Source organism: Mojavia sp., from assembly GCF_059505145.1.
In genome coordinates this window covers 57,672-115,342 of the sequence record NZ_JCACKA010000065.1, presented here as the reverse complement: position 1 = coordinate 115,342, position 57,671 = coordinate 57,672, and the positions used below count along the sequence as shown (strand labels likewise).

Here is a 57,671-nt window from a genome sequence, read left to right as displayed (position 1 = left end):
TCCCGATGATTCCCTACGCGGAATTGGCATTGCGTTTAAATCGCTTTAATTTTGCCTCTCGGTATGATGGGGCGCAAGTTGTTACCCAACGGGGACTAGATCTAGCACTGGGTGGTATTTACGATCATGTAGGCGGTGGCTTTCATCGCTATACTGTTGACCCTACTTGGACAGTACCCCATTTTGAAAAGATGCTCTACGATAATGGTCAGATTGTGGAGTATCTGGCAAATCTGTGGAGTGCAGGAGTCGAAGAACCAGCATTTGAACGCGCGATCGCCAAAACTGTACAATGGCTCCAGCGCGAAATGACTGCTCCTGAAGGTTACTTCTATGCGGCTCAAGATGCTGATAGCTTCACGAACCCGACAGCAGCAGAACCAGAGGAAGGAGCTTTTTACGTTTGGAGCTATAGCGAACTGACGCAACTACTCATCCCAGATGAATTAGCTCAATTACAACAGCAATTTACAGTTACTCCTAATGGCAACTTTGAAGGACAGATTGTGTTGCAAAGGCTGCATCCAGGAGAACTAAGTGAAAAGTTGGAAAACACACTTGGTAAGTTGTTTGCGGCTAGATACGGAGCCAACGCTGAATCACTGGATACTTTCCCTCCTGCTCGCAACAATCAGGAAGCGAAAACCACTAACTGGCCAGGGCGCATTCCCTCGGTGACAGATACCAAAATGATTGTGGCTTGGAATAGCTTGATGATTTCCGGTTTAGCTAGGGCTGCTGGAGTATTTCAACAACCCTTATATCTGGAAATAGCAGCAAAGGCAGCAAATTTCATCCTGAATCATCAGTTTGTGGATGGTCGTTTTCACCGACTTAACTATGAAGGTCAAGCGACTGTTCTAGCTCAATCTGAAGATTACGCCTTTTTTATCAAAGCACTACTGGATTTACACCAAGTTTCTCTAGCACTATCTGAAAAACAAGGTATCCAAACTCAGCCCTCTTTGTGGTTAGAAAAAGCGACCGCTCTCCAAGATGAATTTAACGAATTCCTTTGGAGTGTAGAATTAGGTGGTTATTACAACGCATCTAGTGATGCTAGTCAAGATTTAATTGTCAGAGAGCGCAGTTATGCAGATAATGCTACACCATCAGCTAATGGAGTTGCGATCGCCAACCTTGTGCGTCTAACTCTACTCAGTGATAATCTGCATTATCTCAATTTAGCCGAGCAAGGCTTGAAAGCTTTTAAGAGCGTGATGAGTAAAGCTCCCCAAGCTTGTCCCAGTTTGTTTACGGCTTTAGATTGGTATCGTAACTCGACCTTGATTCGTACTAATACTGAGCAAATCAACTCTCTTATTCCTAAGAATTTGCCTACTGTGGTGTTTGCTGCGGGATCAAATTTGCCAGAAAACAGCGTTGGCTTAGTTTGCCAAGGTTTGAAGTGTCTGACACCAGCAGAAAGTGTAGAGCATTTGTGGCAGCAAGTGCAGCAAAGTCAGGCTAGGGGATAGGGATTAGGGACTGGGGACTGGGGGACACGGGGAATTAATAACTGTTAACCAATGAATGACTCATGACTACTGACTTCCGTAACAAATTAACCGCCATCGTTCTAGCAGGTGGTAAAAGTTCACGTATGGGTCAGGATAAAGCCCTAATTCCAATTCAAGGGATACCGTTATTACACTTTGTTTGTGGAGTTGCTAAAGCTTGTACTAATACGGTTTATGTGGTCACTCCCTGGCCGGAACGTTACCAAAACTTGGGTTTGCCGGGTTGTCAGTTTATCCGAGAAATTCCTCTGGCTTCAGTAAGCGGGAAGTTACAGAGTTTAGAAAATTCAGAAAATTCCCTAATCTCCTCTGCTTTCCCAGCTTCCCCAACTCCCCCATCCTCTCCACCGTCCTCTGCTCCCAATACCCAAGGGCCACTTGTGGGGTTTGCCCAGGGACTGGCGCAGGTACAAACGAAATGGGTGTTGCTGCTAGCCTGTGATTTGCCTAAGCTACGGGTTGAGGTGTTGCAAGAATGGATAGTTAGACTTGATAGTGTGGGAGATGAAGCGATCGCAGCTTTGGCTCATCATGCTAAAGGATGGGAACCTTTATGTGGTTTTTATCGCCGTGACTGTTTACCTCAACTTTTAGAGTTTATCAACCAAGGGGGGCGATCATTTCAGGAATGGCTAAACCAACATTCTGTACAAGTTTTAGATTTGCCAGAACCGGAAATGTTTTTTAACTGTAATACACCAGAAGATTTAGCTTTGAATGAAATGTAGCTGGCTTTTACTGTATTGCGGAATTTACCACCCACCTATGCAGTAGAATATCTCATTAACAGTAATTTCATCGGCGATCGCAAAGTAAAATCTTAAAGCTTCAGTGAACCATGATAGTCAGTAGTAAATTTTACTTAAATTTATTGAAAAATCAGCACATTTGTTACCGAATAAACAATTATATCTTCGGCTATTAATATATATTAAATAAAGCATTTCTCAATAAACCTTGTATAGATAACGGCGAGTAAGACAGCCATATATCCCTTAGGAATTGTGGCTTATGTTTGTATTCGCCTTTTTCTATATTCACTAAAATTATTTGTATAATAAAATACTGATTTTTAGATATATTATCCTGCTTGTCTGAACTATAAGCATAAAGAAACAAGAAGCGATGGAGCGCACTGTCAGAGGCGATCGCAACATTTGTGCGACAAAATTGTAACTATTATTTGCTAATTTTGAGTAGTGTGGTGCTGAGTTTGCTATTCATCTCATATACAGCCACTAAGGATTTTAATATGCATCGTCGTTGGATATTATCAGCTTTAACATTTTTGCTAAGTATGGTTTTAACTGCTTGTAGCACTGCAACTATTCAGCAACCACAAACACAAATCCCTACTACCAATGATTTAGTAAAAAAACCTGCTCAAAGAGTTGTAGCTCTCTCATCCCTTTCTGCCGATATTATTCATCAACTGGATAAAACAAAGCTTGTAGGTATTACTGGTAGCAAATTATTTAAAGATAATCCAAGTTTCAAAAATATTCCTCGTGTGAGTGAGGGGCAAAGCCCACCCAATTTAGAAAAAATTGTAGCCCTAAAACCAGATTTAGTTATTGGTGCAGAAGGCTTTTCTACCCAACCAATTCAAAAACTCAAGCAACTAGGAATTAATACTTTTCTTACCCAAGTTAATAGTTGGGAGTCTCTAGAAAAATTGACACAAAAACTTGCTGATTTAATTGATGCTGATCCTCAGCCTTTATTAAACCGCTACAAAAGTTTTTTACTAGATAAGCCAACTCAAAGTCTTTCTACTCTTGTACTGGTTAGCCGCCAACCAATTTTAGCACCAAACAAAAATAGTTGGGCTGGGGATTTACTAGAAAAATTTCAGGCAAAAAACCTAGTAGCAGAATTACAAGAAAAAAGTCCAATAGGTGGGTATGTAACACTTTCGGCTGAGAAAGTCTTAGCAGCAAATCCAGAAATTTTAATCGTTGTTAACAATACTGACCCGCAACTTTTAGATTCTTTGAAAAAAGAAACTTTTTGGCAGCAACTACAAGCAACTAAGAATAATCGAGTTTATAGTTTTGACTACTATGGACTTGTAAATCCAGGTAGTATCGATGCAATCGAAAAAGCTTGTCAGCAATTGCAGCAAGCTTTGTCTACATCAAAAGTTAATTAGTTTTTTTAAAACAGGTTTGAGCCTGTATAGATAATTGAAGAAAGATATTATATAAACCTAATAGTTTACAGAATCTATGGGTTTTTAACAGAACGCATATTCTTTGCAACTGAAGGAGAACTGCCAGTTATACTGCGGAAATAAAGACCGCCAATGCTCAATAGAAATGCCAAGTATCCCACTGCTTGTACGAGATAGAGGTTTTCCCGATAGCCAAACAAAGACTTAAGAATAACACCGGGAAACTGTTGATCAGGCAAAACTTTTGAGGTATTCCAAACCATTGGCCCCAAAATACAAGAGTGAACTTTGGTAAAACGTTCATAATAGAAACAAAGACTTTCTGTAGCGCGACTGCTGAGGGCATAGTTAGCTACAGCTTCGTCAAAATGTTTCAAAGCTGAAACTACTAAACCAGCAACTATCAGCACTAATAAAACACCCATTACCTGGAAAAATTGCCGGATATTGATTTTGACACCCCATTTAAAAAGCAGTACACCAATTGCAACCGCCGCCGCTAATCCACTAATAGCACCTACCGCAGGCATAAATCCTTGTTGAAAATTAGCAGCAATGAAAAGAACAGTTTCAAAGCCTTCGCGGATTACTGCAACTAAAATTAAAGTAAAAACACCCCAACCAGCATTTGAGTTTTGTGTCAACGCTTCTGTTACAGCTCCCTCAACAGTAGCTTTCATGAATCTGGCTTGTTTTGTCATCCAGATGAGCATCCAGCTGAGCATTATAATTGCTAGCACACTGAAAATACCCTCCAGCATTGGCTCAACCACGGAGGTGTATTGAGGATTAATTGCTCCTAGTGCTTGAATTAACACACTAAATAGCACACCTATCAATGCGCTGACGGCAATACCGACACCGACACCAGCATATACCCAAGGGTTAAGTTGAGATTGTTTGGCTTTTTTCAACAAGGCCAGCACAATTCCAACAACAAGAGCAGCTTCCACTCCTTCTCGGAGTGTAATCACAAAAGTAGGTAAGGCAGTAGTAAAATTCATTGTCCGTTGGCAGTTATCAGTGATCAGTTAACAGTAGCCAGTTAGCAGTTATCAGCTTATTTACTGATTACTTTGTACTGACTACTGATTATTAGCTACTAGCTAAAATCGCGTAACATTTTTTTCAGTTCAAGATTATGCATTTCTTCTTGACCAATCATGCCACGAGCGAATTCTTCTAGGTAGATACTGGCATTAGTGACAGTCTCCAACAGATTTTTATACAGATCCAGCGCCTTCTTTTCATGGGATAAGCTTTCAGCCAAGATATCCTTGACTGAGTGCTGGTAAGTTTCTTCCATTGGGGCGATTTTGAGCGAAGGATGTCCTTCTAAACCTGTGAGTATTTCTCCTACTTGTTGTGCATGGAGTAAAGACTCACTCGCCTGCGCTTTGAAAAAAGCCACAATTGGAATGCGGTTAGGGCCAGTCACCATCAGGGAATAATGTGTATAGCGCACTACCCCAGCTAGTTCAAACTCCATGATGGCGTTTAGTAAGTCGATGGTCTTTTTATGGTCAAGATCTTGCATCTGTTGTTAAGTTAAGCAAAGTGACGAATGGAGACTGATGAGTAATAAGTTAGAAGTGATGAGTGATACTTCCTTCAGCCTTAAAAGCCAAGACTATCTTCACTCTTGACCCCTAACTATTTCCTCGCTTCTCACTCATTTTAAACTTGTGTTTCTGCGCCTCCCATTAAGTTAACCTGCGATCGCTGTGCTTTAGTGCTAGTTGTGTTAATGACTTTTTGAGAGTTTTGCTCAATAGTTTTTACCAGCTTGTTAACATCCTCAGGGGTTTTGACTGGAGTAGCTGGGGGAACGGCAGCAGGCCAAACTTTAACGAGGTCAGCTAAACTAGCCTCAATTGCTTTGTGTGCTTCAGGGTTTGTTTGCGCTACTTGGCTAGAAATGCCTTTATATAAATCATTAGCGTAGATTACAAAGCCGCGAGAGTCTTGATATTCAATTGCAGCAGATACTTTACCGTTAGCGATCGCAGCTCCATATTCTGAGTTGGCTGCATCTAGCAATCCATTAATTACCTGTAGCACAAATCCTGGCTTCGAGCGTTGATCTGCTGGCAAAGCGGCGATCGCTCCATCAACTGCTTGCACTGAAGAGGTAAAATCAGTTTTCAGTTTGGCATTCTTGGGATTAGATTTGACTAAATCTTGCAAACTCACCAAACTAGTCTTGAATTCTTTGACTTTGCGATCGTTGAGTTGGTCTTCTACATCAACATAAATTTCCTCAACTGGATGTCCAATATGAGGTTCAGCCTGTTTTGGTTGATTTTGATCCAACAGTTCTTTCGCTACCAAAAGATGCCCTTTCATTAACCCCAGCTTGGTCATGTAATCAACATCTTTCGCCTCACCTGTAAGGACTACTTCTTGAACAGTCACCGAGTCCTTGATTTGGTCGAACTGTTCCTGAGTAATCACTTTTTTGCTAACTAAATCTTCTGGATTAGCATAAGGTCGATTTGCCTGAATTTTATTCGATAAGGCTGGGACGCCTAACTTTGCTTCAAATTTATCCAACTCGGACAAGATAGCAGTATTAATGTTGATTTTCGCTTTGCCACCGTGATTGCTGTGACTTGTAGCTTCAGTGACCTGCGCCGTGGTGTTACCAGCTGGTGTAGATGGATTTTCTGCTTGAGGCGTACCATCACAGGCACTTAAACTAACTATTGCCGCAGCCGCGACAGTTAAGCAGATATAGCGGTATTTGATCATTGTTGTTTATGACGATACTTAGAAGGTAGTAATTAAAACTTTTCAAGCTACTAACAGCAGTTAGGCTTGACACTATGTCATAGATTGTACTTTGGCATATAATGAGATTTTTTATCAACTAAATTACTTCAAATTGACCCATGCAACCGTTTTCTGCGATCGCATCCTGATGAGGATGAAACATATACTTACCTGGATAGCGAAAGGCAAATTCTAAGATGTGCCTTTCTGCTACACCCATCGTAATTACATCAGTTTTCTCGCTGGGAGTCAGAGTCATACCAGTTCGATAGACATCAAAGAAGTTGGCATGAAGGTGAAATGTCACTGCTGGATCGTATTCAATGATGTTGAGGACATACAGCCGAATCAACTGATTTTGGTAAATGCGGATCGGATTGTCCATGTAGTAGTGAGGCGGCCCATTGAAAGCGTAATATTCATTACGGCTATCATCATTCACGTCATAACCAGCCATCACTAGTACGATCTCATCAGCTGGCGGACGAGGATTAGGCGGATCGATGATAAACATCCCGTATAGCCCTTTGGCGATATGACGGGTAACTGGTTCTATATGGCAGTGATATAAGTGAACACCGTAGGGTTCAGCATCAAATTCATAAATTGTGGCACTACCATTGCTGACTGGGCGCACACCATCCATATTTGATGGATGAACCCCATGAAAATGTAAAGAGTGAGAATGTCCAGCCTTATTGAGAAATAATATCCGCACGCGATCGCCCTGTTTGGCCCGTAGCGTCGGCCCTGGTATACGACCGTTTAAATCCCAGATGTTATAGGAGACAGCACTATTAAGCTCAATTATAGAAGTACTCGCAGTCAAGCTAAATTCGCGGATGATGCGTCCATTTTCTCGCTTCAGTGTCCCATAATCAAAATCTCTTAGCACCTTCATCGGTTGAGCAACGCCTTGAGCTGCTTCTATTTCGACAGGTGGCACTTTCACAATTGATTTAATTTTTCCATTCGCCATCTGCAAAAGCGCTGCCGCTCCGATCATACCAGTACCACATACACCTAGCTTTAGCAGTTGACGGCGGCTCCAAAGTTGTTCTTTCCCCAAAGCTAAGTTGTTGGGCATGACATTAATAACGGTTAGCGCTAAACATAAAGTTGCAAAATATTTGCAATTGCTTTGTGTATATTAAAGGACTTAATAATTATTGTCAATAATTCTCAAGTAGTTTCCAACGGCTAATTCTGGGTGTAAATTTAGCAATCATATCTAAGTCGTGAAAATTGCTTTTTAACTAACCACCAAGCGCACCAAGGAAGATAAAATAGGAATATTTCTGCTAGAGATATTTTTATTTCAGTAATTTATTTAAATGTTTTTATTTACTAAATAGTTATATTTTTTACTTTAAAAATTAAATTGCTGTTTATTCTTGATAAATTTATTTCTTTAGCCAACAGATGGGCTGCTAATGACAACTTAATTTCATTCCTAAAAACAAAATAATATTCAACCTTTTATAGCCTGGAAAAATTTTTAACCAAGGTTGAAATTATATTATTCAATACTTACTAATGATGACATATCTTCAAAAAAATACTAATACAAAATAGATAAATATCAAGACAATCTACTTATAGATATAGATAAATATAAATATTTATCAACCAAAAAAAAGCTGTAAAAAGCTTAACTTCTATGCATAGTATCGTCTAAAAGTGGGTTTTGCTAAAGTTTAGTACCTAATCTAAAAAATAAAATTCACAAAAATTCATGTTAGAAAAAATAAGTATATTATTTAACGCATATTTTATTGTCAATCTGCCATAAGTAACACGATATAATCCCCCACGAGGGCATTGCAAACAGGGTACATTTTCTGTTTTTTATTAATTTGATGCCGCAATTACATTAACTAAGTTTGTGTGAATAAAAACATTACACAAGACATTACACATAGGGCACATCATGCATATTCCTGATGGATTTGTTTCTGTGCCGGTGGCAGGAGCTACCGGTTTGGCGAGTGCGGCAGCACTCTTCATTGCATTAGGGCGATCGCAAGACGCTTTTGGTATTCGTCGCGCTCCGATACTGGGCTTAACCACAGCTTTTATTTTTGCAGCCCAGATGATTAATTTTCCTGTGGCAGGAGGCACTAGTGGTCACTTGTTAGGAGGAGCCTTAGCAGCGGTTGTCTTAGGCAGCCCTTGGGCTGGGACATTATGCATTGCTACGGTATTAATAATCCAAGCTGTGCTGTTTGCTGATGGTGGCATCACAGCATTAGGTGCAAATATTTTAAACATGGCAGTAATTGGTGTTTGGGTTGGCTGGGTGTTAACTCAAACTTTGCAGCGACTGTTTGGTGGCTCTAAAGGGCGCTTACCCTTAGCGGCTGGCATTGCCGCAGGTGTGAGTGTAGTAGTAGCATCTATAGCTTGTGCCATTGAGTTAGCTCTTTCTGGAACCGCACCAGCAGGTATAGTTTTAGCAGCAATGACTGGTACTCATATTCTGATTGGCATTGGTGAGGGGTTAATTACCGGGGGCGTATTGGTTTACCTTGCTAGGGAAAGACCAGATTTACTACCAGGGGAGCAGCAAGAATTTCAAGGATGGTTAGTACCTGTTGTGAGCATTCTTCTAATTGCAGGCGTACTGTCACTTTTTGCCTCGGCTTGGCCTGATGGCTTGGAAAGAGTTGCTGAAAACTTAGGCTTCATCGACTTAGCCGAACAGGTGCGGGTTGCTGTGCCAACGCCCTTAGCTGACTACAGCATTGAAGGTTTAGGAACAATTGGCACTAGTATTGCTGGGCTTGTTGGCTCTGCGGTTTGCTTTGCTGTCGCCTTTGGCATAGCCAAGGTGGTGAAACCGAATAATGCTTAAAATGTCTTTACCGTTACGCTTGCAACTGTCCCTAGTGATTGTAGTGGGGGCAGCTTTGTTAAACTATCATGCTTGGCCTTACTTGGGTGTGTACGGAGCGATCGCACTTTTGTGGGCTTGGCTGTTGCGTGTGCGTATTCCTCAGTTGGGGAAATTACTTGGTACTGAATTGATTTTCCTATCTTTGTTGGCTTTACCTTTGGGATGGGAGCGGGCTAGTTTTTTGCTAGTTCGTTCTCTGGTCTGTCTGATTGTCATGAATAGTTTTTTGTTAACCTTACCCCCTCATAGTTTCGGCATTGCGCTGAAAGGCTTACCCGTACCATTACCGTTAAAAGAAAATTTGCTGCTGGCTGGACAATACTTAGAAATTTTGCTGGCAGAAGTCACAAGAATGCAGCGTAGCGCCCAATTACGAGGACTAAATGGTTCTGCTGGCTGGCTACGATATGCTAGTGCGGCGATGATTGGAGCCTTGTACCTCCGTAGTCTCGAACGAGCAGAGCGAGTTTACACCGCAATGGTGGCTCGTGGTTATAACGGGCAGTTACCGCTAGACTCGACATTAAGACCAAAAGAGCGTGTTGCCTTGTTAGCCGCTAGTGCGATCGCTGCTTGTTTGACCTTTAGCTCTTACCAGTTAACAGTTAACAGTTAATTGTTAGTAGGAGCGCAGTTGTGAATTTTGAGTTGTGAATCTTGGAATATTTAACTTCTCATACCCAACCTTCAACCCATAACCCCCACACTGCTGTGGTCGAGGTTCAAAACCTGGTATATGCCTATGCCAACCAGGAACCAGTATTAAAAGACATTTCTTTTAAATTGAATGCAGGCGATCGCGTCGCGTTGATGGGAGCGACTGGTTCTGGCAAAAGTACTTTGCTAGAGAATCTAATCGGCTTAAAACAACCACAAACGGGAAAAATTTGGATTAATGGCATTCCGGTAGAACAAAAAACGCTGTCCCAAGTGCGTCGTCACATTGGCTTTAGCTTCCAAGATGCTAACGACCAGTTGTTTATGCCCACTATCTTAGAAGATGTTACCTTTGGGCCCCGCAATTATGGTGTGCCACCAGCAGTAGCAATTGATCAAGCGCGCCAGTTGTTAGCTGATTTTGGTCTAGAAGCCTACACCAACCGTTCTGCTCATGAACTTTCTGGTGGGCAAAGACGCCTAGCTGCTCTAGCGTCAATTTTAGCCTTAGAGCCTGCTATTTTAATTTTAGATGAGCCAACTAACGGTCTTGATCCAGCGTGGCGTCGTCACTTGGCACAAGTGTTATTAAATTTGCCAGTACAGGTCATGTTAATTGCCTCCCATGACCTAAATTGGTTGGGTAAAGTTACTCAACGCGCTCTAGTGCTTTCTGGTGGACGCATTCCTATAGACCAAGAAATTCAGCCACTTTTGCAAGATGGCGAGACTTTGGATAGGTTAGGTTTGCCGATAGGTTGGTAATTCTGTCATGACTTACGCATAAAGTTGTCTGTTGAGACTGTGCCGCCCGTCTAGAAAGGATGCAACTGGCGAATGGTTGGTCTGGCTTCTTTATGCCGGGGAACGCGTGCACCGGACTGGTTTACCGCTTTGCGTCTACGCGCTTGCAAAATCAGCTTTTGTTATCAACGTCACCTCATTCATAGAGAACCTTAAGACATTTGTGACGAACGGGTTGAGGCTTCTTCTTAACGTGACCTCATCCATAGAGAACCTTAAGACATTTGTGACAAACGCGTTAAGGTTTCTTATTAACGTCACCTCATTTATAGAGAACCTTAAAGCATTTGTGACGAACGGGTTAAGGTTTCTTATTAACGTTACCTCATTCATCGAAAGCGACAGGAAACTCCATCTCCTTGTGGGTAGGCGAGGTTGCTCTCTCCGTCGCTTGGGGCATTGGGGAGGCAGTGCGTTGCCGAAAGGGTTCCCCGACTTGTAGCAACTGCCGTCATTGGGCATTGGTAACTTCTTCCCCATTCCCCATGCCCAAAAACTCTGATCCGTGGGTGGAGTTTTTTATAGAGCAATGCAATATGATACTACCGTCATGGCGCATAGGAAAAATTGCTCTTCCCAATATCCAATTGCCAATTTTTTCAACATCCAAATGACAATGTGATTAAAGTATCCAATTACGTTCACTACTCAACACGATTACTGATTTTTTGGATACTATTGTTTGGATTTTATTGCTGGTGGGATATTAATGTTTATTTTGCGTAAGTATATCGTTATTTTTCCTGTGAGTCTGACTATCGCTTTGTTGGTTAATAGTTGCAACGAAACTAAAGTTTCTCAGTGTCAGCGACTAATTCAGGTGGTGAATGAAGGTGATTCTCTGATAGATAAAAATAAAGGACAGCAGGTGATCACAAGCTGGCAACTGTCTAAAGATTTAGAAGCTTTTGCTAAATCAATAGAAGAACTAAACTTAAATGATCCAAAGTTAAAATCATTCCAGAGTCGTTTTGCTAAAGTATATAAGTCTCTCAGCCAAGCGATCGCCAAAGCAGCTAAGGGTTTGTCCTTAGCTAAAACAGCCGACGCCTCGCCAGCCGGCAGAGCAAAACTGCAACAAGCCAGAACAGAAATCGATACGGCGTTGACAGCAGCAGCCAAATCTGCCGGCAAGGATTCTGATACTTTAGTGAATGAACTCAATAAGTACTGTAGCCAACAAGAATAACCTTGAGATGGCAGAGGGCATGGGGCATGGGGCATAGGAGAATAATTAATAGCTAGCTTTGAGAAAATTGGTATTACAAGTACAAATCCTGTACCTTCCTTTTTTTCCCCAATCCCCAATCCCCAATGCCCGATGCCCAATCCCCAATGCCCAAAATGCTGCAAATTACTCAAGCGGGATTTAGACGTAGGTTAACCAGCGCGATCGCGCTACCGATTATCCTGCTGTTGTTATTGTCAGGAGTCTCGATCTGGCAAATTACTCGCCTGCTTTCAGCTATACAATGGGTTGACCATACCGATCAAGTGATTGCCCAGGCAAATCAGTTGCAAAAACTGCTGCTTGATCTGGAAACTGGAGTACGGGGTTATCAGATTTCAGGCGATCCAGAATTTTTAGAACCTTATCGGCAAGCTAACTCCCGCATTAACACTGCTTTTGATGAGTTGGGCAATTTAGTTTTAGATAATCCTCAACAGAGTCAACGCTTAATAAAAATCCAGACAGAGCAAACGGTTTGGCATCGTTCTATTGCTCAAGCGATCGCCCGCAAACAACGTGGCGAGGTTGAACCACTATCAGGAATTAAGTATCGCAAACAAATAATGGACGCGATACGTCAACAAATTGCTGATTTTATCGCCACCGAAAGGCAGCTAATTAGCCAACGTATTCAAACAGCCCAGCAGACAACCCAGCGAGTTATGATGACCAGCGTCATCTTATCGTTGGGAATTGGCAGCTTCCTTGCCTACTTTACCTCGTGGCAGCTTTCAACAGTGTCTAAAAGTTATGAGAATGCTCTCTCAACTGCCCAAGCGCAGACTGAAAATGCTCAACGTTCTGCCCAACGTCTCACCACCTTACATAACATTGACCTGGCAATTTTAGCAGCCGAGTCGATCAAGTCTCTTGTAGAAAATGCTTTGAGCCAATTGCGTCAGTTAGTACCTTACCAACAGGCATTTATTGCGCTGTTCGATTTTGAAGCACAAACCAGCCAGATTATAGCCGGCAACAGCACAACTGGAGAATTGCATCCTCCTGAAGGTACTCAGATGGCACTAGCAGACTTTGCACCTGAGCAAATTTTGCAGCCAGGTATTCGTTATGTAGAAGATTTGACCATAGCTAACTCTTATCCGCCTGTCTTAGTACAGCTGCGCTTAGAAGGAATTCGCTGTTGTCTTTGTATTCCCATGCTGGTTGAACAAAAGTTGCTTGGGGAACTCAACCTAGCTACTACTGAGATCGCCGCTTTTAATAACGAAGCCCAGGAAATTGTTAGTGATGTCGCCGCTCAATTAGCGATCGCTATTCAACAATCTCTACTACGCGAGCATCTTCAAAGGTACGCCCTAGAGTTAGAGCAGCGCGTTACCAAACGTACCGCTGATTTGCAAGCAGCCAATCAAGAACTAGAAGCTTTTACTTACTCCATTTCCCATGATTTACGAGCGCCATTACGCACTATGCAGGGCTTTGCTCAGGCATTGCAAGAAGACTACGGTAACTTATTAGACTCAGCTGGGCAAGAATATCTTCATTACATAACTGAGGGTGCTGTACAAATGGACACCCTGATTTCTGATTTACTAGCATACAGTCGCCTTAACCGTGTAGAAATTCAACTCCAACCAGTAGATTTAACCAATGTTGTGCAAGAAGCTTTAAAGCAACTTAAGACTCAAATTCAAGAGCAGCAAGCAGAGATAACAGTAGCAGCTTCCCTACCCCAAGTTATGGCTCACCGCGCTACACTCATCCAAGTTGTGATTAATTTAATCAGTAATGCCATAAAATTCGTGGCTCCAGGAATACAGCCAAAAGTGCAAATTTATGCAGAGGAACAACAAGATTGGATACACTTATGGGTGATAGATAACGGCATCGGTATTGCACCAGAACATCAAGAGCGGATTTTCCGTGTCTTTGAACGACTGCATGGTGTGGAAACTTACTTTGGTACGGGCATTGGATTAGCCATTGTCCGTAAAAGCATTGAACGCATGGGTGGCCGAGCCGGAGTAGAGTCACAACTTGGTAATGGCAGTCGTTTTTGGATTGCTCTACCAAAAGCTGTTTTCCATTCTCATGCTATAGATAATGACTCAAGCACTCCGCATTCTAGTAATTGATGATAATCCAGGCGATCGCGCTTTGATTATTCGACAGTTACAGCGGCAATTGGCAGACCTCCAGGCACAAGAAATTCGGGATAATTCAGAATTATTAAGCGCAGTAGCAGCCGATCAATTCGATTTGGTTATTACTGACTACCAACTGCACTGGAGTAATGGACTAGAAGTTTTACGAACCATTAAGCAACACTATCCGACTTGCCCAGTAATTATGTTTACGAATACTGGTAGTGAGGAGATTGCCGTTGAAGCCATGAAATCAGGACTAGATGACTACGTACTCAAACAACCTAATAGTTATATTCGTCTTCCTGCTACTGTCCGAGTTGTTCTAGAACGAGCAGAAATCCAACACCGAGCCGCCCTACTGGAAATCCGCCTGCAAAGTTTACTTAACCAATTGAAGGTGGGGGTTTTTCGTTCCAACTCCGGGGGAGATTTGCTGGAGTGCAACAGATCGTTTCTCGACTTATTGCGTGTAGATTCACTGACTCAAGCTCAAGCAATCCTACAGCCGTTATTGCAGGAAAGCTATTTGCAACTAATAAGTTTACCGCCACCTCAGCACCAAGAGCGTGAGATACAGGTACGCCGAGCAGATGGAACGCTCATCTGGACTTTATTGAGTACAACCTTGAGCATGATTGAGAATGAAACAGTAGTTGATGGCTTAATAGAAGATATTATTGCTCGCAAACAGGCTGAAATTGAAAGAACGCAACTTAATGAAACCTTAGAGCAGCGTGTCAGAGAGCGCACCATACAGCTAGAGCAAGCAAATAGTCAGTTAGCAGATACAAATCAAAAATTAGCCGATGCTAATCAAGATTTAGAAGAATTCGCTTACTCAATTTCCCATGATTTACGTGAACCCTTACGCGCCATCTCTGGGTTCAGTTCTATATTATTAACAAATCCAGGTGAACAGTTTGATGCCAAGCGACAAGACTATTTACGCCGAATTGTTGACAGTACCCAGCAAGCAGATAGACTAATTGAAGACTTGCTTAGTTACAGTCGTCTTAGCCGCACGGATATACCTTTACAACCTATAAATCTATCTTTATTAGTACCAGAAATTCTCAGGCAGTTAGAACCAGAATTACAGCAACGTCAGGCAAGAGTGCGAATTGAGGAGCCTTTAGCTGAAGTTATGGGCAACCGCACCATTCTGACTCAAGTTATTACCAATCTGGTAACCAACGCTATTAAATTCGTCCCCCCAGAAGTAAAACCCCAGGTGCGAGTGTGGAGTGAACAACAAGAAAAATTAATCCGTCTTTGGGTAGAAGACAACGGAATTGGCATCGCTAAAGAGTATCACGAGCAAATCTTTAAAGTATTTAATCGCCTACATAGTAATGAAGTGTACCCTGGTACAGGAATTGGTTTAGCTATTGTACGTAAAGGAGTCGAGCGCATGGGAGGGCAAGTCGGTGTAGAATCCGAGTTGGAAAAGGGAAGTCGGTTTTGGATAGAGTTACCAAAAACTACAGATTAAGAATGAGCACAGATCAAGGTACTATTCTGCTGGTAGAAGACAATTCTAAAGATGTCCTTCTGATCAAACGAGCGTTCCACAAAGCTAACATTTGCAATTCACTTCAGGTTGTGAATAATGGCGATGCCGCGGTGTCATATCTATCTGGAGGCGAACCTTATAGCGATCGCACTCTTTACCCCTTGCCTGTGCTAATGTTACTCGATCTCAAATTACCTCGTAGGTCTGGGGCTGAGGTTTTGATGTGGTTACGGCAACAACCAGAACTCAAGCGCTTGCCAGTGGTGGTTCTCACTTCCTCTAAAGAGTATGCCGACGTCAACCTTGTCTATGACTTGGGTGTAAATGCTTACATAGTCAAGCCTTTTGCCTTCAATGATTTATTAGAAATCGTTAAAACCCTGAACCTGCATTGGATTATTTTTAATGAAAAGCCATATATTGGTGCTAACTAATATTTTTCTCTCTTTAATAGAGTATTCTTATCACGTTGTATACCTTAATATAGGCAGGTAGATTGCAGTTTTATGTTACGCATTCTACTGATTGATGACAATTCAAATGACCGTCAGCTGGCGATTTATGCTTTAGAGCAAGAGTTTTCTCACCTGCAAATTCAAGAAATTGGTCAAGCACAAGATTTAGAAAAAGCATTGGAGGCTGGGAAATTTGACTTGGTAATTACCGACTACCAATTGCGCTGGAGTGATGGCTTGACTGTCCTGAAAGCGATTAAAGCTCGCTATCCTGATTGCCCCGTGATCATGTTCACTAGTAGTGGCACGCAGGAAATCGCTGTTGAGGCAATGAAATCTGGGTTGGACGATTATGTAATTAAGTCTGCCAGCCACAGTCTTCGTTTACCCGCAGCTGTTCGCCGTGCCTTGGAACAAGCTGAAGCTCAACGCAAAGTAGCCGGACTAGAGACGCGCTTTCAAACTCTGCTGAATAATTTGAATGTAGGAGTTTATCGCATTAATGCAGATGGAACTTTATTAGAAGGCAATCCAGCATTTTTGCGTTTAGTGGGTTTAAATTACCTGAAGAAAATTCCCGAAACTAAAACCCTTGAATCTTATTTCCAGCCAGAAGATTATGCCGAACTGCTGCACCAATTAAAACAGCATAGCGGAGCTGCTCCTTTGGAGGCTCGTGAAATCCAACTACGACGAGCTGATGGCACAGTGGTTTGGGTACAGCTTAGTCAGACTTTCAATACAGTTGATGGCATCACCACTATTGACGGGTTGATGGAAGACATCACTGAGCGTAAGCAATCTGAGCAAGAATTACGTGACTCGCTGACTCGTGAGCAAAAACTTCGTACTAAAGCTGAAGCACTAGAGCAACGTTCTAGCTTTTTGGCTGAGGCAAGTCGTCTGTTGGTTTCTTCCCTCGACTACCGCACAACATTGGCCCTTGTAGCACGTTTGGCTGTGCCTACTCTCGCCGATTTATGTCTTGTAGATGTCGTTGGCGACAATAACTTGATCAATTTCAGTGAACCAATTGTAGCGGCATCCGACTCAGAAATAGCATCACTGGCGATCGCACTAAGACGACGCTACCCACCGTCTACCAATGCAAATGACGGCTCCCCCAAAGTGTTACGAACTCAACAGCCAGAGTTAGTCACTGAAATTCCTAATTCTTCCGCACTCTCGATTGCCCAAGATGCCAAACATCTGGAGTTTATCGGAAAACTGAACATCACCTCTTACCTAATCGTGCCACTCATAGCACGTGAGCGAAAACTAGGCACAATGACATTTGCTTCAGTACAGACAGAACGTCGCTATGGTCAGGTAGACCTAGAAATATCTCAAGAACTGGCTCAACGAGTTGCCCTTGCTATTGATAACGTTAGACTTTACCAAGATGCACAAAAAGCAAACCAGGTCAAAGACGAGTTTTTAGCAATTGTTTCTCACGAACTTCGCACTCCTCTCAATGCAATGTTGGGATGGGCAAAAATGCTCAGGACTCGGCAATTAGATGCCGCAACTACAGCGAAAGCATTGGAGACTATTGAACGTAACGCTAAACTCCAAAGCAAGCTAATTCATGACATTTTGGACATTTCGCTAGTTACACAGAATAAACTGCATTTGGATCTGCATCCTGTTTACTTGGTTCCCATTGTCAGCGCTGTAATTGAAGATTTGCAACCAATCGCTCAAGAGAAGTCTATCTTTGTTGAGTCAATTCTTGATGCTTCAATAGGTCAAATATTCGGTGATACAGAACGTTTGCAGCAAATTGTGTGGAATTTACTGTCTAATGCCATCAAGTTCACCCCACAGGGCGGACGGGTATTAGTTGAGCTCAAACAAATTAATTCTCAAGCTCAAATCACTGTCAGTGATAACGGACAGGGTATCAGTGCCGACTTTCTCCCCTATGTTTTTGACCTCTTCCGTCAGGCAGATGGCAGCAAAACTAGAACACATAAGGGTTTAGGATTAGGGTTGGCGATCGTTCGACATTTGGTTGAAATTCACAAAGGCAATGTTTTTGCAACTAGTGAGGGGGAAGGAAAGGGAGCTAGCTTTACAGTGCAATTACCTATATATATGCCTAAAAATTTGCAGCCAACTCAGGGCGATCCAGCCAGAACTGAGGTTTTTCCATCGCTTTCTGGCCTACATATACTGGTAGTAGACGATGATGAGGACACTCGTGAAATGCTCACTTTCATCCTTGAGCAATGCGAGGTAAAAGTGATGACGGCAGCATCTGCCGCTGAAGCTTGGCAACTGCTTTCCCAATCGAAACCTGACATATTGCTGTGTGACGTGGGTATGCCAGATGAGGACGGTTACTCGCTAATTCGCAAGGTAAGAAGCTCAGAAGAAAACAGAGAAATGATACCAGCTATTGCTTTAACTGCCTTTGCTAGAAATGAGGATCAACAGGCGGCACTAGCAGCAGGATTCACTAAACATATAGCTAAACCTGTCAACCCTTTTGAGTTAGTCGCAGTTGTTGCAACCCTGGCTCAACGCATTTAAAGCACTGAACATTTATGTAACAGATTTTCCTCTAATAATTTTCTAGTTATACTAGTGGGTTAGCCAGAGTAATTAACAAATGAGACAGTAGTTATTTTGCAATCCAATATAAAATACATAATAATTCCGTAATAATCTCTCAAGAGTCTGTATCAAGTTATAAGAAACACTTAAACTCATCTGGAATCTAAGGAAATAGATTTTCTGGATGAAATGACAAAAACCAAAGTCAAATTTTGGCAGTTTTGTCAACCAATCACTGAAATTAAAATTACAGAGCGAATCCACATCAATCACAGGTATTGCGAGCAACCACCTATGAAAGCGGAATTGATTGAACTAATAGCCAGAGTAGTGCAAGTCTTACGAATCAATATGCGTTGGATGACTTGGAATCTATTTCTAGCTTTTATCCCTTTAGCTTTGAGTGTTTGGCTGTTTCGCACTGGACGCGGACGCTCTTGGGTTTGGTGGCTAGGATTCCTAGTTTTCTATGCTTTTTTACCGAATGCGCCTTATTTGTTGACTGATGTAATTCATCTGATAGATGATATCCGCACAATTCAATCAGTGTGGATAATTACCTTGGTGCTCATTCCGGTTTATCTGCTAGTAATCTTAGGCGGATTTGAAGCTTATGTAATATCTCTAATTAATTTAGGTTACTATTTACACCGAATTGGTAAGAGTCAATGGATTTTATGGGTTGAGTTAATTACCCATGCGCTCTCTGCTGTTGGTATTTACTGGGGACGGTTCTTGCGTTTCAATAGCTGGGATTTTATTACTCAACCAGATGCCTTGCTGACCAAAGGTGTAGAGGAACTTTTTGGTAAACAGCCTTTGGTAATTATTGCGATCACCTTTGTAGTGCTTGTTGTTTTGCACTTAATTATGAAACGAGTGACTTTGGGTTTTGTGCGACAACCACACCCTGATATACCCATAAATTCACAACAAGCGAATTCTAACACCCCCAATACGTAAAAGGGACTGGGGATTAGGGATTAGGGATTAAGGATTAGGTTATCAAACGAAAAATTTTGGTATGAGTTGGAAAAGTTATACCTCAATTAGTTCTTAAGTGCTAAATTTCCCTGAGTATTGCCTATCAAAAGAAAGATGAAACTTTACTCTCCTTGACGTGAAATAAATCCATATCAATGGGTTTTGGCTCCAAATGCCACGATCTGAAAAACAGACTAGATGGTCTAATTTGATGTGTCTAGTCACGTTGCTAGGAGGAATATTATATGCAATCAATTTCTAGAGAAGAAATCAAGCCACTGCTAGAACAGCCAAAGGGAACTTGTATTTCAATTTATATGCCAATACACCCAGCCGGGCCAGAAGTGCGGCAAGACCCGATTCGGTTTAAGAATTTAATTAGGGAAGCAGAAGCGCACCTGACTGATGCCGGTCTTGAACCCGAAGAAGCAACTGCATTGTTGCAAAAAGCCACTGAACTTGATACCCAAGAATTTTGGGAACAATTGGGAGATCTGGGACTGGCAATTTTTATTTCTGAAGATTTTTTTCGTTACTATAGCTTGCCACTCGAATTTCAAGAATTAGTAGTAGTTACAGACAGATTCCATGTCAAGCCACTGCTACCGATTTTAAATGGTAATGGTCGTTTCTACCTTTTAGCTTTGAGCCAACAAGATGTTAGGTTTTTTGAAGGAACACACTACACAATTAACGAGGTAGAGGTAGAAAATCTACCTAAAAGTCTAGATGAAGCTCTCAATCAAGATGCAACTGCTAAAGACGGTCAGTTCCGCATCGCTACACCCAAGGGGGGAACTGCTAATTCTTTTGTACAGCCAGGCTCGTTTCACGGACAGGGAAGTCCAGATAGAGATCAGCACCAAGAACAAATTCGACAATTCTTTTACATCATTGATAAAGCATTGCACGAAAAACTCCGGGAGGAAACAGCACCTTTGGTACTGGCTGGCGTAGAGTATCTCTTACCTTTGTACAGACAGGCAAATAGTTACCAACACTTGATGGAAGAAGGTATCACTGGTAACCACGAAATTCTTAGTAGTCAAGAGTTACATGATCAAGCTTGGCCTATTGTCGAGGCTGAATTTCAAAAGTCACAGCAAGAGTTTTTGGAACGTTTCCAACAACTTTTTGGTGGTGATACAGGCAAAGCCACCAACGATCTCAAACAAATCATCCCAGCAGCTTACTACCAACGAATAGATTCGTTGCTAGTTGCAGTAGGCCAACAGCAATGGGGTTTGTTCGATCCGAGTTCGGAAACCGTGTATTTGCACGAGGAAAAAGAAACTGGTGATGAAGATTTGTTAGATTTGGTTGCTACCCATACTTTACTAAACGGTGGTACTGTCTACGCTGTGCCTCCAGAGCAAATACCTTTTAGTACACCAGTTGCGGCAATTTTCCGATATTGAGGGTTTGGATGGTGTTGTATAAAATAAGGCAGGATATATACAACACCTATCATGACTTCTATTCGTTATTTCATTACTCGCTCTCTGATCGGTTTAGCTCTTTTGGGTACGGCAGCTGTATTAAGCCAAACTGCTACAGCAGAAACAATCACTGGTAAATTAGGCAATGTGCAAGCACAAATATCCTATGACAAACCAGAGGAATATCAGTATAAAAATGTTCGGTTGCAAATTACTCGATCAGGTCAAACTGTTTTAGATCAAAAGCTGCCCCAAGATAGTGAATATGACCGACCTGTGGGGGATTTGTTAGAAGCACCAGAAAATAAATTACCAGTCCTAGACTTGGACGGCAATAAAGAACCAGAAATAATTGCCGATTTTTATACAGGTGGAGCGCACTGCTGTACTTATTCATTAATTTACCGCTATGACAGTAAAACCAAGCAGTACAAGAAGATTCGTCATGAATGGGGTAATGGTGGTTATCGGCTGAGAGATTTAGACAAGGACGGATTGCCAGAGTTTGATAGCCGAGACGATCGCTTTGCTGCTGCTTTTACTGCCTATGCTGCTTCTGGCTACCCATTACAAATTTGGCAGTATCGTCAAGGAAAAATGATTAATGTTACCCGGCGTTATCCCAAACTAATTGCCAATAATGCCACAGAGCTATGGCAAACTTACACTCAGGCACGGCAACAAGGCGATGATGGCAAAGGGTTTTTAGCAGCGTATTTGGCAGACAAATATATGCTAGGTCAGGAACAAGATGGTTGGCAGCGAGTGCAAAAGGCTTACAAAAAAAGCGATCGCTCTCAATACTTCGCCGAATTACGCAAGTTTTTGCGCGAGGCGGGATACAGTAAATGAAGAGTGTTGGGCATTGGGCATTCGGCATTGGGCATTAGGCACTCAGTACTCAAGTTGACGCCGTGCGGCTGCTAAGATGAGGCGTTGTTCCGCACGGGCGATCGCCTGATATGTTCGCTCGAATGCTTCGGGTTCTACAGAAATGGCAGTAATGCCCCATTGTATTAGCGAATCTATGATTTCTGGATAAAGCGCTGGCGCTTGACCGCAGATTGCACAAGGAATCCCCGCCTCTTTTGCCATCTTGATCAGTTGGGAGATCGCACCCATAACTGCTGGATGAAGTTCATTAAATACACTTGCTAGCTGTTTCTGCTCTCGATCTACTCCTAATAGAAGTTGAGTGAGATCGTTTGTACCAATTGAAATGCCAGCTACACCTGCTTTCACATATTCTGGCAGCAAAAACAGCACGCTGGGAACTTCTGCCATAATCCATAGTTGAAACTGCGGCACTTGAGTTAACCCTGCTTGCTCAACTTTTTGCCGACAGAGGGTAAACTCTTCGACGCTACGGACAAAAGGTAACAATAGGTGAACATTGTTGTAACCAGCTTTTTGTACAGTCGCTAAAGCAGTCAGTTCCAACTCAAACACCGCAGGATTTACTAAATAGCTAAAAATCCCACGTTCACCTAGTATGGACTGTGCGGCAGATTGTAGATTATGGGGAAAAGATGGTAACTCATGCGATCGCCAATCCAAAGAGCGATAAAAAACTGGTCGTGGTGCAAAGCCACGAGCAAATTCCATAATCTGCTTTGACCAGCGCTCTAACAATTCTGTTTGCCGTCCACCAGCGATCCAGCTATTAGGGTGTTGCCCCTCTAATATGGTTAACGCCATCAGTTCTGAGCGCAATAAACCTACCCCATCCACAGGCAAGTTTTGCACTTGCTCTATTAAGTTGGGCTGGCTCAAGTTAAGGAGCAGCTCGGTAGCAATCATAGGTTGAGGAAGAGTTAAGGGCAAAGAGACTGTTGGCGGTTTCCAAGACTTGGGGTTAGGAGGTAATGAGGAGATCGGTAAATGCGGGGAATTAAGTTCTAAATTCTCTACTGAACCTAATCTTTGCTGAACTCCTTCTTCAGCTAAATCTGCTCTAATTCGATAAACTTCACCGCGATCGCCATCTATCAGCAGGCGATCGCCAATTTGAATTAAGGTTGTGACATCTGTAGCACTTACTACAGCTGGAATACCCAATTCTCTAGCAAGGATTGCAGCATGACTGGTTAAACCTCCCTGTTCTGTGATAATTCCACCAACTCGTTGTAGCAAAGGTAACCAATTCGGTGTGATTGCCTTTGCTACTAAAATGGCTCCTTGGGGTAGCTGTTCTGGTTGGGATTGGGAATCAGCAATTACATAAGCAGCCGCCGTGACACGACCCCCTGACGCCCCTAACCCCTTGATAATATTTACACTGGGAATTGCAGATTGAGGAGTACTAACTTGCGTTAGGTAGAGCTTGGGGTCTGGCGTTTGTTGAGAGATAGTCCACTCAATGTCAAAACTTGTACCTAGTTCACTCACAAGTTGATTCCCCAAAACAATTACTTGTTGCAGGTATTCTTCTTGTAAAGCGTACTGTTTTTGTTGAATTTCCTCAACTAGGTAGGCAACCAGACCAGCATCATCTATTGCCAGTACTGACTTAGGCATCGGTTGCAAGTAACCAGCATCTGCTGGTTCATCAAGACGATAAGCGAGGATTTTATTACCCAAGTGTCGTTCTAGTACCACCCCAGTTTCCCGCTGGATATAGTAAACATCTGGCAGTACTTCACCGTTAGCGATCGCTATTCCTAATCCCCAAGTAGCTTCGATTTCCCACTTAGAGGTGTGGGCATGAAGTAAGCCACTAGCAATGGCATTTTGAGCAGGTTGCACCAAAATTGCTAAATTAACTTGTTGTAAGTTAATTCCCATTTGCTGCCAATATAGTAGACTTCGGGCACGAAACAACTGGCTCCAAGCGCGCTTTAATCCTAGGGTGATGGCTTCCTCATTACAGCGACAAAAGACTGACTCCAGCAACCCAGATATACTTCCTACCGTTGTAACAGTCGGTACTGTTAGAGTTGGTCGCAAAATTAGATAGCCACTTTTCCATTCTCTAGCTGCTTTGAGAATTGTACTCACCCAGTGTAGTGGCACAGTGGCAGTGATAATTTCCTGACGCAATCGGCCAGCTACTTGTTGAAGTTGACGCCAATTAGCGACATCTAGATGCAACGAAGAATGAGGTAAGTCCGCAACTAATGGCTCTGAACTGTTGAGAGTTTCTAAAAACTGCCGCAAAACTTCCGTTCCAACTACAAAACCAGGTACCACCGGATAGCCACGCTGCATGATTCTGCCTAAGTAAAAGGCTTTGTCTCCTACTTTGGCGTGGTCTTGCAGTTTAATTTGGTCAAGCCAGTAGAGTTTGTCCACTCAATTTGTTGTTATCAGTTGTTATTTGGTAGAAGCATAAAATATCTTGCAATTGGCATGGACTCCTAGTAGGTAGTTGATCGCCTCTAACTGTTAACAGTAATACCCTTTTGCTTTAACGCTTTAGATAAGGAGTAGAGGAGAATGATTTGCTAGCTGGTTTTTAGAAAATTAGTATAAAAGTCTCCAGCATTTATATAAAAACCGACGCCAATCGCCTCTTCTGTTGCAAAGTTGCTACCGCGAACGGGGTTCGTCAGTTACTCATCGGGAGCCAGGGTTTCCGAGGCACTCCGTAGGGTGGCTTCGCCTGGGGTAAATAAGTGCCGCCGCGTAGGAGCTAGCATGGAACCCACGCCTGCTTGCGACTTCTCTGTGCAAGCGACTGGCTCAACTTTGCGTAAAATACCCTGCGAGAAGCAGTCTATCAATCATCTACAAAAACCTTCCATATTTAGGTTTTCGGGGTGTTTTTGAATTGTAATTTTATTTTTGCTGTACTGTGCTATTTAGTGGTTAATTACTAGTTACACTCTATCTTGCTGTAATCTCGCTTGCTTGTAAATCTATAGTTTTTCCTTTATTAATAGCATCTTTCCTACTTAAAAGTTAGTTAGCATCCAATTGTTGAATGTATGGTTAAATCTAGCAACTTGCAGTAAAATGTTAAGATTTAATCATTTTTATAATTTAGATATTCATATAATTTAAATTAAAATTTAACTTTAATATCATGATCGCGTTGGGACTATTTACTAATATTTTATTATCGAAGTCATGCTGATATCTTATTTGGAAAGCAAGCAAAGAAGAAACATTAATAACCTAGTAAAATAAAGTAGATATAAAAATTGCAATTACTTCTACTTAGTTTTAATAAATAGTTTTACTAAGTAACATAGACTATAAAATTATTTATATTAAACTAGGTATTAATAAGTACTCAATATGTTTGCCCAATGTTTCCTGATTGGTTAAATATCATCTTTAGACTTTGCATGGCCTTACTGAGCGGATCTATTATTGGTTTAGAACGGCAACTTAGGCACAAAGCAGCTGGTTTAAGAACTCATATGTTGGTGAGCCTTGGTTCAGCTCTTTTTACTCTCATACCTCTGCATATAGTTGGGCTGGAACCAAGTGCTGATGCTCTCAGCCGCGTGATCCAGGGTATTGCAGCTGGTATAGGATTTCTCGGTGCTGGAGAGATTTTGCGCGAATCTTCTCAGCAGTCACAGCGGCCTGAAATTCACGGATTGACATCAGCAGCGGCTGTTTGGGTTTCAGCCGCTTTAGGAATTGCTGCTGGGTGTGGCTTATGGCAGTTAGGATTAATTGGTGCTTTGCTAACTTTTGTAGTTCTTAATATTTTTAAAAAATTAGAAAAATGGGATTAGGCAATAGTCAAAAGCTAGTACCGCAAGGCGGAATTCAAAATTAGTTTTGAAAAGTTTGCTACGGAGGGAAACCCTCCTTACAACTTTTCGCAAAATTCAAAATAAATACAGCCTAAGCCTTTCATTAATTTGGAATAGGTGGTTTATTTACGCCGCAGTGTACTAGTGGCCATTTAACTGCTCGTTGAACTAATTGAACAATTCTAGCGCCTTGACGAAAATAGCTTCTTCCATTCTGGTTTGCAAAATCAATTTAGCTAAATTTATAAAATCCCAGTTGGTTTCAATATCGTGTTCGATAGTTTTACTAGCTGCATAAAAACAAACATCATCATAATTCAATTCATTGGTAGTACCTGTTTGCAATTTAGATTTTTGATGATCCCAAGAAACAGTTTTACCACGTAAAGTAAATTGAAACCATAATATTTCATCGTCTTTTAATTCAAAAAAAACATCAAAATAAGGTTCTTCACCTTGAAACCAAACTCTGGCTATACCTTCTTGACGAGATTGTTTGAGTATCTTTTGTTCAATACCTCGCAACGATGCGCCTAAAGATGCGATCTCATCTTGCTCTAATATGTAATTTTGTGAAAGCATATCTACAAATTACTGTAACTCAATTCATGACAAACAAAACCAAGTTAATGTAATACGGCAGTAAGTGACTTCAGTAGATTCAACCATAAAAGAAAAATATGTAATTTAATTAAATATTTTTATTAATATAATAATTTATGCTAAAAATTCAAAAAATACATCAATTTGAAAAAATAATGTGACAGATACAAGCCTAGTAACCCAGATGAAATCAGGCTTTCTTAATGAGCGAATTTTAAATTGGTATTACAGGAGTTTTTTGCCATAAATCAAACAATATTTCACAGATATATAGGGCTAACATTTAAGTTTTGAAATGTACGTAGGGACAGCCCTGCGCTCTTACAGGTTTCCCGGCTTAAAGCATCTGGCGTTGGGCATTGCCCACCCTAAACTTAAGCTTCAAGAGTAGGTCATTTTTTCAAAAATAAAACCGGATTTCTATAGCAGTTCTAAATATTTCTTAAACTCTTTATTTGTCCTTGATGCTTTTGGCGGTAACTTGCGGCAAGACAACTTTATAAAACTACATTAAAAAGTCATTTTTGCAAAACAAATAAGATTACTATATATTGATTTATTAAATAACATTTGGCGAGGATATTTCTCCTGATTTCACAAGCAGAATTTGAGAGGAATTCAACCATTGAGAATCAAAAGAACCCAAGTGAGTGGTAGTAATTAGGGTTTGAAAACGGTCTTGAATGGCATCAAGCAATTGATTTTGACGATATGGGTCTAGTTCTGCTAAAACATCATCCAGCAATAGTAATGGTGGCTCTCCTACGACTTCTTCAATTAGTTGCAATTCTGCCAGTTTGAGAGCTAATACTAGGGTTCGTTGCTGACCTTGGGAACCGTATTGACGAGCGGGTGTTTGGTTAATGATTAATTCTACTTCGTCACGATGGGGGCCAACAAGCGTAGTACCTTGACGAAGTTCAGCAATAGCTCGTTGCTGAATTTTTGTTAAAAAAGCTTGCTGCACTTCTTGGGGATAGTTTTGCTCCAAAGGGACATTAGGTGCATACTGAACCTGTAGCATTTCCGTACTGCCACTAATGTTTGAGTGCCAAGTACTAGCAATAGGTGCTAGTCGCTGTATGGCGCGATCGCGCCGTCTAATTACCCGTGTCCCTGTAGTAGCTAACTGTGCATCCCATACAGCTAATTCTTCTGAGTGTTGAGTGCTGAGTGCTGAATCTTGAGTTTGTTTTAAAAAGGCATTACGCTGCCGCAAAACCTGGTTATACTGCTGCAAAATGTGAGCATAAACAGGTTCGAGTTGAATTAAAAGTGTATCTAGCCAGTTGCGACGACCTTCGGGGCCGCCACGTACCAGTTCCAAATCCAAACTGGAAAACTCTACGGCATTCAAAACACCAAGAAAATCCATTTGACGGCGTAAAGACTCGCCATTGAGAGCAACACTGCGACGACCATTACGGCGGAGAGTTAAAGTTAGGTCACTAACACCAGTTTGTCGCTCTAGGGAGGCATTTACTTGGGCTATGGCTTCTCCTTCTTGAACTAAATCGCGATCGCGTGCCATCCGGTGCGATCGCAATGTTGCCAACAACTCCACCGCTTCCAACAAATTTGACTTTCCCTGAGCGTTATTACCTACCAAAATTGTTTTGGCAGCATTAAAGTCCACCTTCTGGTCTTTGTAATTACGAAATTGTCTCAGGTGAATCGATTTGAGGTACATAGTCAAAAGATGAGGAGATGGAGAAGAGGACAAGCAGGCAAGGAAAACGGGAAACGCGGGGAAATTACTCTCCACATATTCCCGATCTCCTTCATTTCCAGCCCTTTCACACAGTCTTTTTGCCAACCAACCGGAAGAATATCTTCTCCAATTCCACCCAAACAAACATCAAGGCACTGAAACCAATACAAACAGCCAACTCTGTACTATCTAACAGGTGAGTACCAAAGAAGTTTCGCAGAGGTGGAACGTAAATTAGCATCAACTGCAAAATTGTGGTGACAACCACAGCTCCCAACACAAAGAGATTGGAGAAAGGATTCATCTCTATAGCCAGCCGATTATTTGAGCGAATAGCTATAGCATGACCCATTTGGGCAATACAAAGAGTTGTAAATACCATAGTCTTCCAAGTCTCAGGATTACGTTGATACCCAGGTGCATGAGTATGGCTATAAGCCCACCACATTAAGGCAATTGAGATAATCGCAAAGATAATACCAATGCGAATCATATAAGAACCCAATCCCCTAGCAAAGATACTTTCACGGGGACTGAAGGGCGGACGCTTCATCACATCTGGCTCAGGAGGTTCTACAGCTAATGCTAGGGCTGGTAAACCGTCTGTTACCAAGTTCATCCAGAGAATTTGCAAAGGTGTCAGGGGAACACCGCCTAACCCGATTAAAGGTGCAGCGGCAATTGTCAGCACTTCGCCGATGTTACTACCTAAAATGTATTTAATAAAACGGCGGATATTGGTGTAAACAACTCTACCTTCCTTGGTAGCGGCGACAATAGTGGCGAAGTTATCATCTAGCAGTACCATGTCACTGGCTTCTTTACTCACATCGGTGCCTGTAATGCCCATAGCAATACCAATGTCAGCTTGTTTAAGTGCTGGGGCATCGTTGACACCATCGCCTGTCATGGCTACAAATCTGCCGCGACGTTGCAAAGCTTTAACAATTCGCAGCTTGTGTTCTGGAGAAACTCTCGCATATATGCTTACCAGGTCAACGTTTTTCTCTAATTCTTCGTCGCTCATCCGCTGCAATTCTTGACCTGTAAGGACGCGAGCGCCTTCCTCTGCTATACCTAAATCAGTTGCGATCGCCTTTGCTGTCAACTGATGGTCACCAGTAATCATCACTGGCCGGATACCAGCTTCCCGACATTCTTGGACTGCTGCTCTCACCTCTGGGCGTGGTGCGTCCAGCATACCCACCAATCCCAACCACACCAACTCTTGCTCTGATGTTTCATCTGAGCCTTCTGGCGGGACTTCCGCGAGGGGTTTGTAGGCAAAACCTAACACCCGCAACCCTTTACTCGCCATTTGGTCGTTTTCTGCAAGAATTTTTTGGCGTTGTTCTTCAGTTAAGGGTGCTGAGTGTGTTCCCAGATAAATTTGACTGCAACGTGCCAAGGTTAACTCTGGCGAACCTTTGGTAAACATTAAGTAATTTTCTGATTGCAAAAAGCCAGCGATCGCAGGGTCAAGCCCTCTCAAAGAAGATTCGCCTGTAGCGACTTCTTCAACTTGAGAAATTACGCTCATGCGCTTGCGTTCTGAAGAAAAGGGAAACTCTGACACTCTGGGTAATTTACTACCCCACTGGTCTTTTTCGATGCCAGCTTTTCCCGCCAGTGTGAGCAATGCGCCTTCGGTGGGGTCGCCTAAAATCGCCCATTCCCCGGTTTCTTTTTGCAGCACAGAATCATTACAAACGGCACAGGCGACCAGCAAAGCTGCGATTTCTGGATACTCATCTACAGAAATTTTTTGTCCATTTAATTGAAAATCGCCTGTGGGAGCATAACCTTCGCCTGTAACGCGAAAAGTAGAATTATTTGTATAAACTGATTGCACCACCATTTTATTCTGAGTCAGTGTGCCTGTTTTATCAGAACAAATGGTAGTTACAGAACCCAAGGTTTCTACCGCTGGTAATTTGCGAATCAAGGCATTGCGGCGCACCATCCGCTGTGTTCCCAGTGCCAGAGTTACGGTGATGACGGCTGGTAGACCTTCAGGTACTACGGCAACTGCCATACTTAAGGAAATTTCTAGGAGTTCTTGGATGTTGCTAAAACCTCGTGCCTGGATGATACCGCCGATGACGACGATTCCTACGAGAATTAAAGAACCGCTGACTAAGACATTGCCTAGTTGAGTCATCCGCTGTTGTAATGGCGTAGGTTCACTTTCCACCGCTTGCAACATGGCAGCAATTTTGCCTAGTTCAGTTTGCATCCCGGTGTTGGTGACTAAAACCTTGCCTCGTCCTTGGACGACTTCCGTTCCTTGAAATACAAGATTGAGGCGATCCCCTAGTGATGTTTCTTCAGGCAAATGCAAAGTTGCCTGTTTATTCACAGCTTCGGCCTCACCAGTTAGTGCCGATTCCCGGATTTGTAAATTAGATTGTTCAATTAAGCGGCCATCAGCGGCTATCTGCACCCCAGCTTCCAGCAGCATTACATCCCCTGGTACTAGTTCCTTGGCTGCTACTTCTACCAGTTTGCGATCGCGGATAACTCGCACTAAGGGAGAAGATAGTTTTTTGAGGGCGGCGAGGGCTTTTTCGGCACGGCTTTCTTGCACATAGCCCAAAATGCCATTGAGGATTACAATCGCCATGATAGCGATCGTATCTTTGAATGGTACTTCACCAGGCTTGAGGTTGCCTCCTCGCCAAGCCACTAGGTCTAAAACGCCAGAAATTATGGCTACAGCAATCAGCATCAACAACATGATGTTCTTGAACTGATCTAGCAGAATCTCCCAAGCGCTGCGGCCACCATGTTCTTCTAGTTCGTTGGGGCCGTATTTTTGCAACCGCTGTTCAACTTCTTGGGGTGTTAAGCCACTGTCTGCATTACTATCAAGCAGGTCTAGCGCTTTATCAACTTCTAAACTATGCCAAACGGCGGCACCTTCAGGCAGAGAATTAGCAGACATCGTGTACGTCACAGGAAATGGTTACAAAATTTGATCATAATTTAGTGATGGCTGGAAAACCATCAACTAAAGTTACATTAGGGCTTTTACTAAGCTGTACCAGTGTAAATGTGATTGTTAAGATTTGCCAATTTCTCCTCTATTGGCCTGGATGTCTTATTTCTTACGGAAGAGTTTTTTTGGAACATATTGCACCGATAATTGTAAGCAACACAAGTCTGAAGCTTGGTCACATGGGAAGTACCACAATTTATTCTAGGCGTGCTAAACGGTTACATGAATATGCTTAATATGAGTTTTGCACTCCCCAATATGACCGTTAGCCAGATGTTTGGGCAAAGAACAATTCGACCGCTTAGTGCTGCCGCATTGGGTGGCATTGCTTTCATTAAAGATACACTTATCGCTATTGATACTCTCAAAGGACATCTGCTAGAGATTGATCCAATATCTGATAACAGTAAAATTATCAATCCCCACCAAGTCCAGGAATTTAGCGATGTCACAGGTTTAGCAGTATGGGAAGATAACCTTTGGGTAACCCGTGGCAACAGTGTTTATCGGTGCAAGCTGAATTCTTTAGGTCTAGAGCATTTTGTGACATTGCCTTATCCGGCTGATGGTGTTGCTGTTTGGGAATCAACAGTGTACGTCAGTTGCCAAAAACTAGGCTACATTTTGATTTATGACAGTGACACGCGACGTGAAATTACCAGGTTTTATGCACCTGGGGTCGGAGTAGAAAATTTAGCAGTCAACCAAGATACTCTGTGGGTTAGCGATCGCCTAGAGCAAACAGTCTACTCTATAGACAGGGCCACTGGAGAAATTCGATTCAGTGTGCTGACACCCTTTGACTCGCCCACAGGCATAGCCATACATAAAAATGCTGAAACAGCGAAAGAAAGTCTTTTTGTCGCTTATGCCTCAGAGGAACCTTACATTCGGGATAACCCCAATGCCGATCCTAATCATGAGCTAACCTACCGCGATCGCACTTTTATTCATCCCCTTTACTATCATTACGAGCCAGAGAAACGCTACGCCCTCTCTAACGGCTATCTCATCGAAATGTCCTATGTTGAAGAAATTTCTCCCTTAGAAGAAGTTTATTTAACAGATTTAGAGTGGCGCATAGCCTTACCATCAGAAACTGAGCGCCAAAAGGTGAAACAGGTTGAACCCGTTGGTCTGCCTTTTACAGAAGAAGTAATCGATGGGCAACGGGTAGCAGTATTTAAATTTGATACCCTCACTCCAGGAGAACGCCATATATTTGGTTGGAAAGCACTTTTGGAAGTTCGAGGAATTAAATATCGCCTCACCCCCAGAGATGTAGAAAATATTCCCGAACTATCGCCAGAATTTGAAACTCGCTACTTGGTAGACGATGACGATTTAGCAATGGATACTACCATTGTTCGCCGTGCCTCCCGCGAAGCAGTTGGCTCAGAAACCAATCTGCTGCGGAAAATGTATAGTATCCGTAATTACGTCTACGATGAGTTGTCTTATGGTATCAAGCCTTACATTGATACGCCAGATATCGTTTTGGAACGAGGTGTTGGTTCCTGTGGTGAATATGTGGGTGTCTTGCTGGCTTTATGCCGTTTGAATGGCATTCCCTGTCGTACTGTAGGTAGGTATAAATGCCCTGCTCATGGTGAACTGCAAGGTGTTCCCCTGCAACCAGACTTTAACCATGTTTGGTTAGAGTTCTACATACCGAATCTTGGCTGGTTGCCAATGGAATCTAACCCTGATGATGTGGGAGATAACGGCCCTTATCCCACGCGCTTTTTTATGGGTTTATGCTGGTATCACATCGAAATTGGCAAGGGTATTTCTTTTGAAACATTGAGCAGTAAAGGTGTACGTTTCACTAAAGAAGATATCCCTCTTGGCGACCTGGCAATTAATCATATTCGGTTCACAATTCTTGAAGAATTACCACCTTTTTGATTAAGTGCCTTGAAAATGGGCATGGGGGAGGCAGTGCGTTGATGAGGCAGCGCGGTCTTGGGGGTTTCCCCCATGAGCGACTGCCGAAAGGGTTCCCCGGCTTGTAGACACCCGGAGGGTGGCTTCCCGCAGGGTAGCAACTGCCGTCATGGGGCATTGGGCATTGGTAATTTCTTCCCTAGTTAGTGTGGTTATACAATTTCACGAAATGCCTGATACAAATGATTGCTTTTTAATTCTTTCCCCCTGCTGCCTATTTGTATCAATCTTAAAGTGAAACAGTATTACCACCGCAGTTAATGTGGTTACCACACGAAAATTTAATCAAGTTATGACAAGGCAGAAGGAAGGGGAGCAGAGGAGAATAATTAGTAATCAATGTGCCCCATGCCCAATCCCCAATTACCCATTAACTTTTAAAATTGGCAATGGATGTGGTAAAGACGATTTAATCTCGGAAAAATCACAGATTGAGTTAAATGGGCAGAAGCGGCAGTGAGAACCTGGATTTGGCGGAAATATTTTGCTGAAATCACTAGTTTCTTGGTGATATTTTTGTAAATCTTGCTGATGCTTTTGGGCAACGTTAGCTAACTCGAATTCTAAGGATTCTAATTCAGTATTATTAATGCTAATTAGATCAGATTTTTTACAAAGTTCTAGGTTATAAAAGGATGCTACAGCTTCACGTCCAGGGTAAAGATAATGGGCAGCTAGCAGGTAAACTAATGCCTGTCGCTGGTCAAAAGTAGCTTTACCAGTTTTAAAATCTACAATATGCAAAATACGATGATCAGAATCAGTAAAAACGCAGTCCATTGCTGCATATAAACGGAAGCAATAATCATCTTGGTCAATTAAAATTGGTTTGGGAAAGCCCTCGTCGCCCGGAGTTAATTGAATGATGTGTTTATCTGAGAGCAACGGAGCATTATGATATTTTTGCAAAATTTGCAACACGCGCTGTTGAACTTCATCCGATGAGTGGCTTAATTGCAGTAGCTTGGCAACTTTTTCTACACCGTCTGATTGATTTAATAGATGTGTATGATGATGAAATTCATAAACGCCTTTTTGAGCGAGTATACCAATCCGCTGGGGTGCAGTTGCCTTGGCTAATAGCGCTTTAACTTGGGGTTCATGCTGACGTGCTTTGACAAACCCCCGTCTCATCTGGCAATGCCAACGTTCTTGCCCTGTAGCTGGGGCAACTAAAGACCAAAGGTGATAACTGACAAAAGGTCGATCGGGGATTGTCATTGCTAATAGGCAGTGAGAAAAAATACGCTAAAGATACTTGCGGCTACGCACGCTTTGCGGGAAGCTTCCTATAGTAGTGAAGTTGGACGGGAGACAGTGGCAAAAATGAGCAACCGTAGCAATTCCAGCAAAATTAAATTTGGTACGGATGGATGGCGAGGTATTATCGCCGATGATTTTACTTTTCCCAACGTGAGGAAAGTCACAAGGGCGATCGCCAGCTACCTCGAAACGGCCTATAGCAAAGACAGACCAGTACTCGTTGCCTACGATACTCGATTTTTAGCTGACCAGTTTGCCCAAACAGCCGCCCAAGTCCTGGCAGACTTGGGGTGGACGGTTAAAGTTACTGATCGGGATTGCCCCACACCAGTGATTGCATACAACGCCCGTCACCTAAATTCAGCTGGGGCGTTGATGTTTACTGCTAGCCATAATCCTGCACCTTACTGTGGAATAAAATATATTCCTGACTATGCTGGCCCTGCCACTCCAGAGATTACTGATACTATTGTGGCAAATATAGAAAGTGCATCGGATGCTCCGCCCAGTAGTAGCCCATCGGGTTCTATTTCTATTTTCGATCCGAAACCTGATTATCTGCAATTCATCTACACCCTATTTGATGTAGAAAAGATAAAAAGCGCCCAGCTGAAAGTAAAATACGATGCGCTGTATTCTACTTCTCGTGGTTATTTAGATGAAGTTTTGCAACAAAGTGGCGTTCAGTTAGAAAGTTTCCACGCTTGGCGGGATGTGCTATTTGGCGGTGGAATGCCAGAACCCAAAGGTGAACAATTAGTTGAGTTAGTGGAAGCAGTACGCGCCGATCAAGCGGATCTGGGTTTGGCGACAGATGGGGATAGCGATCGCTTTGGGATTGTGGATGAACAAGGCAACGTCCTCACCCCAAACACTGTGCTGCTATTGTTAGCACGTCATTTAATCAAAAATAAAGGCAAAACTGGCGCTATTGTCCGCACAGTAGCTACAACTCACCTGTTAGATAATTTCGCGGCTAAATACGGGCTGCAAATTTATGAAACAGCTGTAGGCTTTAAATACATTGGTGAAAAAATGCGTGAAACTACCGTACTGATTGGTGGAGAAGAATCAGGCGGTTTAAGTATTATCGGGCATATTCCCGAAAAAGACGGTATTTTAGCCGATATGCTAGTAGCAGAAGCGATCGCCTATGAAGGTAAACCTTTAAGTCAGCTAGTCAAAGAAGCGATCGCGGAAGCCGACGGCCCGCTTTACAACAACCGTCTCGACTTACATCTGACCGAATCTCACAAAACCGCAGTCATCGACTCTTTTACAAAAAATCCACCCTCACAAGTTGCAGGAATTAAAGTCAAAGAAGTCGGTCGCAAAGACGGGATTAAGCTCTACTTAGAAGAAGGAAGCTGGGTATTACTCCGTCCTTCTGGTACAGAACCACTGGTACGCGTCTACCTAGAAACTAACTCACAAGAAAAACTCACCCAAATCGCTCAGGAATTAGAGACCGTGATTGCTAATTTAGAAGCAGTGGGAGTTTAAAAACACCTGATCCCCAACTCCTTTTTGCTTGCAAATAGGAAAGCCACATCCAGGGGGGAACTGCCCTCTGGGTGTTTATGCATAATAAGCTATTAAGCATCTAATTTGCAGTTTAGACCGCAGGGGGGCAGGGGAGCAGAGGCGCAGGGGAGAAGGTTTAAGTGATTTATGTACAATTTTAATAATGCAGTTTGTAAGCACAATAGCTTACTAAATATGAAAACTATTGCTAATTTATTGATATCTGTAGTTGTAGCTGTTTGGGTAATGGCGATCGCTATTATCTCAGTACAAAACGCCACACTAGTACGGTTAAAATTCTTTACATTACAATCGATTCAAATACCAGTAGGTTTAGTGCTGGCTTTTTGTGTTTGTGTTGGGTTAATAGGTATAGCAGTGCTGCAACCCCTATGGGGTCTTGCTGATTCTAGGCGGGGTAATTCTCGATTGGATGAAGATGCCGAGTTTTTTGTTGATGATGAAGATTTTTAAGAAATAAATTAACCGCCGATAAACGCTAATAAATATCGATGAATTAATTTGCATTAGTGAGTTTTGCAAAATTTGCTTTTACTTCTTCGTCACTAGCAAAATCTCCTGTTTCGGCTTCAGTAATACCCTTTTTAATTTCCTCAATCTGCCACTGGTGCATCTCCAGATAAGCTTCTATTGCCTTATTCAATATTTAACTGCGATCGCGATTTATTCCTGCGGCAATGGCATCAAGTTTTGCTTTCTGATCGCTATCTATCCGAAATGTTATATTTTCTTTGCTCATAGTCCTGTTCAATCAATTAGTATTGCAAAATATCATACTGGAATTTACTGCAATGTAACGCACGAAGAAGCCCTCAGGCTGGAAGCCTGGGGCTATAATAACGAAGCTTGCCTCCGCAGGCTTTTAGAGTTTTTGGGAAGGCGATCGCTCTACTATAAAATCAAAATGTCCACTCATGATCTGGATCATCAAGAGCAGCGCGGACAGCAGCTAAGTTGGCAAGTTCTTTGAATGGGCTTGATTTAGCAATTTCTGTGATTGTATTTAAGGTAAGAGCTAGTTGATCGTTATTACCAGATGCGATCGCACTATCAACCACAGCAAATAAAGCTCGAAAGTTTTCTGCACGTTCATCAAAAGATTTATCCAAGTAAGCCATCAGCAAATCTCGCTGGGCGTTAATTTTGGTAATTGTTTCTTTTTCCCAAGCATCAATCTCTCGCCGCTTTGTCTGTTCTTGTTCGGCAATTATTTTGTATTCAGAGTAAGCAGAAGAAACTATGTCAACACATTGTGTTTTTTCCAAAGCTGCTATCTCACGCCTTTTAGTTCGTTCTTGCTCTCCAATTTGCTTGTAACTGGAAACAATACCTGCTAAGGATTGTGTGGCTTTAACCGCAGTAGTTATTGTACCAATACTTGGTAAAACCATTGCTAAATACCTCCCAGAGTTTTGTATTGAGTTTGAATGGTTAAAGTAGCATGGTTTAATAGCCCTTCACTATCAAAAATAGGAGTTTTCATAATTTCTGCTAGTGCTTTAATTAAAAGTGCTACCTCTTGAAATTTGCTAGCATCACGGCTGCGATCAAAAGGTTGAGCTTCAAGCTCCTGAAGTGCAGCTTTAGCACGGTTGTTTAAATTACACACTAAATTAGCAAGTTCCACTATTCGCCGTTTAACCTGTAAGAGAAAATCTTGAGCTGCTTCTATATTGGCAATCTCTACGTTGACCTTTGCTTCATACTCCCGCGATTTAGTCAAAGCTTCTTCACCCTTACCCGCAAGTTGAAAACCCCCAACCATCAATGCCGGGCCGAGTGTAATACCTCCCAATACAGCACCACCAACCGCAGCACTACTACCACCCATCCAAGCTAAAGTTGCATTCCAAGCAGCAGCACCACCAAGTTTTGAGATAGCGACTTCAGTAGTCCACAATCCAAAGAACCTGGAAACAGATACTGTACCTACACTTCTTGCTAAGGTAACTGCACCAGCACCTGCTGTTGAGGCCGCAACGGCTGCTGATACACCACCCTTTACCCACTGTTCCGCTTTTATAACTTCTGTTTTGTACTCCTGAATTTGCTGAGGGGAAATGTCTAATCCAGCTACAATTTCCAGATCATTTTGAGAAGCCCTCTGACCAATTCTCTCAATAAAAGCTATGAATTGTGCAATTGTATTCTGCTTGACACGAATCTGCATTTGTCCATAGACCTTCTGCTGACTGGTTGGTAATTTCCCAGGCTGCTTTTAAGTTTTGCAAGCTACTTTCATATTTTTGTTGAGCCTGTTCACCAATTTCCTTTGCCTGCTTCATATTGCCAATACCTTCAGCACCTTTTAGCGCTCCGACGGCTCCAGTAGCCAAAGCAGCAGCACCCAAGAGAATCGGAATCATAAAATACTCCTAATGTAATTAGTAGTTGGTTACTCTTCATCTACGAGTAAGACATAGAAAAAAGCATCCTCTTATACTTATATTTCCCTCAGTAAGCATCTAATCACCATTTAGGAAGCAGAAATTGGAGAATATATTTGGATGCAAGGTAGCGATCGCCTACACATTAGTAACAAGCTAAAAACAAGCGATCGCTTCAAAGTACCCAAACCTGTGAACCATAACAAAACGGTAAAATAAATAGCAGGTCTTTCTTTACAGCAGCATCACAGCTATGACCAAGCTACTTGAGGGGGCGATCGCATGAGTAAAACTACTTTCTCTGAAATCTACAACTTGAGCACATCGGAAAATCAGGTGAAAGGTAATCAAAGTTTTATGAACAAAAACTAGGGACAGAAGGACTGATTATGTCTACTACTGCTCAAGAAATATATAGACAATTTGTAAGTAACCTGTCACCAGATGAACGGTTACGTTTAGCAAATCTGATTCTTAATGATCTAGTTCAGCAAAATTTATCTGTCATTGACTATAGTGATACTTGGACTGAGCAAGATCAGGTTGAGGTAGCATCTTTCTCGTTACAGTATGCAGCTTCGATGTTTCCTGAAAGTCAGGAGATAGCTGAGTGACATTCAATCCTGGTGATGTGGTCACAGTCGATTTCCCAGGTGTCACTGGTATTAAGCGTCGTCCTGCTGTAGTTCTGTCGTCCACTACATATAACACCATCCGTTCTGATGTGATCATCGGACTGATAACTACTCAGACAACCTTACTGGGCGTGACTGACTATGCACTTCAAGATTGGGCAGCGGCAAGCTTGCGGGTTGCGTCTGTTTTCCGAAGTTTTATCGTCACTCTACCCCCTTCTGCTAATTTAGTTTTGATTGGTCATTTGTCCGAAGGTGATTGGAAAGGTGTTCGTGCCTGTGTCAAGATAGCTCTTGCTAATTTGGATGATCTTAACCCATAGCCAATAAGGCGATCGCCTACACATCAGTAGATAAGCTAAAAAATGAGCGATCGCTTAAAAATACCCAAACCTTTGAACCATAACAGAACGGTAAAATAAGTAGCAGGTTTTTTTGACAGCAACATCACAGTATGGCCCAGCTACTTGAAGAGGCGATCGCACGAGTAAAACTACTTCCTGAGAATGAGCAAGATGCTATTGCTGCACTCATCCTGGAAGAACTTGAAGACGAAGCCCGTTGGGACAAAGCATTTGCACAATCTCATGATGTGCTGGCTAAACTTGCAGCTGCGGCTTTGGTTGAAGATCAAGCAGGCAAAACCCAAGAGTTAGATCCAGAAACCCTGTGAAATTTTCTTTATAGATATTTCCCTAAATATCAAGCCAATAAACATGAATGCAGCTTTAATTTTGGCAACGAGTCAATGTACAAATTAAAACTGGTTCTCGTTGAGATACGACATACCATAAGGAACAATGTTGTACCCTTACGCAATGTATTCCACGCAAATGTCTTCACTTTTGCGTGCAAATTAATAGATGAATTGGCAACTTCAAGCCAAATTTTCAGGATCTACACCCAACGCCTTTAGCCTTTCTGTTAAAAGTTGCGTCCGCTGTTCTGCCAACAATTGATGCTGTTCTGCTTCCACACGCCGTTGTTGCTCAAAAGTTGCCCATTCTTCTGCTTCTTTAATCCGTTCTTCTGGTGTCAGTAGCCTTTGTCCTTCTTCGTTGTACCAGTACAACCATTCCCGCGCTATACCTTGATAAATTCCCCGTTCTCGCCCAATTCCTAAACCAATCTCTGGTAGCCAAACGGGATTTCCAGACATGAGAATATATTCTCCATCTACTAAGCGATACACTTCCAGATGAGGCTTTTTACGGCGTAGGGGACTATACACAACGTAGTACAAAATTCCTAATTCTTTGGCATAAAATTCTTTCTTGGTGCTATATTCTCCCCGATATGTTGGAGAAACAACCTCTAGCACTAACATTGGCAGCTTATTTTCTTCCCATAAAACGTAACTTAAGCGCAAGTCCTCATCAACAAATCGCTTAACTCCTAAGCTGAGAAAGCCATCAGGGGCAATAGCTGGTTGGTTAGGGTCGTAATAAATACCCATACGAACGCCAAAAAACCAATCCCAATGGTCTGACCAGACCAGAGCGAGCGTGGCTTTCAATAAACTGGGAATCAAATCTTGTAGTTCATTATCCACGGGTATGTCGTCAGAGTCGAGTAGCTCTTCGGAAGATGGCAAGCAATGTAGCGGATTGTAGTTTAACATGAGGATTTTTGCTAGATTTAAATTCTAGATAGATTGTAAGAATAAATTAATACGCATAAATATCTACTAGTGAAACGGTATTATGTCAATTCTCTAAAGTTCGGCAGCAAATTCAAACTTCAATTCCCAGATGCTGTTGTAATTTCGTAATTACGAATTATGAATTACGAATTACGAATTGGTATTAGATATCGATATCAATTACAATCCATCCTACCTGCAATAAAAAAAGGGCAGGTATAAAAACTGCCCTCAAAATAGTACTAATTTAACCTATCAATCTCTACCTAATTACCAATTTCCGGCGCAATCAAGGAAACTTTTGGTGCTTCTTTTTGCTGTGCCAACGTTGGCACTGAATCACGCAACCTCGCCGTCAGTTGTACAGTTGTAGCGTCATACATCTGAGTCAGCAACTTCGGATAGAAACCAATACCAATAATTGGGACTAACAAACAGGCGATGATAAACACTTCACGGGGTTCAGCATCTATCAGTGCTTGGTGAGAAACTAATTCTTCGTTCTCTTGACCGTAGAAAATTTCCCGCAACATCGATAGCAGATAAATAGGAGTTAAAATTACTCCGACTGCCATTAAGAAAACTACGATGACTTTGAATGTCGGATTATAAGCATCGCTAGTAGCAAAGCCTACAAACACCATCAACTCTGCTACAAAACCACTCATTCCTGGCAATGCTAAAGAAGCCATCGAACAGGCGGTGAACATAGCGAAAATCTTTTTCATCCTCTTGCCGACACCACCCATTTCATCCAACATTAAGGTGTGTGTCCGGTCGTAAGTCGCGCCTACAAGGAAGAATAAACTTGCCCCTATCAGCCCGTGGGAAACCATTTGCAATACCGCCCCACTCAATCCCAAATCTGTGAAGGAGGCAATACCAATGGTGACAAAGCCCATATGAGAAATTGAGGAATAGGCAATTTTCCGCTTTAGGTTGCGCTGGGCAAAGGATGTCAGGGCAGCGTAGATAATATTAACTACCCCCAAAACCACCAAGACTGGTGCAAAATAAGCGTGGGCATCCGGGAGCATTTGGGCATTCATCCGAATTAAGGCATAACCGCCCATTTTCAGGAGAATACCTGCTAGTAACATATGTACTGGCGCTGTAGCTTCACCATGGGCATCCGGTAGCCAAGTATGCAAGGGAATAATCGGCAATTTGACGGCGTAGGCGATTAAGAACCCTGCGTATAGTAAAAGTTGGAAATTTAGGGCAAAGTCTTTGAGGGCGAGCGATCGCATATCAAAGGTCACTGTATCGCCGTAAAATCCCATTGTCAGGGCAGACAGCAAAATAAACAACGACCCACCAGCGGTGTATAAAATGAACTTAGTCGCTGCATATTGTCGCTTTTTGCCTCCCCAAATCGACAGCAGAAAGTATATTGGTACTAGTTCCAGTTCCCAGACCAGGAAAAATAACAGCATATCCTGGACGGCGAACACAGCAATCTGACCGCCATACATTGCCAAAATCAAGAAGTAAAATAACTTCGGCTTAAATGTTACCGGCCAGGCTGCTAAAATCGCCAGCGTGGTAATGAATCCAGTCAAAATAATTAAGGGCATCGATAAGCCATCTGCCCCTACTGACCAGTTCAAATCCATTTGTGGTACCCAAGGGTAACTCTCCACCAACTGCAAATCGGGATTCGAGAAATCGTACCCAGTATAAAAAGCGTAAACAATCAGTGCAAAATCTATCAGCCCTACTATGAGGGAATACCAGCGCACTGTTTTGCCGTCTTTATCTGGGATGATGGGAATCAGTAGCGACGCTGCTATCGGCAACAGGATAATCGTCGTCAGCCACGGGAAATTAGCTGTATTCATCGCAATTCATCTGCAATCAAAATCATGTTTGGCAAAAAGTCACTAGCTATTAAGTAACAGCTTTTTGGAGATTTAGTCTCCCTTGTTAGGTTGATTTAATAAAAATAAAGAAAGATGAAGGTAGGTAAATCTATGATCCCGCCTTCATCTCCATACAACATACATTTTGCCTAAACACTAACAACTGAAGCTCACACAAGCCATTATTTACCTAGACAGTGCTGAGTAAAGGTAGCGAGCGTTATAGATGCTGCTAATTCTGATTTTTTTCTTACTCACAACTCAGCACTCAGAACTCAGGACTCAAGACTAAGCACTGAACTTAGGTTATACCAAAGACAATCACTAAGCCCAAAACAGCCCCAAATATAATCAAGGCATAAAATTGGGCGCGACCGTTTTCTAGGTATTTCAAACCTTCGCCACTCACAAGGGTAAAAAAGCCTGTCAGGTTAACAGCACCATCGACAACACGGAAGTCAACTTCCATTACCTGTCTAGCTAGGCGACGCAAGCCGATGACGAAGACACGATGGTAAATGTCATCAAAGTACCACTTGTTGAGGGATAGCTCGTAAAGCGGCTTGATTTGGGCGGCGATCGCTGCTGGGTTAATTTTCCCTTGCAAATACATCAAGGAAGCCAAAGTAATCCCAATCAAAGAAATTCCTACGGAAGCCCCCGCCATAATGTAAAATTCCGTCGAGTTGAACTCGGCGGCTTTTTCTAGGACTTCAGTTAGGGTTTCGCTGGGCGGAAAGATAAACTCCTCGAAATAATTGGCGTAGGGCGTGCCTACTAAACCAATCAAAATCGAAGGGACGGCTAAAAGTGCCAAAGGTAGAGTCATTGTCCACGGAGACTCGTGGGGAGTATCGCTATGATGCCCGTGAGAGTCATGGGAATCATGGTGACTACCAGTCGCAGCCAATTCGCCTTTTTTCATTGCCCCAGGCCCAAAAGTTGGAGCTGGTTCTTCTGACTCCAATTCCAGGATGATTGTAGCTGCTTTTTTGAGCTTGTCCTTGATTTTCTCGTCAGTACCCCGGAATTTGCCTTCAAATGTCATGAAGTACATTCTAAACATATAGAAAGCAGTAATACCGGCAGTTAGCCAGCCAATCATCCACAGAAATGGATTAGCCTCAAAAGCATTCCCCAGAATTTCATCTTTTGACCAGAATCCGGCAAAGGGTGGAATACCAGAAATTGCCAAGCAACCAATCAAGAAGGTAATCCCCGTGACGGGCATATACTTCCGCAGTCCCCCCATCAAGCGCATATCCTGTGCTAATGCTGGGTCGTGACCGACGACTCCTTCCATACCGTGAATCACAGAACCAGAACCTAAGAACAGCATCGCTTTGAAATAAGCGTGAGTCATCAGGTGGAACAATCCAGCAGTGTAGGAACCGACTCCCATCGCCATCACCATATAACCAAGCTGGGAAATGGTGGAGTAAGCCAAGCCCTTTTTGATGTCGTTTTGGGTAATCGCAATGCTGGCCCCCAAAAATGCGGTGAATGCCCCAGTAAAGGCAATGACGTTCATTGCTGCTGGGACGTGTTCAAACACTGGGTACATTCTGGCAATCAGGAAAACACCCGCCGCCACCATCGTTGCTGCGTGAATTAAAGCAGAAATTGGGGTGGGGCCTTCCATTGCGTCCGGTAGCCAGACGTGCAGAGGAAATTGGGCTGATTTTGCAACTGGCCCTAAGAAAACTAAAATCGCCAACAGGACAGCAAGAGAATTGCTTACAGAACCTGATTGTACGAGTTGAGCGAGGCGATCACCCATCACACCGAAATCAAAGCTTCCTGTCGCCCAGAACAGCCCCAGAATGCCGAGTAAAAGACCGAAGTCACCCACGCGGTTGGTCACAAAGGCTTTTTGGCAGGCATCTGCTGCTGACTTGCGATCGTACCAAAAGCCGACCAGCAAGTAGGAACACATCCCCACCAGTTCCCAGAATATATAAACCTGCACTAGGTTGGGACTGACCACCAGACCCAGCATTGAGGAGCCAAACAAACTGAGATAGGCGTAAAACCTCACGTATCCAGGATCGTGAGCCATGTAGCCATCGGTGTAGATCATGACTAACAAGGCTACCGTCGTCACAATCACCAGCATGAGGGCTGTGAGGTGGTCGATTGTGTAGCCCATACTCAGGTGAAAATTACCTGCTGCTGCCCATTCCAAGGTGCGGACATAAGTTGGATGCCCTTGAATTTGGCTCCACAGCAAGGCAAGCGACAGCGCCATCGCTGCTCCCATTAGGGAGATAATCACTACAGCGTTGAGCTGCCGCAGGCGGTTTGTCACCTGATTTAACGAAATTAATCCTAGACCAACCAGCATTGCCCCTAAAAGCGGCAATACAGGAATCAGCCAGGCATATTGATAGATTACTTCCATCACTGACGCGTACTTTTAGGATTCTTGACTAAGTTAGGACAGTGCTGCTGACTATCTTTTGAAAGACTAGGACAGATTTAGCCACCGTTGAGGTCAACTTTCCGTCCACAGGCAACTGTCTGACTCGGAACTGTTAATAATTGTGACACACACCTCTTAGCATAAAATACCCCACTCAAAGACCTTTAGGTGGGGTGTTAAGCTTGGTTTTAGATTTTATCAGCCGAGTCAATACTTCAGAACTTACGCATGAAAACGGAAAAATAATATTTTTGCGTAATTCCTACACTTTAAATGTTGATAGTCAAGAGTTAAAATACTCATAATTAACTATGTTACTGTTGACTTTCTTCAGGATAAACGACATCCTAAGTCTGCTGTTTTAGCGCTACTGTAGGTTATAGATTCCTTACTGTAGCTCAGTTTAATTTCTTCTAAGGCTAGACGTAAATCTTCTCTGCCACGAAAACCCTCCAGACGATGCTGGATGGTGCCATTTTCAATTAACAGTAAAGTTGGCAATGATTTTAGTCGATAAGTGTTAGACAGTTTGAAATTTTGGTCAGCATTAACCCCAACTAATTTAATTTGCTCCCCGCATTGGGCTTTAAATTGCAACAACAGGGGATGGATGATGCGGCACAAGCCACACCAAGGTGCTTCAAAATTAACTAAAACCGGAATAGGAGATTCTAAAACTTCTTGAGTAAATGTCCGCTCACTAACCGACAACACCATGATGCCTCTAGAATTTATAGGGTTTTGATATCAAACTAACTATTAGCAGAAGAAATTGGCAAGCCAGTTGCTGAGACATGGTGGTCTCAGGTACAGATAGTTATACAAAAATTGAGCGCCTTGATTGCAACACTGACAAAAAAGCCACCGTGGATGTCGCGCTGGCTTTTTTGGATGTTCAACTCCTGATAGCCGCTTGCCTTGGTAATTTAGACTGAATCCGTCATTTATTCCCCAAGAAAACTGATTTACCTGCAACTACCAATATAAAATCTCAATCCGACTAAATGCACCCCCACTGACAACTATTTGAATTTATCCTACATTGATTTGGTGACAATTGATAAGCTCATCTTTTCATCTATTGGATAGTATCTGATGATATTGGGGATCACTTAAAATTACCATGGTATCTTACTAGTTGCTTCTAACAACAGGGGGTGCGACCACCAAAGCAAAGCTACAAAAATAGTAACTCCTAAATAGGCAGGGCGGAGAAATTCTTCCCATTTGAGAGATTGACGACCTGCAAAAATAGCTCGAAAAGGAATAATTGAAGTACGCTGTTTAACAACTTCAAAGGCTTCACCATAACGCTGACCCAGACGGCGATCCCCATGCCAAACACCAAACAAGTGATGCAACACCAACCCAATCGAGGTAATCAGGGTAAAGGTAGTACCTAACCAAAGGGTATGGGCAACGCACCAAATTATTTGTCCTACCATTTGGGGATGACGAGTGATGCGAATAATTCCCGTCTCGTAAAGATGGACTTGAGGCTTTTGAATAGCAGCAATTTCTAGTAGATTGAAAGTGGCAGGATACAAAAACAAAAAGGAAATCGCTGACAACACCCAGACTAAGAGCCGGACTCCAGGTACATCTTTCACCTGCCAAAGTTGCAATCCATCATAACGGTGATTAAAAAAGTAAATAATTAATATTACAGCTAATGGCAAGCTGACTAAGGCAAAGGAAATGCGATAAAGCCTTGGGCCAATGTGTTTTTCTGCCCAAGGTCTGAGAGCTGCTCCACCACTGTGAGCGATCGCGAAAACTAATTGTAACCCCAATATGACAAAATGACTGGGGGTTAACCAAGAAATCAGCATCATATACCTATACGTAGGTGAAGTAATTTAAAGAAAACTTAGTTCAGTACAACCAATACCACAAAGTGTTCAAAGGGGAACTTTAGTCAAGATGTTGTGCTACTGTCTTTTTCGAGTAAAGCTTTCAAGTTTAAGATGCAATAAATCGCGCCTAGCTTGCTAGCTGTGAACGCTGATTTCTTGCCAAAGCCGCTCCTTTCTTGTTTGTGGGTTTAGCCTTATGTCTGACCTTCCTTTCACTTTAGATCAGTTACGTATTCTCAAAGCGATCGCCGTAGAAGGGAGCTTCAAGCGCGCCGCTGATAGTCTCTACGTCTCCCAACCTGCCGTCAGCTTGCAAGTGCAAAATTTAGAACGGCAGCTTGATGTACCTTTATTTGACCGTGGAGGACGTCGTGCCCAATTGACCGAAGCTGGGCATCTACTTCTGAGTTACGGTGAAAAAATTCTCAGTCTGTGTCAAGAAACCTGCCGCGCTATTGAGGATTTGCAAAATCTCCAAGGCGGAACTTTAATTGTCGGTGCTTCTCAAACCACCGGCACTTATCTTTTACCTAGAATGATCGGGATGTTTAGACAAAAATATCCGGATGTAGCGGTACAATTGCACGTCCACTCTACTCGTCGGACTGCTTGGAGCGTAGCTAATGGACAAGTTGATCTAGCCATTATTGGCGGCGAAATTCCCGGCGAATTGGCAGAATCTTTAGAAATTCTTCCCTACGCCGAAGATGAATTGGCGCTAATTTTACCTGTCTTTCATCCCTTTGCAAAACTTGAAACCATTCAAAAAGAAGACCTTTATAAACTACAATTCATTGCTCTCGATTCTCAATCGACCATTCGCAAAGTAATTGACCAAGTGCTAGCACGCTGTGAAATTGATACAAGGCGCTTTAAAATCGAAATGGAATTAAATTCCATAGAAGCAATTAAAAATGCTGTGCAATCCGGTTTAGGCGCTGCTTTTGTCTCTACTTCCGCTATAGCGAAAGAGTTACAAATGGGCGTATTGCAATGTGCCCCAATTGAAGGAGTCATTGTCAAGCGCACACTGTGGCTAATTTTTAATCCTAATCGTTATCGATCCAAGGCAGCAGAAGCCTTCAGTCAGGAAATTTTGCCCCAGTTTGCTACCCCTGGATGGAACCAAAATGCGTTAAAATTAGCACAAAAAAACCTAGTAGTAACTACATTGGATGCAGTGACGCCCAACTCCTCTGGCGAAGGCTAGTATTTTATCATAGTCCTAGTCAGTAGGGGCACGGTACTGCCGTGCCCATACACTCGTCATTAGTGGTTCGTCAGGGGCTTTTGGCTTCAAGAACTGACCAAGGACATACCAAAGCAATGGAAGTTTACTGCACTCGTCCACGCTGCCCGCGTCCACAAAACTATTTCGCGGATTTAGATCATCAAACAACGCTAAAAACAGCGCAGCAAAAATACTGTACTAGCTGTGGAATGCCACTCATGCTAGATGGTCGCTATGTGCCAATCAAGCTGTTAGGAAGGGGAGGGTTTGGAGCAGCATTTTTGGCCTATGATCGCCGGATTCCTGGGATGCGTCAATGCGTGGTTAAGCAGTTTCAACCTACGGCAAATTTAACCTCCACTCAAATGCAACTGGCGCAACAGCTATTCGAGCGAGAAGCAGAAGTTTTAGCGCAGTTGGGCAACGAACACGATCAAATTCCTGACTTGTTTGCTTTCTTTCCAATAACAGTTCAGAGCTTGCAACCGGGACAAGAAGACCAGTTTTTTTATTTGGTGCAAGAATATATTAATGGACAAAACCTAGAGGAAGAATTAGTTAAAACAGGCAAATTGTCCGAACAAGACATTTTATTAGTATTACAAGAAATTCTCAAGGTACTCAAGTTTGTCCATGACAGAGGAATTATTCACAGAGATATCAAACCTTCTAACATCATGCGCCGTTATGATGGGAAGCTCTTCCTGCTAGATTTTGGCGCAGTTAAGCAAATTACAAACGCTCCTACTGGTTCTTCCACGGGAATCTATTCTATGGGATTTGCACCGCCTGAGCAGATGGCTGGAGGACAAATATTCCCATCTACAGATTTATATGCCTTGGCTGTAACTGTTTTAACCTTGCTGACGGGTAAGGAAGCAATACAGTTATTTGATACCTATAGCAACCAGTGGAAATGGCGAACACAAGCGAATATTAATCCTCACCTAGCTGATATCTTAGATAAGATGCTCTTACCAGCTGCTAATCAACGCTTTCAGTCAGCCCAACAAGTATTAGATGCACTGGTAGAAAACAATACAGCACAGTTCATACCACCTACACAAATTCCGTCGAAACTCCATGTAAGCGCATCGTCACAAGCCGCGCAAAGCTCTAGTACCGTTATCTCCCCATCATTACCGAATATACGGAGATTTTCTACATGGGAATTATTAGGCGGAGCAGCCTTTAGTGGGTTTGAAGGTGCATTGATCGCGATCGCTGTTTTCAGCCTGATCAATAATCCAATAATCACTCTTAGCGTTTCCTGCGTGATTTTAGGAATCCTGATTTTTGCCCAAACAAAGCGGTGGATTGAAAAGTTAGATTTAATAATTATTCCGGTAATTACTTTTACTATTATCTTTTTTCTACCATTTTTGCGGAGCGAACTTGGCATTCAGCAAGTGGTTATTTTAGCAATTGCCGCAGCCTTGGTAAGCATTGCAGTAACAGCACTATTTCGTATTATTTATAAATTGCTTTCTCTAATTTTGTAACTTTATTGTTTTAGAATGCCATTTTAAAATCATAAACATACAACAAATTTCATATAATCCTGACGGTTTACCATAAATATTTATAACAAAATTGGCTTTTTACTATTGGGCAATCTCAATGTTCCAGCCCAATTCTGCAATTGATTCTCGGTATCTACTTTCGCACCGGAGATAAATTTGTGCTAATTCCCCCATCCGCCATTAAAAATTATCAAGTTAACCTACTGTTAACCTAACAAAGTCCTCAAAATGGGACATTGCGTTTATAGACAAAAATCACAGCAACAACTATGTCACCAAAAAAGGCAACTAATGAAACTGGGATTTTGGTTTTGACTTTAGCGATTACGCTAGGGTTGTTGGGTGGTATATTTTGGTGGTTGACTAACAGATCTGGTGTAATTAATAGTGTTACTAAAAACCCATCTCGCCAGATTTTACAATCGAATGGCGCAATTTTTGACCAAACGCTCAATGTTCCTTCAGGATTATTTAGCTATGGGGGTAGCACTACTTGGGCACCTATCCGCAAAGAAGTAGATCCTAAAATTCAACAGTTTTGGCCTCAGTTTCAATTGCGTTACACTCAACCAACCACGAGTCCCCCTGGATCTGGTAGTGGAATCAAGATGCTGCTGGATAACCAGTTGGCTTTTTCTCAGTCATCTCGCTCCATTAAGGATGAAGAATACGAGAAGGCACAACAACGCGGCTTTAAACTCAAAGAAATTCCTGTAGCGATTGATGGTATTGCGATCGCAGTTAATCCTAGTCTCAAGATTCCCGGTTTAACTTTAGCTCAATTTCAAGATATCTATACAGGTAAGCTTACTAACTGGCAACAGGTGAGTGGCCCAAATTTACCTATCACAGCTTACTCTCGGTCTCTGGAAGAGGGAGGCACAACCCAGTTTTTTGAAGAAAATGTGTTGGGAAAAGAAAAATTTGGTTCCAATGTTAAATTCATCTCCACAACAACTCAAGCTTTAAAAGAAGTAGCGAAGAATCCAGGGGGTATTTATTATGCCTCTGCTCCGGAAGTTGTCGGACAATGTACTGTTAAGCCTTTGCCATTGGGACGAATATCTGACGAACTAATTCCGCCCTATAAAGAGCCTTTTGTTCCCCTGCAAGAGTGTCCACAACGGCGTAACCAAATAAATGCAGCTGCTTTTCAAAAAGGTGAATACCCGATCACTAGGCGATTATTTGTAATTGTTAAACAAAATGAACAAAGCGACCAGCAAGCGGGAGAAGCCTACGCTAACTTCCTACTGACAAATCAAAGTCAGGAATTAATTGCTAAAGCAGGATTTGTCAGAATTCGCTAATAAAGTACTTGTTGTGCAAACTACATTCTCAAATAGTAAACATTTATATTTAGCCAAAATAGGGGCTATCTACTATTTATGTCCCAAAAAAATGAAATTCCTATTCTCGTTTTATCTGTTGTGATAACTGTTGGGCTGATAGCTGGTGGCTTTTGGTGGTTCACAAGAAATCCTACTATTAACCTGAATAAAATTAGTGCTAGCAGCAAAAATACGCCACAAACTCCAACAGCACAAGCTAGCGGCAAAACTTTCGCTGCTGTGCAAAATGTCCCCGTAGGATTATTTAACTACGGAGGTAGCACATCTTGGGCACCAATCCGATTGGCAGTTGACCCAGCAATTCAACTAGCGCGACCAGAGTTTCGGCTGCGATATGTAGAACCCAACAATGCCTCCCCTGGTTCTGGTACTGGCATACAGTCATTAATTGATGGTCAACTAGCTTTTGCACAATCCTCAAGACCATTTCTGGATCAGGAATTAAGCCGTGCCCAGCAGCGCGGGTTTGGTCTTAAACAAATCCCTGTGGCAATTGATGGATTAGCGGTAGCAGTGAATGCCAACCTCAATGTTTCAGGGCTGACTTTAGACCAGATTAAGTTGATTTACACTGGCAAAATTAACAATTGGAGCCAACTGGGTGGCCCCAATATTCCGATCAAGCCATATTCCCGTCGTATCACCGATGGCGGCACAGTAGAACTTTTTGTGCAAGACATTTTGGGTGGTCAACCATTCGGATCTCAAGTAGAGTTTGTCTCTACAACCACCCAAGCCTTACAAAAGTTGGCTGGTAGTCCTGGTGCTATCTATTACGCTTCTGCCCCAGAAGTGGTTCCTCAATGCTCAATAAAACCTTTGCCTTTGGGACGAACGCAAGGGCAATATATTGCTCCCTACCAAGAACCATTTGTCTTGCCTTCTGAATGTCCTGGGAAACGAAACAAGTTGAATATTGAGGCTTTTCAATCGGGTAAATACCCGATTACTCGCAATCTGTTTGTCGTAGTCAAAGAAACTGGCCAAATTGAGGAGCAAGCAGGGGTTGCTTATGCCAAATTACTTTTGACTGAGCAGGGGCAGGAACTGATTACCCAGGCTGGGTTCGTCAAAATTCGCTGACACCTGCTAGTGATGGTAGATTCTGAAGCGTTTTAGCTGGCTCTATTAATCGACTCTGCTGGTAAGCAAATGAGATTATCCCCTTGGGTGAGGATTAAACCACGTTGACGCAACTTGCCCATCAAGCGAGTAACGGTGACACGAGTCGAACCGATCGCACTGCCAATTTGGGCGTGAGTGAGGGGGAAAGGCAAACAATAACCGCGAATCACATCAGGGTCGGTGTCGCTCATTGCAGGCTCCCCATATTCCTCAATCAACAATGTAAGGAATCCTAAGAGCCGATCAATGGTGCGCCGTTGTCCCAAAGCACTCAGCCACAGCAACTTGCGCTGATGCTGGTACCTAAAGGCATCCATGACTTCCCGACGGAAGTGAGGCCAGTTATCTAAATCATGCCAGTACATCCACAGCACAGCAGTTTGGTCAACATGAGCGTAGGCTTGGAGCGTGAACGGTGACTGAGCAACAATTTCAAACGGTTGTCCCGCTCCGACAAAACCCAAGAAGGCTTCTTCTGGGGTTCTATTAATTCGACGAGACGTTAACTGACTGGCAGTGGCGCTAACCTGGGCGGTTCCTACCATACGAATCGCACCCCTTTGCACCAAATATAGCAATCCAGGTCGAGCTGGAATGCGCTCATCTTTGCTGAAGGTGCGGCAGCGGTAGTGTTCTTGAGCCCAATCAAGAATTCGTTGCCAAGTCAAAAAAGGGCGTGATGCCTCTGAAAAGGAGGATGGAGATTGCATAGGTAACAAAGAGCGTTCGGCTGAAGACAAAGACGTCATAAAAAGGTGCAAGGAGTGTCTTTGTGTTGGCGAGGTAGACTTAACGCCTAAAAGCGCCAGCCATCCAAAGCGTAGAAGGCAATTTGCTCTCTACTCTTTTTGTTATACTTCTTACTGTACAATGATGGTAGTAAAGTTTACCCACTATTCATACAATATTCATCAAATTTTATCCTACTCTCATTTTTCTTTATCTAGATTAAACTTATGACTTTGGATAGATGACAGATCATCAAGGTATCTGGAATGAAAGTTTATTTACTAGTAACTACGTGCATAATAAGCTACTAGTTAGTAATTATACAGCAATTAAACAGTTAATATATAGTCATTTATTAAATGTTATAAGTATTTATACTAAAAAACAGGAAATTCAATGCATAAAATATAAAGAATTGCCTCTATATAAAGGTAGAGACAAGAGAAGGATTTTGTATATTACAGGTATAGCCCAGCAGTTAGCAAAATCTCAGAATCAAGAAGCTGTGAAGATTGCCAGTGCGATCGCCTCTGATTTATCGGCGACCTGTGAAGACGTTTTCACTGTTCAAATTGTTCCCCCTGGTTGGATTCATTTGGAATTGACGCACCCAATCTTAGCGGCTTGGTTACAAAATCTCGCTGTTGGTAACTTAGGGGAAGAAGGCGCAATTAGCACAAGAGAAACCAAAATTCACAATCCCCAATCCAAAACTGAAAATCCTTCTAGCTTGTTTATTGTTCAATACGCCCATGCACGCTGCTGCTCGCTACTGCGTTTGGCTGACCGAGAAGGATTAATTCAACTGAGCAAAGGATTTCCTAATACAAGCGAGAACTTTGAGCAGCAAAAACCACTTCTTGGAGCATTGGTGCCAGCTTTTTGGAGTTTAATCTTCCCCAATCCCATACCTTGGCTCAATTGTGAGCACCAACTTAGCCTCAATCATCCAGCAGAGAGGCATCTGATTAGCGACTTAGTGCAAGTAGTAGACGACTTGCACTGCCATACTTTTGCCAGTTCAGTTAACTGGCAAAAAGCAGCACTAGATTTAAGTCAAGCTTTTGAGAGCTTCTGGTGTAATTGCCGTATTTGGGGCGAGGTGAAAATTACCTCACTAGAGTTAGCTCAAGCCAGACTAGGATTGATAATGGTTACTCAGAGGATGTTCCGATTGTTGCTAGAAGAAAAACTGGGCGTATTTGCGCCCTTAGAGTTATAAACTTAGTAGTGTCGTATCTTGTTGAATCCAAGATAAATTCGATAATTTGTAGATACATGTGGATTGAATTGAAATATTTATTTGAGGTTTTGCCATTAATTAATTGCTCATTTCACATCTAACTAAAGAGAGAAATTGTCTCCTCTGTGCCTTATCAGCCCAAACTAGCATATATTATCAGGTTACTAGCTTGGTTCTTTGTTCATAAATATTCTAATAGTAAAATTTGTAACTCTTTAATTAAACACTTTTTTAATCAAAGCAGTTTCAAGAATTCAGTTAGGGTGTTATTACTCAACTCAAGAGCCAATAAATATCTTTAGAGGTAGGAAGTTTTATTGACTTCTCCCAAAAGTCAGAAAAAATCCTTATTTTAGGATTTAATTTTAAAAAACAAATACCTACGTAATTTTGCTATTTAGGTACGTGTCATTCGACAGTAAAGCTTCTGAGGAAAAAATAGAACTTTTTATCACAACTATTGACTCGATTAATCACATCGGCTATATTAGCAGGTGTGTGAGGAGCGAACCAGCAAGGGCACCGAGACGAAACACGGCCAGTCGTCGGTGTCCTTTCTGATTTTATAAAAGGCTGGTTTGCAAGAGTGCTTTTAAGATATTAAAAATTTTTCAATTGCTACTGCGGCTCCATCTTCCTCTACAGTAGGAGCTACCCATTGAGCGATCGCTTGTACTGCATCTGGTGCATTGCCCATGGCTACACCAATGCCAGCGTACTCTAGCATTTCTAAATCATTGAAATTATCGCCAATAGTCATGACGTTGGCTCTTTGTAATCCCAGTAATTCTTCAGCTAAGTAACGCACAGCAGTTCCTTTGTTGACAGAGGCGTTAGTTGCTTCAAAGAATGTAGCAACAGATGTTGTGAGATAAAGTTCAGCAGGTGTATATTGGCGACGCAAATTGCCTAATAAGTTGTCGATTACATCTGTGTCATCACACAAGGCCAAAACTTTTGTTGGTTCATTAGTTAAAACGCGACGTAAATCACCTACGGGAATCGCAGTAATACCAGAACGTTCCGCATAAATTTGAGTTTCTCTAGTTAACTCTCGCACGTAAAGCTGGTCATTAATGTAGAAATGGACAGAGAGGAGTGATCGCAACTGAGGTTGTTCAAAATAATCTAGTAGCTGATGTGCAACTTCTCTAGAAACAGCTAAATGGCGATGAATTTTCTGGGTGGCTGGGTCTTGAATCCAGGCTCCTTGATAGGCTGCTAATGGTAAGACAGAGCTAATTTCTTGGTGAAAGCGCAAAGCAGAGCGATACATCCGACCGGTGGCGATCGCTACTTGAATTCCTCGTGCTTGTGCTGCTGTGATCGCTTGCTTTACAGGTGTGCTTATAGTGTTTGACTGTCCAGAAATTGTGCCATCTATATCTAAAACCAATAGTTTAATACCTTCTGTAGCCATAGCCTGATTGTTAATGGATGCCAAATGAGTAGCAGATGCTGTGTGCATAAAATCCTAAAAGGATGTTTGAACTCCCAGTAAGAGGGTAACAGGCTCTAGGCAATATTGGGAGGTAATTCAGACAAAGTAGATTGATTTTATGAATAATATTGATGAGCCTAGCTAATTCCAAAAAATACTATAATGGATAGAATCTATTCGTTATTAATTAACATTCTTTATTCATTAGTTTTTTTTAATAAAACATCTACATTTACGCAAAAAGCCCGGATTTTAATTGAATCCAGGCTTATATTCATAGAGGAAATCTTAAAATAATCATCAAAAACTGGTAAATTACTACCAGTTTAAAAATGAGTTGGCAACTGAGACTTATACTTGAAAGTTACCATTGCACAAGCAAGTTTATTGGCAAATACAAAGAAATTTACCCATTCTATAAAGCCTATAGGTTAGAAACTTTGTGCCGACTTTTTTTGCTTTGTGTTAGTAAACCCAGCCCTGCAATTAGACCAATCCCAAGTATCGGAGATGATTCAGGTATTGGCTGAGGTAGTTCGTTGTAATTATATGTAACTTCGAGCGATCCTTGAGCAAATGTATTGATTTGAGATGATACGTTACCCGGCCCTATCACCACTGAGCGAGCTATTGCTGTGAACAAAAAGTCTAAATTTGCATTACCGATGAAAGGATTCAAATTATCCAGACCTTTAGTTAAAGTCTTAGTAGTTGAGCCTGTGGTTATCTGTTCTGGAATTGAGATTGTAGAAAAGCCAGCAATTGTGAAATTAGAGGTTTTTGTGGGACTGAGATCGATATTAAACTCATCCTTGAGATTTAAGCTGAGGTTAGTACCATAAGTTTCACCACCAAGAATAATTGTTGTCTTGCTAGAGTTTGGCCCTGTATTTGTTAGTTGTCCATCTGCTTTCAGATCGGCTTGATATTTTATTGTGACACTTTGAAGCTCACCTAGAGATGAATTAAATTGTTTAACACTAAGATTTGTTTCATAATCTGTACGTGCAAAACCTGTAGAAGTAGAAAATGACAGAGAAGCTGCATTAGCTGCTCCAGTTGTAGTGACAATACCTGCTAAGGTCGTAGCAGCAGCTAAAGCATTAAAAATTTTGGAATTCATAGAATAATATTTTCTGAAAAGATGATTGCTAGATTCCTCATTTATTTCTAACTCTAAACTTTTGCTTCTAGGCTTGCTAAATATACTTAAATTTGTATGAATTTTTGATAATGAAGCGGATTTAAAAATACTAAATTTGAAATTGACCATTCCAAGTTAAGTTAAAGAAGCGGAAATTTGTTATTGATAACTAGAAATTAGGTGCAGCAATAAACTGGCTCTCCTACAAAAATTTGAAAGTTTACAACAAAAGGTTTTAGTTTTTTAAATTTTTAATTATGTGGTAGTAGTACTAGTTTTTAAATCCGCACTGAATTTTCAGTGGTCTCTCATAGTTTTTACGGAGATTGTGCCCGAATTTGTTCCACAGGGTTGAATCGTTCTGTGAAGTGCAAGAGCAATTGATATGCTGAAACTGCATCACCATTATCAAACCCCAGCAGAAATCGTACCTAGTACCGGAGTACCAGGATGTAAGCTTCTGGCTAAAATAAGGCTATGTCTCAAACTTCCTCTTCTACAACCGCAACACGCCCCACGTTCATCCTCGTAGATGGGCACTCGCTGGCCTTTCGTTCATACTTTGCTTTTGCCAAAGGACGAGATGGCGGACTACGTACCAAAGCAGGGATTCCTACTAGTGTATGTTTTGGCTTTCTTAAGTCGCTGCTAGAGGTAATGGCAACACAACAGCCACAAGCAATGGCGGTAGCCTTTGATTTAGGTTTGCCAACTTTTCGTCATGAAGCTGACGATACCTACAAAGCCGATCGCCCAGGAACGCCAGAAGACTTTGTTCCTGACTTGAAAAATTTGCACGAGTTACTAGAAGGCTTCAATCTGCCGATTTTTACTGCTCCTGGTTATGAGGCAGATGATGTTTTGGGAACCTTAGCACAAAGAGCAACTGCCGCTGGGTATAAAGTGAAGATTCTCACAGGCGATCGCGATTTATTTCAACTAATCGACCCAGAAAAAGAAATCACTGTTCTGTATTTTAGTCCAGACGCCTGGAAGCGCTCTACATCTAGCATTGTCGAATTTGGTGTAGCAGAAGTTAAAGAAAAACTGGGTATCTTACCTTCGCAAGTTGTTGATTTCAAAGCGCTTTGTGGGGATAAATCTGATAATATTCCTGGAGTCAAGGGAATTGGGGAAAAAACAGCAGTACAGCTACTCAATACCCATAATTCTCTGGAACAGATCTATACCG

50 protein-coding genes (2 of these 50 cut by a window edge) are annotated in these 57,671 nt (G+C 42.2%); 27 read left to right on the top strand and 23 right to left on the bottom strand.

Translation table 11 applies throughout. The annotated features are described in order from the left end of the window. The 3 genes from AC5JL8_RS15490 to AC5JL8_RS15480 all read left to right on the top strand — a co-directional run. A protein-coding gene (locus AC5JL8_RS15490; protein ID WP_495880669.1) for a thioredoxin domain-containing protein crosses the window boundary here: on the top strand, positions 1 to 1,478 show its 3' portion. Its footprint begins 610 nt before the window's first position; 1,478 of the gene's 2,088 nt are visible here — the last part of the coding sequence; its start codon lies off the left edge, out of view; it ends in the stop codon at positions 1,476 to 1,478. A gap of 62 nt (positions 1,479 to 1,540) precedes the next feature. Next, complete coding sequence (locus tag AC5JL8_RS15485) at positions 1,541 to 2,248, top strand: molybdenum cofactor guanylyltransferase (RefSeq protein WP_495880668.1); 708 nt, start codon at positions 1,541 to 1,543, stop codon at positions 2,246 to 2,248. Between the two features lie 524 nt (positions 2,249 to 2,772). Beyond that, positions 2,773 to 3,672 carry an ABC transporter substrate-binding protein gene (locus tag AC5JL8_RS15480; RefSeq protein WP_495880667.1) on the top strand — a complete coding sequence of 300 codons (900 nt, stop codon included), beginning with the start codon at positions 2,773 to 2,775 and terminating at the stop codon, positions 3,670 to 3,672. 74 nt (positions 3,673 to 3,746) lie between these two features. Here AC5JL8_RS15480 and AC5JL8_RS15475 read toward each other — a convergent pair whose 3' ends face one another. The 4 genes from AC5JL8_RS15475 to AC5JL8_RS15460 all read right to left on the bottom strand — a co-directional run bounded on the left by AC5JL8_RS15475 (position 3,747) and on the right by AC5JL8_RS15460 (position 7,552). Further along, positions 3,747 to 4,697 carry an FTR1 family iron permease gene (locus AC5JL8_RS15475; protein WP_495880666.1) on the bottom strand — a complete coding sequence of 317 codons (951 nt, stop codon included), beginning with the start codon at positions 4,695 to 4,697 and terminating at the stop codon, positions 3,747 to 3,749. Between the two features lie 98 nt (positions 4,698 to 4,795). Further along, positions 4,796 to 5,230, bottom strand: a complete 435-nt coding sequence (locus AC5JL8_RS15470; protein WP_495880665.1) for a ferritin-like domain-containing protein — start codon at positions 5,228 to 5,230, stop codon at positions 4,796 to 4,798. Between the two features lie 140 nt (positions 5,231 to 5,370). Beyond that, positions 5,371 to 6,444, bottom strand: coding sequence for a ComEA family DNA-binding protein (locus AC5JL8_RS15465; protein ID WP_495880664.1), 1,074 nt, complete (start codon positions 6,442 to 6,444; stop codon positions 5,371 to 5,373). A gap of 118 nt (positions 6,445 to 6,562) precedes the next feature. After that, positions 6,563 to 7,552, bottom strand: a complete 990-nt coding sequence (locus AC5JL8_RS15460) for a multicopper oxidase domain-containing protein (RefSeq protein ID WP_495880663.1) — start codon at positions 7,550 to 7,552, stop codon at positions 6,563 to 6,565. A gap of 843 nt (positions 7,553 to 8,395) precedes the next feature. On the opposite strand from AC5JL8_RS15460, the gene AC5JL8_RS15455 reads away from it, so the two are divergent. The 11 genes from AC5JL8_RS15455 (at position 8,396) to AC5JL8_RS15405 (ending at position 21,963) form a co-directional block, all read left to right on the top strand. Next, a complete protein-coding gene (locus tag AC5JL8_RS15455) occupies positions 8,396 to 9,319 on the top strand; it encodes an energy-coupling factor ABC transporter permease (RefSeq protein ID WP_495880662.1) in 924 nt (307 codons plus the stop codon). Further along, positions 9,312 to 9,977 (top strand): energy-coupling factor transporter transmembrane component T family protein, encoded by a 666-nt coding sequence (locus AC5JL8_RS15450; RefSeq protein ID WP_495880661.1) that lies wholly within the window; start codon positions 9,312 to 9,314, stop codon positions 9,975 to 9,977. The genes AC5JL8_RS15455 and AC5JL8_RS15450 overlap by 8 nt, the downstream gene beginning before the upstream one ends. 41 nt (positions 9,978 to 10,018) lie before the next feature. Further along, positions 10,019 to 10,783 carry an energy-coupling factor ABC transporter ATP-binding protein gene (locus tag AC5JL8_RS15445; protein ID WP_495880660.1) on the top strand — a complete coding sequence of 255 codons (765 nt, stop codon included), beginning with the start codon at positions 10,019 to 10,021 and terminating at the stop codon, positions 10,781 to 10,783. A gap of 748 nt (positions 10,784 to 11,531) precedes the next feature. Continuing rightward, positions 11,532 to 12,011 carry a hypothetical protein gene (locus AC5JL8_RS15440; protein WP_495880687.1) on the top strand — a complete coding sequence of 160 codons (480 nt, stop codon included), beginning with the start codon at positions 11,532 to 11,534 and terminating at the stop codon, positions 12,009 to 12,011. Between the two features lie 125 nt (positions 12,012 to 12,136). After that, a complete protein-coding gene (locus AC5JL8_RS15435) occupies positions 12,137 to 14,149 on the top strand; it encodes a CHASE3 domain-containing protein (RefSeq protein WP_495880659.1) in 2,013 nt (670 codons plus the stop codon). Continuing rightward, positions 14,118 to 15,653: a sensor histidine kinase gene (locus tag AC5JL8_RS15430; protein ID WP_495880658.1), complete on the top strand. Its 1,536-nt coding sequence runs from the start codon at positions 14,118 to 14,120 to the stop codon at positions 15,651 to 15,653. The genes AC5JL8_RS15435 and AC5JL8_RS15430 overlap by 32 nt, the downstream gene beginning before the upstream one ends. A gap of 2 nt (positions 15,654 to 15,655) precedes the next feature. Beyond that, positions 15,656 to 16,108, top strand: a complete 453-nt coding sequence (locus tag AC5JL8_RS15425) for a response regulator (protein WP_495880657.1) — start codon at positions 15,656 to 15,658, stop codon at positions 16,106 to 16,108. 72 nt (positions 16,109 to 16,180) lie between these two features. After that, positions 16,181 to 18,664, top strand: a complete 2,484-nt coding sequence (locus AC5JL8_RS15420) for a PAS domain-containing hybrid sensor histidine kinase/response regulator (protein WP_495880656.1) — start codon at positions 16,181 to 16,183, stop codon at positions 18,662 to 18,664. Between the two features lie 318 nt (positions 18,665 to 18,982). Beyond that, entirely contained in the window at positions 18,983 to 19,651 is a 669-nt protein-coding gene (locus AC5JL8_RS15415) for a DUF1361 domain-containing protein (RefSeq protein WP_495880686.1), read from the top strand. A gap of 266 nt (positions 19,652 to 19,917) precedes the next feature. Then, on the top strand, positions 19,918 to 21,090 hold the full coding sequence (locus AC5JL8_RS15410; protein ID WP_495880655.1) for a baeRF3 domain-containing protein: 1,173 nt from the start codon (positions 19,918 to 19,920) through the stop codon (positions 21,088 to 21,090). 51 nt (positions 21,091 to 21,141) lie between these two features. Continuing rightward, on the top strand, positions 21,142 to 21,963 hold the full coding sequence (locus tag AC5JL8_RS15405) for a hypothetical protein (protein WP_495880654.1): 822 nt from the start codon (positions 21,142 to 21,144) through the stop codon (positions 21,961 to 21,963). Between the two features lie 42 nt (positions 21,964 to 22,005). Here the strand turns inward: AC5JL8_RS15405 and AC5JL8_RS15400 are convergent, their stop codons facing one another. Both AC5JL8_RS15400 and AC5JL8_RS15395 read right to left on the bottom strand, forming a co-directional pair. Beyond that, positions 22,006 to 24,402, bottom strand: a complete 2,397-nt coding sequence (locus AC5JL8_RS15400) for a putative PEP-binding protein (RefSeq protein ID WP_495880653.1) — start codon at positions 24,400 to 24,402, stop codon at positions 22,006 to 22,008. Positions 24,403 to 24,662: 260 nt separating this feature from the next. After that, positions 24,663 to 24,833, bottom strand: a complete 171-nt coding sequence (locus AC5JL8_RS15395) for a hypothetical protein (protein ID WP_495880652.1) — start codon at positions 24,831 to 24,833, stop codon at positions 24,663 to 24,665. Between the two features lie 567 nt (positions 24,834 to 25,400). Between AC5JL8_RS15395 and AC5JL8_RS15390 the strand changes: the two genes are divergently transcribed. Beyond that, on the top strand, positions 25,401 to 25,799 hold the full coding sequence (locus tag AC5JL8_RS15390) for an MgtC/SapB family protein (protein ID WP_495880651.1): 399 nt from the start codon (positions 25,401 to 25,403) through the stop codon (positions 25,797 to 25,799). Between the two features lie 189 nt (positions 25,800 to 25,988). Here AC5JL8_RS15390 and AC5JL8_RS15385 read toward each other — a convergent pair whose 3' ends face one another. The 3 genes from AC5JL8_RS15385 to AC5JL8_RS15375 all read right to left on the bottom strand — a co-directional run bounded on the left by AC5JL8_RS15385 (position 25,989) and on the right by AC5JL8_RS15375 (position 31,078). Continuing rightward, a complete protein-coding gene (locus tag AC5JL8_RS15385) occupies positions 25,989 to 26,402 on the bottom strand; it encodes a hypothetical protein (RefSeq protein WP_495880650.1) in 414 nt (137 codons plus the stop codon). Positions 26,403 to 26,982: 580 nt separating this feature from the next. Further along, a complete protein-coding gene (gene recF / locus AC5JL8_RS15380) occupies positions 26,983 to 28,113 on the bottom strand; it encodes a DNA replication/repair protein RecF (RefSeq protein ID WP_495880649.1) in 1,131 nt (376 codons plus the stop codon). Positions 28,114 to 28,219: 106 nt separating this feature from the next. Next, on the bottom strand, positions 28,220 to 31,078 hold the full coding sequence (locus AC5JL8_RS15375) for a cation-translocating P-type ATPase (protein WP_495880685.1): 2,859 nt from the start codon (positions 31,076 to 31,078) through the stop codon (positions 28,220 to 28,222). Positions 31,079 to 31,369: 291 nt separating this feature from the next. Here AC5JL8_RS15375 and AC5JL8_RS15370 point away from each other — a divergent pair, with 291 nt between their 5' ends. Next, positions 31,370 to 33,040: a transglutaminase domain-containing protein gene (locus AC5JL8_RS15370; protein WP_495880648.1), complete on the top strand. Its 1,671-nt coding sequence runs from the start codon at positions 31,370 to 31,372 to the stop codon at positions 33,038 to 33,040. On the opposite strand, the gene AC5JL8_RS15365 is transcribed toward AC5JL8_RS15370, so the two are convergent. Then, positions 33,041 to 33,190, bottom strand: coding sequence for a hypothetical protein (locus AC5JL8_RS15365; protein ID WP_495880647.1), 150 nt, complete (start codon positions 33,188 to 33,190; stop codon positions 33,041 to 33,043). Between the two features lie 252 nt (positions 33,191 to 33,442). Beyond that, positions 33,443 to 34,300 carry a PD-(D/E)XK nuclease family protein gene (locus tag AC5JL8_RS15360; protein WP_495880646.1) on the bottom strand — a complete coding sequence of 286 codons (858 nt, stop codon included), beginning with the start codon at positions 34,298 to 34,300 and terminating at the stop codon, positions 33,443 to 33,445. A 105-nt stretch (positions 34,301 to 34,405) separates the two neighbouring features. Here AC5JL8_RS15360 and AC5JL8_RS15355 point away from each other — a divergent pair, with 105 nt between their 5' ends. Together AC5JL8_RS15355 and AC5JL8_RS15350 are read left to right on the top strand one after the other, a co-directional pair. Continuing rightward, entirely contained in the window at positions 34,406 to 35,845 is a 1,440-nt protein-coding gene (locus AC5JL8_RS15355) for a phosphoglucomutase/phosphomannomutase family protein (protein ID WP_495880684.1), read from the top strand. 216 nt (positions 35,846 to 36,061) lie between these two features. After that, positions 36,062 to 36,340 carry a DUF1049 domain-containing protein gene (locus AC5JL8_RS15350; RefSeq protein WP_495880645.1) on the top strand — a complete coding sequence of 93 codons (279 nt, stop codon included), beginning with the start codon at positions 36,062 to 36,064 and terminating at the stop codon, positions 36,338 to 36,340. A 43-nt stretch (positions 36,341 to 36,383) separates the two neighbouring features. Here the strand turns inward: AC5JL8_RS15350 and AC5JL8_RS15345 are convergent, their stop codons facing one another. The 4 genes from AC5JL8_RS15345 to AC5JL8_RS15330 form a co-directional block, all read right to left on the bottom strand. Further along, on the bottom strand, positions 36,384 to 36,530 hold the full coding sequence (locus tag AC5JL8_RS15345; RefSeq protein ID WP_495880644.1) for a CopG family ribbon-helix-helix protein: 147 nt from the start codon (positions 36,528 to 36,530) through the stop codon (positions 36,384 to 36,386). Between the two features lie 256 nt (positions 36,531 to 36,786). After that, positions 36,787 to 37,278 carry a hypothetical protein gene (locus AC5JL8_RS15340; protein WP_495880643.1) on the bottom strand — a complete coding sequence of 164 codons (492 nt, stop codon included), beginning with the start codon at positions 37,276 to 37,278 and terminating at the stop codon, positions 36,787 to 36,789. A 2-nt stretch (positions 37,279 to 37,280) separates the two neighbouring features. Beyond that, positions 37,281 to 38,057 (bottom strand): hypothetical protein, encoded by a 777-nt coding sequence (locus AC5JL8_RS15335; RefSeq protein ID WP_495880642.1) that lies wholly within the window; start codon positions 38,055 to 38,057, stop codon positions 37,281 to 37,283. Further along, positions 38,005 to 38,253, bottom strand: a complete 249-nt coding sequence (locus tag AC5JL8_RS15330) for a hypothetical protein (protein WP_495880641.1) — start codon at positions 38,251 to 38,253, stop codon at positions 38,005 to 38,007. Before AC5JL8_RS15330 ends, AC5JL8_RS15335 begins: the two co-directional genes overlap by 53 nt. Positions 38,254 to 38,663: 410 nt before the next feature. Here AC5JL8_RS15330 and AC5JL8_RS15325 point away from each other — a divergent pair, with 410 nt between their 5' ends. The 3 genes from AC5JL8_RS15325 (at position 38,664) to AC5JL8_RS15315 (ending at position 39,582) form a co-directional block, all read left to right on the top strand. Next, positions 38,664 to 38,888 (top strand): hypothetical protein, encoded by a 225-nt coding sequence (locus tag AC5JL8_RS15325; protein ID WP_495880640.1) that lies wholly within the window; start codon positions 38,664 to 38,666, stop codon positions 38,886 to 38,888. Next, positions 38,885 to 39,232 carry a type II toxin-antitoxin system PemK/MazF family toxin gene (locus tag AC5JL8_RS15320; RefSeq protein ID WP_495880639.1) on the top strand — a complete coding sequence of 116 codons (348 nt, stop codon included), beginning with the start codon at positions 38,885 to 38,887 and terminating at the stop codon, positions 39,230 to 39,232. The genes AC5JL8_RS15325 and AC5JL8_RS15320 overlap by 4 nt, the downstream gene beginning before the upstream one ends. Before the next feature lie 131 nt (positions 39,233 to 39,363). Further along, a complete protein-coding gene (locus tag AC5JL8_RS15315; RefSeq protein ID WP_495880638.1) occupies positions 39,364 to 39,582 on the top strand; it encodes a hypothetical protein in 219 nt (72 codons plus the stop codon). Between the two features lie 204 nt (positions 39,583 to 39,786). Here AC5JL8_RS15315 and AC5JL8_RS15310 read toward each other — a convergent pair whose 3' ends face one another. The 5 genes from AC5JL8_RS15310 to AC5JL8_RS15290 form a co-directional block, all read right to left on the bottom strand. Next, the gene (locus AC5JL8_RS15310) at positions 39,787 to 40,530 is read right to left on the bottom strand and encodes a Uma2 family endonuclease (RefSeq protein ID WP_495880637.1); all 744 of its coding nucleotides are present in this window, start codon (positions 40,528 to 40,530) and stop codon (positions 39,787 to 39,789) included. A gap of 287 nt (positions 40,531 to 40,817) precedes the next feature. Further along, complete coding sequence (ndhD1, locus tag AC5JL8_RS15305; protein ID WP_495880636.1) at positions 40,818 to 42,392, bottom strand: photosynthetic/respiratory NAD(P)H-quinone oxidoreductase subunit D1; 1,575 nt, start codon at positions 42,390 to 42,392, stop codon at positions 40,818 to 40,820. A gap of 322 nt (positions 42,393 to 42,714) precedes the next feature. Then, a complete protein-coding gene (locus AC5JL8_RS15300) occupies positions 42,715 to 44,814 on the bottom strand; it encodes an NAD(P)H-quinone oxidoreductase subunit 5 (RefSeq protein ID WP_495880683.1) in 2,100 nt (699 codons plus the stop codon). A 351-nt stretch (positions 44,815 to 45,165) separates the two neighbouring features. Beyond that, entirely contained in the window at positions 45,166 to 45,552 is a 387-nt protein-coding gene (locus AC5JL8_RS15295) for a thioredoxin family protein (protein ID WP_495880635.1), read from the bottom strand. A gap of 401 nt (positions 45,553 to 45,953) precedes the next feature. Beyond that, positions 45,954 to 46,670 (bottom strand): NnrU family protein, encoded by a 717-nt coding sequence (locus tag AC5JL8_RS15290; RefSeq protein WP_495880634.1) that lies wholly within the window; start codon positions 46,668 to 46,670, stop codon positions 45,954 to 45,956. Between the two features lie 217 nt (positions 46,671 to 46,887). On the opposite strand from AC5JL8_RS15290, the gene AC5JL8_RS15285 reads away from it, so the two are divergent. The 4 genes from AC5JL8_RS15285 to AC5JL8_RS15270 all read left to right on the top strand — a co-directional run bounded on the left by AC5JL8_RS15285 (position 46,888) and on the right by AC5JL8_RS15270 (position 51,880). Continuing rightward, complete coding sequence (locus tag AC5JL8_RS15285; RefSeq protein ID WP_495880633.1) at positions 46,888 to 47,901, top strand: LysR family transcriptional regulator; 1,014 nt, start codon at positions 46,888 to 46,890, stop codon at positions 47,899 to 47,901. 116 nt (positions 47,902 to 48,017) lie between these two features. Further along, positions 48,018 to 49,424: a protein kinase domain-containing protein gene (locus tag AC5JL8_RS15280; protein ID WP_495880682.1), complete on the top strand. Its 1,407-nt coding sequence runs from the start codon at positions 48,018 to 48,020 to the stop codon at positions 49,422 to 49,424. A gap of 290 nt (positions 49,425 to 49,714) precedes the next feature. Next, entirely contained in the window at positions 49,715 to 50,755 is a 1,041-nt protein-coding gene (locus tag AC5JL8_RS15275) for a PstS family phosphate ABC transporter substrate-binding protein (protein WP_495880632.1), read from the top strand. Positions 50,756 to 50,833: 78 nt separating this feature from the next. Then, positions 50,834 to 51,880 (top strand): PstS family phosphate ABC transporter substrate-binding protein, encoded by a 1,047-nt coding sequence (locus AC5JL8_RS15270; RefSeq protein WP_495880631.1) that lies wholly within the window; start codon positions 50,834 to 50,836, stop codon positions 51,878 to 51,880. A gap of 32 nt (positions 51,881 to 51,912) precedes the next feature. Here the strand turns inward: AC5JL8_RS15270 and AC5JL8_RS15265 are convergent, their stop codons facing one another. Next, entirely contained in the window at positions 51,913 to 52,671 is a 759-nt protein-coding gene (locus AC5JL8_RS15265; RefSeq protein ID WP_162396694.1) for a Crp/Fnr family transcriptional regulator, read from the bottom strand. A 221-nt stretch (positions 52,672 to 52,892) separates the two neighbouring features. On the opposite strand from AC5JL8_RS15265, the gene AC5JL8_RS15260 reads away from it, so the two are divergent. Continuing rightward, positions 52,893 to 53,873: a DALR anticodon-binding domain-containing protein gene (locus AC5JL8_RS15260; RefSeq protein ID WP_495880630.1), complete on the top strand. Its 981-nt coding sequence runs from the start codon at positions 52,893 to 52,895 to the stop codon at positions 53,871 to 53,873. A gap of 613 nt (positions 53,874 to 54,486) precedes the next feature. On the opposite strand, the gene AC5JL8_RS15255 is transcribed toward AC5JL8_RS15260, so the two are convergent. Both AC5JL8_RS15255 and AC5JL8_RS15250 read right to left on the bottom strand, forming a co-directional pair. Beyond that, complete coding sequence (locus AC5JL8_RS15255) at positions 54,487 to 55,362, bottom strand: Cof-type HAD-IIB family hydrolase (protein ID WP_495880629.1); 876 nt, start codon at positions 55,360 to 55,362, stop codon at positions 54,487 to 54,489. Positions 55,363 to 55,759: 397 nt separating this feature from the next. After that, entirely contained in the window at positions 55,760 to 56,458 is a 699-nt protein-coding gene (locus AC5JL8_RS15250; protein ID WP_495880628.1) for a choice-of-anchor E domain-containing protein, read from the bottom strand. Between the two features lie 498 nt (positions 56,459 to 56,956). Here AC5JL8_RS15250 and polA point away from each other — a divergent pair, with 498 nt between their 5' ends. Next, positions 56,957 to 57,671, top strand: partial view of a DNA polymerase I gene (gene polA / locus AC5JL8_RS15245; protein ID WP_495880627.1) — the start only. It continues 2,207 nt past the right edge of the window; only the first 715 of its 2,922 coding nucleotides appear in the window; its start codon is at positions 56,957 to 56,959; its stop codon lies off the right edge, out of view.

Excerpts from the sequence above, each read along its gene's own strand:
- AC5JL8_RS15485 (WP_495880668.1), top strand. The coding sequence starts at position 1,541 with ATGACTACTGACTTCCGTAACAAATTAACCGCCATCGTTCTAGCAGGT.
- AC5JL8_RS15480 (WP_495880667.1), top strand. The coding sequence starts at position 2,773 with ATGCATCGTCGTTGGATATTATCAGCTTTAACATTTTTGCTAAGTATG.
- AC5JL8_RS15475 (WP_495880666.1), bottom strand. The coding sequence starts at position 4,697 with ATGAATTTTACTACTGCCTTACCTACTTTTGTGATTACACTCCGAGAA.
- AC5JL8_RS15470 (WP_495880665.1), bottom strand. The coding sequence starts at position 5,230 with ATGCAAGATCTTGACCATAAAAAGACCATCGACTTACTAAACGCCATC.
- AC5JL8_RS15465 (WP_495880664.1), bottom strand. The coding sequence starts at position 6,444 with ATGATCAAATACCGCTATATCTGCTTAACTGTCGCGGCTGCGGCAATA.
- AC5JL8_RS15460 (WP_495880663.1), bottom strand. The coding sequence starts at position 7,552 with ATGCCCAACAACTTAGCTTTGGGGAAAGAACAACTTTGGAGCCGCCGT.
- AC5JL8_RS15455 (WP_495880662.1), top strand. The coding sequence starts at position 8,396 with ATGCATATTCCTGATGGATTTGTTTCTGTGCCGGTGGCAGGAGCTACC.
- AC5JL8_RS15450 (WP_495880661.1), top strand. The coding sequence starts at position 9,312 with ATGCTTAAAATGTCTTTACCGTTACGCTTGCAACTGTCCCTAGTGATT.
- AC5JL8_RS15440 (WP_495880687.1), top strand. The coding sequence starts at position 11,532 with ATGTTTATTTTGCGTAAGTATATCGTTATTTTTCCTGTGAGTCTGACT.
- AC5JL8_RS15435 (WP_495880659.1), top strand. The coding sequence starts at position 12,137 with ATGCCCGATGCCCAATCCCCAATGCCCAAAATGCTGCAAATTACTCAA.
- AC5JL8_RS15430 (WP_495880658.1), top strand. The coding sequence starts at position 14,118 with ATGACTCAAGCACTCCGCATTCTAGTAATTGATGATAATCCAGGCGAT.
- AC5JL8_RS15425 (WP_495880657.1), top strand. The coding sequence starts at position 15,656 with ATGAGCACAGATCAAGGTACTATTCTGCTGGTAGAAGACAATTCTAAA.
- AC5JL8_RS15420 (WP_495880656.1), top strand. The coding sequence starts at position 16,181 with ATGTTACGCATTCTACTGATTGATGACAATTCAAATGACCGTCAGCTG.
- AC5JL8_RS15415 (WP_495880686.1), top strand. The coding sequence starts at position 18,983 with ATGAAAGCGGAATTGATTGAACTAATAGCCAGAGTAGTGCAAGTCTTA.
- AC5JL8_RS15410 (WP_495880655.1), top strand. The coding sequence starts at position 19,918 with ATGCAATCAATTTCTAGAGAAGAAATCAAGCCACTGCTAGAACAGCCA.
- AC5JL8_RS15405 (WP_495880654.1), top strand. The coding sequence starts at position 21,142 with ATGACTTCTATTCGTTATTTCATTACTCGCTCTCTGATCGGTTTAGCT.
- AC5JL8_RS15390 (WP_495880651.1), top strand. The coding sequence starts at position 25,401 with ATGGCCTTACTGAGCGGATCTATTATTGGTTTAGAACGGCAACTTAGG.
- AC5JL8_RS15385 (WP_495880650.1), bottom strand. The coding sequence starts at position 26,402 with ATGCTTTCACAAAATTACATATTAGAGCAAGATGAGATCGCATCTTTA.
- recF (WP_495880649.1), bottom strand. The coding sequence starts at position 28,113 with ATGTACCTCAAATCGATTCACCTGAGACAATTTCGTAATTACAAAGAC.
- AC5JL8_RS15375 (WP_495880685.1), bottom strand. The coding sequence starts at position 31,078 with ATGTCTGCTAATTCTCTGCCTGAAGGTGCCGCCGTTTGGCATAGTTTA.
- AC5JL8_RS15370 (WP_495880648.1), top strand. The coding sequence starts at position 31,370 with ATGAGTTTTGCACTCCCCAATATGACCGTTAGCCAGATGTTTGGGCAA.
- AC5JL8_RS15365 (WP_495880647.1), bottom strand. The coding sequence starts at position 33,190 with ATGACGGCAGTTGCTACCCTGCGGGAAGCCACCCTCCGGGTGTCTACA.
- AC5JL8_RS15360 (WP_495880646.1), bottom strand. The coding sequence starts at position 34,300 with ATGACAATCCCCGATCGACCTTTTGTCAGTTATCACCTTTGGTCTTTA.
- AC5JL8_RS15355 (WP_495880684.1), top strand. The coding sequence starts at position 34,406 with ATGAGCAACCGTAGCAATTCCAGCAAAATTAAATTTGGTACGGATGGA.
- AC5JL8_RS15350 (WP_495880645.1), top strand. The coding sequence starts at position 36,062 with ATGAAAACTATTGCTAATTTATTGATATCTGTAGTTGTAGCTGTTTGG.
- AC5JL8_RS15340 (WP_495880643.1), bottom strand. The coding sequence starts at position 37,278 with ATGGTTTTACCAAGTATTGGTACAATAACTACTGCGGTTAAAGCCACA.
- AC5JL8_RS15335 (WP_495880642.1), bottom strand. The coding sequence starts at position 38,057 with ATGCAGATTCGTGTCAAGCAGAATACAATTGCACAATTCATAGCTTTT.
- AC5JL8_RS15330 (WP_495880641.1), bottom strand. The coding sequence starts at position 38,253 with ATGATTCCGATTCTCTTGGGTGCTGCTGCTTTGGCTACTGGAGCCGTC.
- AC5JL8_RS15325 (WP_495880640.1), top strand. The coding sequence starts at position 38,664 with ATGTCTACTACTGCTCAAGAAATATATAGACAATTTGTAAGTAACCTG.
- AC5JL8_RS15315 (WP_495880638.1), top strand. The coding sequence starts at position 39,364 with ATGGCCCAGCTACTTGAAGAGGCGATCGCACGAGTAAAACTACTTCCT.
- AC5JL8_RS15310 (WP_495880637.1), bottom strand. The coding sequence starts at position 40,530 with ATGTTAAACTACAATCCGCTACATTGCTTGCCATCTTCCGAAGAGCTA.
- ndhD1 (WP_495880636.1), bottom strand. The coding sequence starts at position 42,392 with ATGAATACAGCTAATTTCCCGTGGCTGACGACGATTATCCTGTTGCCG.
- AC5JL8_RS15300 (WP_495880683.1), bottom strand. The coding sequence starts at position 44,814 with ATGGAAGTAATCTATCAATATGCCTGGCTGATTCCTGTATTGCCGCTT.
- AC5JL8_RS15295 (WP_495880635.1), bottom strand. The coding sequence starts at position 45,552 with ATGGTGTTGTCGGTTAGTGAGCGGACATTTACTCAAGAAGTTTTAGAA.
- AC5JL8_RS15290 (WP_495880634.1), bottom strand. The coding sequence starts at position 46,670 with ATGATGCTGATTTCTTGGTTAACCCCCAGTCATTTTGTCATATTGGGG.
- AC5JL8_RS15285 (WP_495880633.1), top strand. The coding sequence starts at position 46,888 with ATGTCTGACCTTCCTTTCACTTTAGATCAGTTACGTATTCTCAAAGCG.
- AC5JL8_RS15280 (WP_495880682.1), top strand. The coding sequence starts at position 48,018 with ATGGAAGTTTACTGCACTCGTCCACGCTGCCCGCGTCCACAAAACTAT.
- AC5JL8_RS15275 (WP_495880632.1), top strand. The coding sequence starts at position 49,715 with ATGTCACCAAAAAAGGCAACTAATGAAACTGGGATTTTGGTTTTGACT.
- AC5JL8_RS15270 (WP_495880631.1), top strand. The coding sequence starts at position 50,834 with ATGTCCCAAAAAAATGAAATTCCTATTCTCGTTTTATCTGTTGTGATA.
- AC5JL8_RS15265 (WP_162396694.1), bottom strand. The coding sequence starts at position 52,671 with ATGACGTCTTTGTCTTCAGCCGAACGCTCTTTGTTACCTATGCAATCT.
- AC5JL8_RS15260 (WP_495880630.1), top strand. The coding sequence starts at position 52,893 with ATGACAGATCATCAAGGTATCTGGAATGAAAGTTTATTTACTAGTAAC.
- AC5JL8_RS15255 (WP_495880629.1), bottom strand. The coding sequence starts at position 55,362 with ATGCACACAGCATCTGCTACTCATTTGGCATCCATTAACAATCAGGCT.
- AC5JL8_RS15250 (WP_495880628.1), bottom strand. The coding sequence starts at position 56,458 with ATGAATTCCAAAATTTTTAATGCTTTAGCTGCTGCTACGACCTTAGCA.